Source organism: Paenibacillus sp. FSL R5-0914 (assembly GCF_038004525.1).
Lineage (GTDB): Bacteria > Bacillota > Bacilli > Paenibacillales > Paenibacillaceae > Paenibacillus_AQ.
This window is the reverse complement of the sequence record NZ_JBBORH010000003.1, coordinates 865,072-922,742: the sequence shown is the minus strand read 5'-3', so window position 1 is coordinate 922,742 and position 57,671 is coordinate 865,072. Positions and strand designations below refer to the sequence as shown.

Sequence of the window (57,671 nt, the reverse complement as noted above, 5' to 3'; positions counted from 1 at the left end):
AATCAAAGACGTTACCGCAGTCATGATCGGAACGAAACGTTTACCTGCGAAGAAACCCAGGTAGGATGGAAGTTCGATTTTGAAGAATCGTTTGTACATGGACGATGCCAATATACCGACGAGTATACCTCCAAATACCCCCGTTTGCAGTGTTGGAATTCCTAAGACGCTAGCATAGGAAAAGTCGCCTTGGCTCAGGATATAATCATTGACGCCAATTACAGTACCCATCGTAACATTCATTACGAGGAAACCAATAATAGCGGCTAGACCAGCAACACCCTCACCACCGGATAAACCGATGGCAACACCCACGGCAAATAGTAAGGATAAATTATCAAATACAATTTGCCCTGAGTTCATCAATACGTTCGCAATTGCCTGAACTACATCGTTCTCAAGTGCCGGAACGTATTGTAGAAAATCGGGGTTTACCAGCATGTTTCCTATTCCAAGGAGCAGACCGGCTGCTGGCAGTATGGCTACTGGGAGCATCAGCGCTTTACCGACTCTTTGTAAAACGCCGAAAAGCTTTTTGAACATCATGGTCACTTCCTTTCATTATTCACATTTTCAGTAAAACAGATGCCAAAAAAGGCATGAGCAACACAGTATAAAGGTTGTTATCTAACGCTAAGGTTAGATTACCCCAAGATGGGGACTAGCAACCAAAATACTGTAAATCACTCATGCCTGATCGAATCAGTTACACGCTTGGTATTCTGTTTTAATTAGGACACCGATATTGTAGCACCGTTTTTTTGTAGTGACAAGCTTTTTTTAAAATATAAGAAAGTATAAGTTTCACTTTATATATTATCCTTATATTTCTCGCTTCGTCTCCATATCCACTTCATCCTCTTTCTTCTGGGCAAGACGTTGCAAATGAACTGTCAAATAACTGACCTCTGCTGGATACACAGGAATTCGCACTCGGTTCTCAATCACCTTAGTTAATTGCCAAGCCAAGGTATACATTTCGGGATACTCTCGTTTCATAAGACCATCCAGCGTAGAAGTCTCCCGCACTGATTCTCCACGACGCAGTCTTTCTAGAACAAATCGTAGATGAGTCACCAACCGCGAATAATCAAGTGAATCACGTGGAATTCGATATTCGAGATTATTCTCTACGATTCCGATCAAATCACCAATTAAAAGAGAATGCTGTCTGACCTCGGAAATTTGTCTATTACTCAGCGCGCTAACGATATGAAGTGCAACAAAACCCACCTCATCTACAGGCAATTCCACGCCCATGCCTTCATTAATCCGCTCAATCGCATACTCTGCCATCTTATACTCTTCAGGATAAATTTCCTTAGTCTCATACAGAAACGGATTATGAATTGGGATATCTTGTTCATAACGCCGTATAGCAAATGAGATATGATCAGTGAGTGCAATATGAACATGCTCATTAAGTGGTTGACTACTGCTATGCATAATATATAACAAAATTTCATGTACAATCTCAATCAACTTCTCATCCACTTGGGGAAGAAGCTGTTTATATTGTTCCTGTTCTTCCTGGCTGCGAAGAATAAACATCTTCTCCACGGAGGATAGATCAATCCGATCATGCAATTTTCGGTTAAACCCTATTCCTTTGCCAATCACTACAACCTCGGAATATTGGGGATGGTCTGCAATAATAACGTTGTTATTTAACACCTTTGCTACAGTTATGCTACTCATTTTTGACACCTCTTTTATTTCTAAACACCTGACTTCCAAGCAGCAAACGCAACATGAAACGGTACGATTAAAAAACTCTCGTTACCATCATATCATCAACATTCCGATATTAGAAGAACACTCTGCGTTCTATTTCACCCGAAAGGTTCGACTGGAGAACCTGTATACCAACGTCACGGCAATAACCATATAAGCAATCGTTCCCGCAAGAACAACTAGCGTAAATAGTGACGATGCTTTTGGAAATCCGATACAAGCGACGCTTAGTCCCAATACAATGCTGTTGACGATAAAAAAGAACGGATTTTTCATATTTAGCTCCGTGCTGTAGGGTTGAAAGATATAATACATGAACAAATGGTGCACTGAGAAGAACAAGGAAAGACAAAGAATCGTTACCCAAAAGATCACCGCATCCATCAAACCCCAATCTGCACCAGAGAGCAGAAACAGCAGAGTACATGCTAAACATATGGCGACAGCAGGAATAAGATTAAGGCCACTCAATTTAATTAGACGAATCTTAAAATTGTCTAGAATCGCAGCTTGTTCACGATAGAATCCATAACGCAACAAGCTTAGATCACAATTGTAAAACATCGCTTTGCATACGCGCTCACCTATAGAGGTATAGTTCATTATAAATACAAAAAAGGGAAGTCCACCGAGCAGATATGCTGTAAATTCGGACGAAGTCTCCGGCGAAATAAGCATCATTAGGACAGCCACTATAAAGAGCACACCAATGATCGTTAAACGCCTCTGGATGGGTTGAATCAACAAGCGTTTATGCCTGGAGAAAAAAATAGCATTTAGGTAGGCGTAACCTGTCTTTCCTTGAAAAGCTTTCCCCTTAAGTTCTTCCGACGAAAAGTCCTTCTCCTTGGTCTGAACATCTGCCACCCTCGCTTCTTTCATCATCCGGTTCATATCCAGCAATGGATCATCTATCTTGGTAACGACATCTACAGCACTGCGATAGTTAGGATATTTCCCAATATACACAGCTGCAATTCCTCCAAGTACAACAATCACAAAACTCACTGGGACACTAAATCCTGTCGCATCATTTACAAAAGCATATCCTAGATAAAGAGGCACATAGGCAAGTAGGCCACCTAGGCCAATCACCGACCACACCCAGCTCATCTTTTTAACTAACACAATTTCTTTTTTGTCAAAAAACCAAAGATTTAGCGCCTCGGTGACTATTCTCCAGGCCGTTAACAGTAGTGTTAGCCATACGCCATGCCATAGCGGTGCCCCAAAAATCCCCGCAAACACGGTTAATGCCGGAATAAAATATATAAAGAACGTTAGCCCTTTAAGCAAAAGCGTAGCATGCATATACTGTTTCGCCGGAATTCTCATCAGCTTCACACAGATATATTTATCCCGTTTGGGCTCTAATATAAATACATTCGAAACCCCAGCCACTATAAAGCTCAGAACTATAAAAATATGTAAGAACAATGCATACTGTTCGGCGAGCGGCAATTCTTTGTGTGTAAGGACGATTGGCAAATAGATCACAATTCCCAAATAGGCGAACTTGCCTAAAAACCCCCACACTACCTTCAATGCAAGTACTATCCCAGCGAAGACTTGTTTTAGTGCAATGTTAGAGTAAATATCCCCTTTTAAAAGTTTGCCAAGAACAGGCAGCTTTTTGAAATAGTAAATCAGCCGATTGGCTCCGGACGAACCTCTAATCCTCTGAATGCTGCGAAGTGTGCTAATCATTGTTGCCATCCTGAAGTAAAGCTATAATTTGCTCCTCAAATTCTGGACTTTGCAGAGTCTCACGCGGAATTTCTTGAAGGGTTCCATGATTTAGAATAACCAACTCGTCACATAAATCAGCGGCTAATTGCAAAATATGCGTAGAAAAAATAATGATGTGATCCTGCTTCATCTCACGCAGCAATTTCTTGATCTCAAGAGCCACAACCACGTCAAAAGAAGTTAAAGGCTCATCTAATAAAATCAAAGGCGGACGAGTAATGATAAAGCAGAGCATTTGAATTTTATTCTTCATCCCGTGGGAATAACCTTTAATCAGTCGGTGTCGATCTTCTTCCTCAAACTTAATAAATGAAAAATAATCTTCAATGCTTTTATTCGGGTCGATCTTCTCTCGGTTGATGTCCATATAAAACTTTACGAACTCATAACCTGTCAGAAACTCAGGCAAAATGGGTAGGGAAAATACATATCCGATGTCCTCGTCACGAAGCGGACGGGCACTATCCTTCTCACCAATAAAGGCAGCTCCGCTATCCATTTGGATCTCACCACTCAAACAATTGAAAAGTGTGGTTTTACCTGCTCCATTCCGTCCAAGCAGCCCGTAGATCTTCCCTCTTTCAAAGGTGAAGTCTGCATCTTTAATCACCTGTTTACCATCGAAGCTTTTATGGATATGATCTAAAGTTAGTTGCACGCTCGCGCACCTCTCCTATTCTATAGCTAAGACCCAAAACATAGAGTAAGCCCGGTAGCAATCACCGAGCTTACCTTAAGTTAAATCATTCTATAGTAGTTATTGCTTTAACTAGTCTTCAAGTTGCTCAGCCACAGAAGTTGAAGCTTTGCTCGCTCCCCCCGATGCTGCAGGAGGTTGTATGGAGGTCACGGATGTGACCGGAACAGCCTTGCTTCCAGTTGACCCTGAGGATCTAGTCGTCAGCCCTTTGATCAGGGCCTCTACGTCAATTCCAGAGACGCTCTTCAGCATCTCAGGAGCCGTAGACATCAACTGGGTTACATAGTTGCTGACACGTGCTGCACCTTCACCATTACCGGTATCTACAACCGTAAGCTTATCAATGGATGCCAGCGGCTTCGCGATTTGGCCAGCCAAATCAGGCAGCATTTTGACGATAATATCGAGCACGGCTGCTTCGCCGAATTTCTGGAAAGCTTCCGCCAGCTTTTCTTTGGCTTCTGCTTCCGCTAGACCGCGCAACCGGATAACCTCAGCATCCGCTGTACCTTTAGCCAGCTCTGCATCCGCCATCGCTTGACCTTCAAGACGCTTCTGCTCAGCTGTCGCTTTAGCTTGCGTTTCAATACTATATTGCAAGGCATCTGCCTCACGCATTCTCTTCGCCTTATCAGCTTCCGCCGCTTGCTCTACTGCGTAACGATCCGCTTCCGCTTTTTTCTTCACTTCTGCGTCGTACTGCTTCTCACGAACTTGAATTTCTTTGGCTTGCAAATCGATTTCACGTTCCTTACGTACCAGCTCAACCTTCATCTGTTCTTCAACAACGGTCTGCTTTGCACGTGCCTCTTGAATATGATAAGCCTGGTCGGCTTCCGCTTTCGCTGTATCCTGATCCCGTTTAAACGCAGCCACTTTAAGCTGGTTTTCCTTGGAGGCTTCGGCGATATTCGTATCCCGCAGCAGTTCTGCTTTTTGCCCTTGCTCTTCAGCGTTTGCCTTTTGAATTCTCGCATCCCGCACCGCTTCTGCTTCAGCGATCTCTGCATCCCGCTTCACTGCAGCTATCCGCGGTTTACCTAATGCGTCAAGATATCCATGTTTGTCTCGGACATCCTTGATAGTAAAGGAAACAATTTGCAGACCCATTTTCTTAAGATCACGTGCCGCCACGCCTTGAACCTCTTGCGCAAAACGGTCACGGTTACGATATACTTCCTCAACGGTCATCGAACCGAGAATGGCCCGTAGATGACCCTCAAGAACTTCTTGTGCTTCGCTCTTCAGCGCTTCAATCGGTTTGCCCATAAATTGCTCAGCGGCTGTCGCCACATCTTCAGTCGAGCTACCCACTTTAATAATCGCTACACCGTCAGCAATAACCGGAACCCCTTGTTCGGTGTATACTTCCGGGGTCGTCACATCGAGTTTATGAGAAAGAAGCGACATAAATTCAGCCTTCTGAAAGATAGGGAGGATAAATGCCCCGCCCCCACGTACTATCTTTATTTTACGACCAGATCCATCGTCTGAAATATGATTTTTCCCCAAGAACGACCCCGTTACGATCATCCCTTCATCTGGTCCAACAGTTTTGTAACGTGCCCAGAATGCGATACCTAGCACAAACAAAACAGCAACGACAACAGCAGGGACTAACAAATACTCAGGAATACCGAACATTAAAGATCCACTCCTCTTCTCTTTTCGAATTCTGACACCAATGCAACGCCTTCTCTAACCTCCACTACAACAACTTTAATCCCTGCCGGAAGCAGCTCATGATCAAAGCTTGCTGCCGTATGCAGGCTATTGCCGGCGCCAAACTTTACCATAATCTCACCATAACCCGTGGCGGGAACAGGAATTGTGATTTCCCCGATCTTGCCAGGCAGATCACTCATAGAGAACCCATTGGACATTTCGCTTTTTTCCATGGGCTTAACCACCCCTAGATACATAAGTACTCCCAAAAAAGCGGCGGCTAACAAAGACAAAGCAATGATCGCCCCAGCTTCCAGAGCGCTGTACCGGGTTAGAAGAATGCCCGCTCCGCCGAACACGGTTATTCCTCCTGCCAGTACGGTGGGATTCAGAAAATCTACGGATACGAAATCAAAGACCCCATGCAAGGCATCTCCGATCACATCGCCCACCAGGACGCTGACTATGGCAAATATGACGCCTAGCGCCAAGCAGCCTAAATACAGCGTTTGCATTTTTATTTCCTCCTGTCTTCAATCAGGACTGTCATATTACATTAAACGTACAAAGTAGGTCCTTGGTTTCACAATCTTTGGATATTTAGCCATAAAAGTTCCATTCTGAGGATAAACGCACGAAAAATGCGGTCAGCAGCAGCGGAGATCAGGGACGATGTTGAGGAGAAATCCACAGTAGAGCATAAACGCAAAGAAGCAATTCATCCATTACGGAAGAATCGCTTCTTTGACGTTCTATAACATCTTCTAGACTAAAGATGAAGGGTCTCTTTCGTAGACGAATCTACTTACAGAGCCATTTTATAAATTTCAACTACATCCTCACGGTCAAGCTTGCGGAAATTACCAAACGGTCCGAAACGAACCGCCTTATCAGCCATACTGCCGATCTCGCTGTCATCAATATCATAATCAGCGAGTGTCTTCGGTGCGCCAATGGAATCCCAGAAGTTACGCAGCGCTTCAATTCCTTCCAGCCCTATTTCCTTATCGTTCTTGCCCGCAGGATCAACTCCAAACACGTTTACAGCAAGCTTGCGGAAACGGGCAGGATCAGTATCGATATTATATTTCATCCATTGTGGGAACAGAATGGCCAGGCCTCCACCGTGTGGAATGTCGTATACAGCTGATACTGCGTGCTCGATGTTGTGAGTCGCCCAATCTCCTGCAAAACCCATGCTAACCATACCGTTAAGCGCCATTGTGCCGCAGTACATGATCGTCTCACGCAGTTCGTAATTATTCAAATCTTCAATAAGCTTCGGTGCGGTTTCGATCACCGTACGTAGCAAAGTCTCACAGAAGCCGTCTTGTACCGGTGTGTTGCCATCAGTATGGAAATAGTGCTCCAGAACATGAGACATGATATCTACCATGCCGTAGACCGTCTGATCACGTGGCAGAGTGAAGGTATTCTCTGGGTCAAGAATCGAAAATGCCGGGAATGCATGAATACTGCCCCAGCCCATTTTTTCCTTGGTCACTTCGTTGGTGATTACAGAGCCGCTATTCATTTCTGATCCTGTAGCTGCCATCGTCAGTACTGTACCGAGTGGGAGAGCGTCTTGAGCAGCTGCCTTACGTTCAACAAAGTCCCACATGTCACCCTCATATTTCGCCCCAACAGCAACTGCTTTAGCGCAGTCCAACACGCTACCACCACCTACAGCGAGGATGAGGTCGATATTATGCTCGTGACACAGCTCTACACCTTTATGTACGGTGGAAAGGCGTGGATTCGGCTCTACACCTGAGAGTTCAGTAACCACAGCATCTATTGCACTCAGCTCAGCCATTACCTTATCGTACAGACCGCTACGCTTGATACTACCGCCACCGTACATCAACAATACATTCTTGCCATACTTAGGAACCTCAGTCTTCAACGCTTCCAGCGTACCCTGTCCAAAAATCAACTTGGTAGGATTATAAAAATCAAATTTACGCATATGTGTAAACCTCCATTAGTTATTTCAGAATGTTTTGCTCACTCGTATTATAAACCTCTGAATACCCTCATTCAAATGGATTAGCTTCAAGCCACATAAATATCCCCACAAAGTGGTGCTTTGCTTCGATGCAAACTCAGGTACTTTGCGGGGCCCCCAAATATATAACCTAAAAAAAAGATGTCCTTAAGCCTACAGGCTTAAGGACATCCCCTTTCCAAACTTTAAATCGCGCCGAAGCTCTTCACGAAACGACGGAAAGCAGCTTGCCCTTCCGGAGTCCGTTTATAGACACCCGCGTGTTCAAGAATATGTGTAAATTTGATGCCGACTTCGTTCTGCACAATCTTGACGGCTTCTTCATGCTGTAATGCCGTTCCGAAACGCTCTACAAGCTCCTTAACCCAAGCAGCGTGCTGCGCAAGTGGATGACTAGGATCATTCTTCACCGCTTCTAATAGTGCTTGATCTCCTGTAAGGATGCTCGCAATAGAATCAAGCTCTTCCTTCAGACGACCTGGCAGAATTGCGAGTCCCATGACCTCGATCAAGCCGATATTTTCTTTCTTGATATGGTGCATCTCCCGATGGGGATGGAAAATCCCTTCAGGATATTGCTCGTTAGTCCGGTTGTTACGCAGCACGAGATCCATCTCGAAGCTGCCATCTTCTGCCCGACGAACGATTGGAGTAACGGTATTATGAGGCTGCACTTCACCATCAACTTCGCTGAATGCCAACACTTCTGCTTCAGGATCACTATACGCCTTCCAAGCTTCATAAAGTGCATTGCCACACTCCAGCAATACCGCTCGATCGTCACCATTCAAACGTAATACGGACATAGGCCATTTTACGATATTAATGCTGACACCCGGATAAGATGCATGCGTGAACGTATCTTCCTTAGGCGCTTTCTGAATAGGGAAGGTGTGACGTCCACCTTGAAAGTGGTCATGCGTCAGAATCGATCCGCCAACAATCGGCAAGTCTGCATTCGAGCCAATAAAATAGTGCGGGAAAGATTCCACGAAGCTAAGTAGCCTCTTCAAGGTATCCTTGGTAAGCTTCATTGGCACATGATCATGATGGAATACAATACAGTGCTCGTTATAGTAAACATATGGCGAATACTGAAAGAGCCATTTCTCATTATTCAGCTGAAGTGGAATGACACGCAGGTTCTGGCGCGGCGGATGATTAACCCGACCAGCATACCCAACATTCTCGCGGCACAGCAGACATTTTGGATAGACCGGCGGCGGGAGCAAGCGGGCCATAGCAATTTCCTTCGGACTCTTCTCAGGCTTGGACAAATTGATTGTCATCTCGATGTCACCGTAAGGCGAATCTTGCAGCCAGTAGACATTCTTGGAAATCCGGTCCATCCGGATATAGTTGGAATCTATGCTTAATTTATAAAAGCGATCTGTAGCCGCGGAGATACCTTTTTCAGCAGCTAAACGGTTGAACTCCGCATTTACGTCTGATGGACGGGCCATTAGGAGTCCCATAATCTTGGCATCCAGCAAGTCACGGTAAGTGTCGCTATTCTCTGGAATCAATCCGATTTCAAAACCATAATCAATCAGTGCATCCAGTGGAACCTGTGGACCTGTAAGTGGACTTTGATCGATCTCGCCAACGAACGGCTCACTAAATCCGAACTGATCTAGCAGCACATTACGGCTATAGTCTTCATCTGATGGAGCAATGAGCTGCTCACGTAGTGCAAACAGAACTAGCTGCTCAATCGCATGTAAGGCTTTCTGGCCAGCAGGCGTAACCTTATTCTCGTTGTGCATTTTCAATTCTCCTTAAGTAGGGTCTCATGCTCTAGTTAAGCTATGCTAAAGCCCCTTATTCTCCGTACCCCTGCGGATTGGCAGAATGCCAGTTCCAGGCGCTTTGAATGATATTCTCTAAGTCAGCATGCTGAGGGTTCCATCCAAGGATAGAGCGCGCTTTATCGGAGGAAGCTACCAGTACTGCCGGATCTCCAGCACGGCGTTCTTGAATAACTACAGGGATTTCTAGTCCTGTAACTTTCTTCGCAGTTTCAATAACCTGTTTTACCGAGAAGCCAAGTCCATTTCCCAAGTTAAAAATATTACTGCTGCTTCCGCTACGCAGATAAGTTATTGCGCGAACATGGGCGTCAGCCAGATCGCTAACATGAATGTAGTCGCGCACACAAGTACCGTCTTCTGTAGGATAGTCGTCTCCGAATACGGCGATGCTCTCCCGTTGCTTCAAAGCGGTTTGCAATACCAGCGGAACCAAATGACTTTCCGGACGATGGTCTTCACCGATTTTGCCACTAGCATGTGCACCTGCAGCATTAAAATAACGAAGCGCTACATATTTGATACCCAGTACTTTATCAAACCAAGCCATCATGCGTTCCATAGTCAGCTTAGTTTCGCCATATACGTTTGCTGGCTCGGTACGGTCTGTTTCTTCAATCGGCACCTTTTCCGGTTCGCCGTAGGTTGCAGCTGTAGACGAGAATACGATTTTGTTCACGCCAGCTTTTTGCATAGCTTCCAAAAGGCATTGTGTGCCGTATACGTTGTTGTCATAATATTTCACTGGGTCCTTCATGCTTTCACCAACCAAAGAGCTTGCTGCAAAATGGATAACCGCATCAATCTCATTCTCGGCGAACAGCTTACCCAGCAGCTCCTTATCACGCAGATCGCCTTCGTACAGCTTGCCACCCAGTAGCGCCTCACGATGCCCTGTTAGCAGATTGTCGATGACGACCACTTCTTCGCCGCGATCCAACAGCTCTGCTACAGTATGAGATCCAATATACCCTGCTCCGCCTGTTACTAAAATTGCCATTTGATTACACTCCCTTCAATTCTTGGACACCATTACCGATGCCGCAAACGTAGAACTCACCAACCAAACCAGATCTTGTGGTATATGCCTCGCCTACTTCACGAATGAAACGTTCTACATCATCTTCATGTACCAAGGATACAGTACAGCCACCGAAACCTGCACCAGTCATACGAGAACCCAGTGTACCGGGAATACGCTGTGCTTCTTCAACCATAATATCTAGCTCTTCACAGCTAACTTCATACAAATCACGCAAGGAAGTATGTGAGTCATTCATGAACTGTCCAAACTGCTTCAGATCATTGTTCTTTAAGACCTCAACGGATTCTAGTACACGTTGATTCTCTTCCACAACATGGCGAGCGCGGCGTCTAACAATTTCATCTGTGATTTTATCTTGATGTGCTTCGAATTGTTCACGATTGAGCTGTGCCAGATAAGCTAGTGAAGGAACTTCTTTTTGCAAAATAGACAAGGCTTCATCACACTGCTGACGACGCTCATTGTACTTGGAATCTACAAGTCCTCTGCGTTTGTTCGTGTTGCCGATAACCAGTTTGTAAGCACCAGTGATGAAAGGTACCAGATTATATTCAAGCGTATCGCACATTAACAGGATTGCATGATCTCGTTTGCCATTAGCAACTGCGAACTGATCCATAATTCCGGAGTTTACACCTACGTACTGGTTCTCAGCACGCTGAGACAAGAGTGCAATCTCAACGGTATCCGTGTCGCCGCCTTCGAGAGTTAGGAAAGCATAAGCAGTCACGACTTCAAGAGAAGCCGATGAGGACAAGCCTGCGCCATTCGGAATATCACCATGAAACAGCAGATCGTAACCTTTAGATACTGGAGTGTTTTTCTTCTCCAATTCAACCATTACTCCAACCGGATAGTCGATCCATTCTCCAGTTTTGGCCTTGCCAATTTCACTATAATCAATAGATGCTTCATAAGGAAAATTAGTAGATGCAAAATTCACTTTGCTGTCACTGCGTGGACGGACAATCAATGTTGTTCCGAATTCCAAAGCTGCCGGCAGCACGTATCCACCGTTATAATCCAAGTGCTCTCCAATGAGATTAACACGGCCTGGTGCATAAAATACTTGAGCTTCTTGCTCGCTTACCCCGTACTTTTCGATGAATTTCTTTTTAAGTTCCTGTGTGCTCATTAATGCCACTCCATCCTTTCGCTGCTTCAGCCAGTGGGAATAAGTAAAGCGTTCTTTATGTATTCATTATAATAGAATCAGTCATCCTCTGATAATGCAATCATGTGTGTAATGTATGGATAAATGTGACTTCCCATAATATAATAATTACACAAATAATTGATACACCCTAAACTATAAGCCATAAAATGACAATAACACAAGAAAGGCTGTCTCAAATGGAGCATACTTATTCCGTAGGATCTAATCCCGTATATTACGATAAACAAAATCTCCATGTACTGTTTGCTGGTCAAAGTCAGACGATTCCTATGCATCAAGCTGGCCCTAAGATTTACGATTATTATTTACTTCACTTTATAGAGTCTGGCTCAGGTGTTTTCCGTACTGAACATCATCAATATGCACTGGGAAAAGGTGACTGCTTCCTTATTCATCCAGGACAGCTGGTCAGTTATGTTTCGGATAAAGATCAGCCCTGGTGCTATCGCTGGGCAGCTTTTACTGGGAGTGAGGCTGATAGCCTCGTGCTGCAGACAGGCTTTACACCTCAAAAACCTGTGGTGACTACAACGGGTGATAGCGTCATCCCAGGTGCCCTTTCCAGTATCATGCAAGCCTTCAAAGCAAACAAAGAAAGTGCACACCTAACTTCTCTAGGGTATCTTTATCTCATTGTAGGTGAAGCCGCAGATTTACTCTCTTCCTTCTCCCGTCTTCCTGGAGCTGAATCGCAGGTTAAGCGTACTGTGAAGCAAATGATCCACTACATGGCCTCCCAATATGCTCATCCAGTATCCATTGAACAAATGTGTGATACTCTTGGCTATAACCGAGCCTATCTATCCCGTGTATTTAAGCAAGAGACCGGACTATCTCCGGTGACCTACTTGCTGAAGCTGCGCATTGAAAAGTCCAGACAGCTGCTGCGTGAACGACCCGAGCTGTCCGTGGAACAGGTAGCAGCATCCGTGGGGCTCACCGATGCTTTATATTTCTCACGCCAATTCAAACGGTTTTGTGCTCAGTCACCCACCGCTTACCGTCTCACAACGACTAGACATGTAAAAAAGACAAATCAGTAAGGGAAGCCTTTGAAAAAGGGATTCACATATTAGGCAAGTCCAATATGTGAATCCCTTTATTAAGCTGATCTTTCAGTTAGCTTCGGTTATGTTGCATATAGACTCAGATATTCAGGGTAAGCACGAAGATGTATCTCTTTTGCCCTTTTCTGAGCCATTTCCTTCAGTTCTGGCACTTGCTCCGCTTCAACATAGTCAGCGAGAACATCAATCACATCATCAAGGAGCTTCGCTCTAAAATAAAACTCAATCCGTTCCAATATTGCAAGGCCTGCTAAATCAATAACTAGATCCCTACAGTAAGTCCAATCTTTTGATTTATAGAGCGGCCAAAGTAGTACGGAATAATCCATTGCAGCGTCTCCAAAAACCGTAAGGTCATCCCAATCAATAATCCAAAATTCATTATTATCATTGACTAAGATATTCTGCCAATTCACATCATTGTGTACGATGTCCGACGCCTTTCTCTGAAAAGAAGGGTGCTGACTAACCATAATTCTCAAAGCTTCCACTTCTGTATCGAACCAATCTAAAGTGTCCGCCGTTACGAAGTCCAGCAAATGCTTTTCCGCTCTAATAATTTGCAGATCTTCTTCAAATCGATTGATGTATTCGTCAGTAAATGCGGCGGCATAATTGTAGTCCTCATCCTCACTTACAACTGCCATCCTAATTCCTTTATCCGCATGTAATTGATGAAGGGACCTCAGAACCTTTTCAACCACTGGCAGTGGATCGGAAATGGAGCTTAATGGTTTACCTTCGATAAAATCAAACACTAAACCATAAGAATAACCAGATGTTATTTCTTGTGTAATCTCCCTAATCAACCGTGGTGCCTTGTAATTATAAGTCAAATGTTCACTGATCTTAACCCATTGTTTAAGTCCCACTGCTTTTTGTTCTTGCGAGAGTTTTAAATGACGAAAGGTTTGACCATCCGTTATGCGATAAGATTGGTTTACAAACCCTCCAGGATTCCAAATATACTTAGCCTCAATCTTCGACCTATTTAAGCCTATAGATTCCGAGTTGGCTTCGGCCCACTCTTTCACCTTGTTCTCATCTTGAAGCAACTCCATCGATGCAGCTCATCCCTTCACCTACGTCTTCATCCAGTTCCATTCTCCGTTTGAAGAATAGTCTCAATGCGATCCAATTCTGCCTGCGAGAACTCCAAATGCTGAAGTGCAGCTATATTCTCTTCAATCTGACTAACTCTGCTAGCCCCTATCAATGCAGAAGTAACCTTCCCATCACGTAGTGTCCAAGCTAGTGCAAGCTGCGCCAAACTCTGGCCTCTTGAAACAGCAAGCTGATTTAACGCGTGGATCTTGCGCTTCACATCCGGTGTAATTCGGCTTTCATTTAACGCAGCAGAGGGTTTGGCCGCTCTTGATCCTTCTGGGATTCCATTTAAATACTTATTGGTTAACAATCCTTGAGCCAGAGGTGTAAAAGCGATACTGCCAACTCCGCTCTGTTCCAGCACACCCTGTAAACTCCCCTCAATCCAGCGATCGAGCATAGAATAACTCGGCTGATGAATTAAGAGCGGCGTTCCTAAGCTGTTCAAGATTCTAACCGCTTCGAGCGTCTGCTCCGCGGTATAGTTAGATAATCCTATATACAGAGCTTTGCCGGAACGCACAGCATGGTCGAGCGCCTGCATGGTTTCTTCAAGAGGTGTTTCCGGGTCCGGCCGATGCGAATAATAGATATCAACATAATCTATGCCCAGCCGCTTCAGACTCTGATCCAGACTAGCCAGCATATATTTACGCGAACCCCATTCGCCATAAGGACCGGGCCACATGTTGTACCCTGCTTTTGTAGAAATCACCACTTCATCTCGATATGGAGCCATATCACTTGCAAGCACTTTACCAAAGAGCTCTTCTGCTGAACCCGCTGGTGGTCCATAGTTGTTGGCTAGATCAAAATGAGTAATTCCAAGATCAAAAGCACGAGTGATCATTTCTCTGCCATTCTCGTAAGTATCAATTCCACCAAAATTCTGCCATAGTCCTAATGAGATTGCCGGAAGCTTAAGACCTGAGTTCCCGCAACGGTTATAACGCATGTCTTCATATCGTGCTTCATTTGCTACATATACCATTGCTTATCCCTGCCCCTCATTACGCGCTGTTTCTGTACTACCTTATCTTTAAACTACTAAGCGCAATAATAATCTGGCAACCGACAAGCCATGAGATTATCCCTTCTAACCAAGCAGATCCTTTACACTGCCGAGTACTTTCCCAATCCGATCTGTAATCAGAAGATCAGCTTGATCATCAAAAGGTGTCGGGTCGCCATTCAGCAGCACCGTACGTTTGCCCCGGAAATAAGTGACTAGACTAGCTGCAGGCTGGACAGTAAGAGAGGTTCCACCAATCATAAGCATATCTGCAGCTGCTATCGCTTCGACAGAACTCACCAGCACCGAGTGGTCCAATTCTTCTTCATATAGCACAACATCCGGCTTAATAATACCACCACATTCGGGGCAGCGAGGGACGATCTCAGTGGTACTTAGGAGCTGCTCCAGCCCGTAATAACGTGAGCAGTCCATGCAATAGTTACGATGAATGGAACCATGCAGCTCAAGTACCTTTTGGCTACCCGCCAGCTGATGTAGGCCATCAATATTTTGCGTAATAACTGCTTTAAGCTTGCCCTGCCGTTCTAACTCTGCAAGCAGCAGATGTGCACCATTCGGACGAGCATCGGGATGAATCATTTTACTGCGGTAAAAATCAAAAAAAATGTCCGGTGAGGACATAAAAAAAGTTCGGCTCAGCATCACTTCAGGCGGATAAGGTGAATTGTGCTGAGTCTGGTATAATCCTGCTGCCGAGCGGAAATCCGGGATCCCACTCTCTGTTGATGTACCTGCCCCTCCGAAAAAAACGATGTTGTCACAGTCTTTAATCCAAGAAGCAAGTGTCTGCAATTGATCCATATGTTGTAGCACATCCTTTCCATTAGTATGCTGATCAGTAGGTGATCCTTAGCTCATTATAGCTAGAAATAATCACATCTGCGTCAATCAAGTGATTTCCATCACCCATGTTGGAGATTCCAACGGCGAGGCGTAAGCCTGCACCTTTACCCAATTGCATATCTGCATTACTGTCACCAATAATAATCGTCACTTCAGGAGACAGCCCCAGCTCCCGGCAGGCTAATTCAGCCATTTCAGGTGCGGGTTTTCCATTTAATACTCTGTCTCTTGTAACTACCGAATGGAAGTAATGAGCAATACCAAGCCAATCCAGATGCTCCTGAGTGGTCTTTGCGCCATCTGAGGTAACCACCCCTAGCTTGAGTGATGCAGCCGCGCACTGTTCCAGAAAAGGAAGAAGCCCTTCTAGAGGTTGTGCCGTGCGGCGTTTGCGTAATTCATACATAGCGTCCTTAGCTATACTCTTTACACGGGTCAACGCTTCATTCCAAGGAACACCAGCAGCATACAGCTGCCATGCAAGCACACCATAACTTTCTTCTTCTGTAGCCATGGTGAGCGGCCCTGCTGGATCATAACCAATCAACTTTCCTGCAGCATCATGCTGGGTACCTAGCACTTTACTCCGATCCACGATAAAATCAGTTCCCATAATCGCAAGCTGATTTTCCATTCCACATAGTACAAGCTCGGCCCAATTCCCCCAAGTGGCTAATAGATCCAATAACGTGCCATCTTTGTCGAACAATATTCCTGAACAGGGTATGCATTCATCGTTAATCTGTAATTCTGGCATAAGTATCCTCCCTTTGTTGGAAAGACCGAAGACTACCTGATATTCCCAAGCCAATCCAGCATGGCGCGCACAGTGTCATTTTGCTGTTCTTCTTCGGAAATGGTTGCTTTCCCGTCTCCTTTTTGTGGTCCATAACTTCCAAACTGAGCGTGATTTCCACCGACGATTGAACTATAAATCGTATTATCTGGCAAATAGGAACGTCCTTTGTTGTAGCTGTCTCTGTCAATAACCTGATCCTCTGTACCCACTACCGACAATACTGACAAAGTAGTCTCACGCAGACTACCTTTTTCATCTGGATAAGAAGCCAGGAAAAACACACCTTCCAGCTGGTCCGCATGCTCAATCGCATAACGTGACGCCATGACACCCCCAAGCGAATGCCCACCTAGAACAAAAGATTGCTTTGGATGCACACGAATAATCTCTTCTGCAGCATCGCCCTTTGTTACCGCTAAATTAAGCGGCATTTTAGCGATGTAGAACGGATGCCCCGCAGCAGCAATGCCCTTCGCCAGTGGGGAGTAAGCTTCTGGTTTCACCAGAGCTCCAGGGTAAAATATGATCGAGGCCCCCTTAGTAATGGAGGGTTCGAACGAAATCCAGTTTTCATTCTGTTCAACTGTAACTCCACCGCTTGAAATCAGTGCAGTTTCGGCTTCTTCTGCCGGTGCATACGGAGTTAAATATTTCCAAATCAGCAATCCGGCTACAACAAGAATGATTAGTACAATTAAACCAATACGACGCTTAGTTATTCTTTTCTTCAACATGCTCCACTCCCGGATGTTACTGCATATAAGAAAATTATAGTAGAAACCCACTGTTCTAACAACCTTCAACACATCGCCACATTTGGCACTTATGACAACGCTTTCAATAGTGAGTTAATTCACAATTCAATTGAAGAAAATCTTGTATTTTAAAATTAAAGCATCAAGCATCTTTGGGGGGAAGTCATGGTAGGGGAAAACTCGCTAGACACGCCTGGAAAGACCTTTTTTCTAAATTTACGTTTTGTTCTCATTGTTACTGTAATCGTTGGAAACGCCATAGAACCATTGATAGGCTCAATGAGCAGCTTGTATAGCTTATATATGTGGATCTTCAGCTTTCATATGCCGCTCTTCGTGCTCGTTACAGGTTTTTTTGCCAATAAACACCTTACAGGTACACAAGGCCGTCGCATTATCATGCAAATCGGATTCCAGTACATTATTTTTCAAAGCCTCTACTCTGTGCTGGACGCCACCATATATCAGGTGCAGGGTATCCATCATTCCTTTTTCGCCCCCTATTTGCTCTTATGGTTCCTGGCAAGTCATGCCTTCTGGCGTATACTGATGATCGGGATGCGTAAATGGGCGCCTGCCACTCAATTCATTTTTGCTGTCGCCGCTGGAATTGCCGTTGGGTACCTACAGCTTGATGGCGTATGGTTCAGCATTAGCCGCACTTTTGTATACCTGCCATTCTTCGTATTAGGTTATCATTTTTCGTTCCAGTCCTTTTCTCGCTTTTTTCAAAAATGGATTAAAATTACCGCTGCCGCAGTCTCCATCCTTCTATTCCTTCTGTTTGCATCTTGGGGATCAGACTTGCCGATAGGCTGGCTTTATGGAAGTATGACCTACATGCAGCTTGGGCTTCAAGAATGGTACGCAGGAATTTATCGTCTGGGCGTTTACGGGCTACAAATCACTGCTGCACTAGCGTTTATGGGGTGGATTCCTTACTCGCTTAGCCGGCTGACTGACTGGGGCTCCCGTACGTTATATGTTTTTCTACTTCACGGATTTATCGTTCGTTTTGCTGCTATTTCTGGCCTGTACGCTTATATCAACCATTCTATAGGTGCCATGTTATTGGTGCTTTCTGCAATCTTACTGACCATTCTCTTAGCCCAACCAAGTGTAAAAAGGCTGCTGCATCCTATTGTTGAGCCCCCCGTTGGCTGGATGATCACCCTGCAGCGTGTTGCCTTAAGGCGCTCATTATAAGTGGCCTATCCCCTTGCGGATAGGTTTTTTTATACTATTTAAGGTCGGTCTCCTCATGAGAAACTTCACATTGTCCGGTAGAAAAAACGTGCTCTTTGTGATAGACTCACTAATAACAATGACTTCTCCGTTCATTATAGGCGGGAACCGTTTATACCAAAACAGCGGCATTTTTTATAGAATCGGCTTCGCCCTTCTTCTCTAGGAAGCTCGTCCCCGTTCATTCTATAAACCGTATATACGCAGGTCTTTGGAGTTCATTGCGTTAATGCGACACTATATTTCATTGCAATTTATTTAGGGGGGAAATGTCAATATGGCAGCTAAGAAAATGCGTTCAGACATGATTAAAAAAGGCTTTGACCGTGCTCCACACCGTAGTCTCCTGCGTGCAGCCGGAGTAAAAGAAGAAGATTTCGGAAAGCCGTTTATTGCGGTCTGCAATTCCTATATTGATATTGTTCCAGGTCATGTGCATCTTCAAGAGTTCGGTAAGATCGTTAAGGAAGCGATTCGTGAAGCTGGCGGCGTTCCTTTCGAATTCAATACGATCGGCGTTGATGACGGTATCGCAATGGGACATATCGGTATGCGTTATTCACTGCCAAGCCGTGAGATCATCGCTGACTCCTTGGAAACTGTAGTTTCGGCGCATTGGTTCGATGGCATGGTCTGCATCCCTAACTGCGATAAAATCACACCGGGTATGATGATGGGCGCACTGCGTGTTAATATCCCAACCATGTTCGTAAGCGGCGGTCCAATGAAAGCCGGCGTAGATAGTAAAGGTAAAAAGCTCTCCCTTACCTCGGTATTTGAGGGCGTAGGTGCTCACCAAGTAGGCAAAATCAACGATGCTGAATTGCTTGAATTAGAACAATTCGGTTGTCCTACCTGCGGATCTTGTTCGGGAATGTTCACGGCCAACTCCATGAACTGCCTGGCAGAGGCACTTGGACTGGCATTGCCAGGTAATGGTACCATCCTAGCTGTAGCTGATGAGCGCAGAGAATTTGTACGCAGATCTGCTACTCAACTGATGGAATTGATTAAGTTAGACCTTAAACCAAGAGATATCGTAACTAAAGAATCCCTCGATAACGCTTTTGCGCTGGATATGGCAATGGGCGGCTCCACTAACACGGTGCTGCACACCCTTGCACTTGCTCAAGAAGCTGGTATCGATTATCCGCTTGAACGCATTAACGAAGTGGCTAACCGTGTTCCTTATCTGGCTAAGCTGGCTCCGGCTTCCGATATTTTCATTGAAGATGTGGACCGCGCGGGCGGCGTTAGTGCCGTATTAAATGAACTACTTAAGAAACCGGGTGCTCTGTTCGGAGACTGCATGACGGTTACCGGCAAAACATTAGCCGAGAACGTAACCGGACATGAAATCCAAGATACTTCCGTAATTCATAAAATCGATAACCCTTACTCCGAAAGAGGCGGTCTCGCCGTACTTTACGGCAACCTGGCTCCTGAAGGTTCCATCATTAAAGTAGGTGCAGTAGATGCTTCTGTTGGTGGATATCACAAAGGTCCTGCGATCTGCTTTGATTCCCAAGAATCCGCACTCGAAGGTATCGCTAACGGTAAGGTTAAAGAAGGCCATGTAGTCGTTATCCGTTATGAGGGTCCAAAGGGTGGACCGGGAATGCCGGAAATGCTAGCTCCTACATCGCAAATCGTGGGGATGGGTCTTGGTGCTAAGGTTGGTCTGATTACAGACGGACGTTTCTCGGGGGCTTCCCGCGGAATTAGCATCGGGCACATTTCTCCGGAGGCTGCTGAAGGCGGCCCGATCGCTTTTGTTGAAGATGGAGACATCATTGAACTCGACCTCAACAATCGCAAGATTGAACTCCTGGTTGACGAAGAAGTATTGGCGGTTCGCCGTACAGGCTGGAAAGAGTTTGAGCCTAAAGTTAAGACTGGTTACCTGGCTCGCTATTCCAAAATGGTTACCAACGCAAGTAACGGTGCAGTACTGAAGATTTAATTAGCAAATCCGAGTTCTAGTTGTTCCTGGCATACAAGAGCAGTCTACCTTAGATAATCTATGGTCGGACTGCTCTTTTTTATTGGGCACAAGAAAAAACGCCCCACAATCCATTTCTGGTTTGTGAGGCATCTATATTACGTTTCATTATATAAGACTAAATAATATCATGAATCAATTCGTTACTGTTGCTCCTGGCAATTCCACTTCTGTGAGTGAATCATTAAGTGACAACGCTTCTTCTTGCTGCGGTTTACGTTTTCTTACTGACCTTTCATCATGAGGCAGTTGCTTATTCATCTTCTTGAGTAATTCTGAGACAGGCATCAGGATTAGCTTCGGTACAAGGACCTCACTACGCTCCTTGAGCCTAGCACCACCATCTGGATGAATCACACTTAACAGGATCTTTAAGTAAAACTTGGTGGAGCGTGCGAATATGCCATCGGGCAAATCATGTACACTAAAGCCGAATTTCTCTGGCCCACGGTTAATCATACTAACCCCATAGAGTGCTTTGGCTTGCGCGAGGTTTACATCTTCGGCAATAACTTCTGCCAGCATTGGCAACCCTTTCTCCATTCTCCGGATCATTCGAATCGCAAGTTGAGCAGAAGAACGAGAATGAATACCTAACTCGAATAATTGCCTGTTATCAATATGCAGCTCAATGACTTTATCACCTTTACTCAGCAAGGTTCCATCACCAAGTTCAACAGGCTCTCCCTGATATTTACGCATTCGATAATGCATGAATGGATCGGCCGGGTTAATCGTCTTGATCTGGAACATTACTTGGAATACCTGCTCCCAAGCCAACCAGAGTCCGACCAGTACTCGTTTACCAAAGGATAAACGCCGAATCGGTGATTTCTCCGCCATCTTGATCATGTCATCCACTCGAATGCTGCGCAGTCCTCTTCTTTGGGCCTCCTGCAGCGTCAGTTCAAGGGCTACAAGCATATTCTCAGGTGCGTCCGGATCGGCACCTAACGTTGTGCCACTATCATGCAGCAGCATCACTTCACCGGGATTCAATCGCGCCAGCATCTTCTCAGTGAGACGCTGCGCACCAAGCTTCTCACGCCAATCTCCAAACATTACCGACCATAGAACAATTTCAACTTGGCGACGCTTGGAAATATCGAACAAATTGACAATCCCCCAAGGTGGACGGTAATAAGTACTACGCTCGCCTATGATGTTGTAGATAATATCATTCGTGCGCTGAATCTGCCGACGAACGGTTGCGGGCCGCATGAGCCAGTTCGTCTTGTGAACATAATTATGAATTCCAATAAGATGTCCCTCTTCATGTATCCGCCTAATAAGATCCGGATAACGTTCAGCGTTAGATCCTACTACAAAAAAGGTTGCTTTTGCATCATACTTCTTCAATAAATCCAGAAGTAACGGTGTAAATCGAGGGTCAGGTCCATCATCAAAGGTCAACGCGAACTCATTTCGCCCAGTTCCTTTACGAAAGACACGGTAACCAAAAATGCGGCTAATCATACCCGGGATAAAAGCATAAAAAGATGAGATATAAAATAACCAGAGCAGCAAAGTCTGCATATGAATTCCTCGCTTTTCCAGAGTTGACTTTGGCTCGCCTTACGTCTGCAAGCAGAACCTGTGATACGGCCAAGTGAAGTTAGATAAAAAATACGTTACCCCCTATTTTAACACATGTATCAAAGAAATAGACGGTTTTCAGGTAAAATCATGTACAATGTATTCAAGCTGACCTATCAACTTATTAAAAAAGGGAGTTGTTTATATCTATGCTGCCGTTATACAAAAAATATTGGCGCACGTTCTTCGACATTGGATTAATTGTCCTCACGGTCTATCTGGTTATGTTCGCCTTCAGTAAATTGTATCAGTTAGCTGCACCTGTATTCCTATCTTTTTTTGTATTTTTGCTTATTGAACCGCTTGCCCGTTTCTTGAACCGACGGGGGCTTGCCAAACCATTCGCTTCAGCGATTTCAGTGCTTCTGTTCCTAATCGTTCTTCTGGGTACGTTATTTGGCGCTGGGCTATTGGTCACCATCCAAGCGCTTCACTTTCAAGATAATCTTCCTAAGTATACATATGTGGTGCAACAACATTTCGTGGAATCCACAACCTACCTTCAACAAAAAATCGAAAGCTTGCCGCCGGATATTACCGATAAAGTGAATGGCTACTTTAAAGATGCCACGAATGTTCTTACTGGATGGCTTGTTACTTTTCTAAAATATATGGTCGGTGTGCTCGGATCCTTTTCCTCCTTCATGGCCAATTTTGGGATAGCCATTATTTTAGCATTTTTCCTTAGTATGGAGATTAAAGATTGGCGCAAGATTGCCCATGACAAAATGCCAAAAACATTTAAAACTGCTTACGCTTTTTTGCAGGGCAACGTCTTTAAAGCCATCGGCTCTTATTTAAAAGCCCAGCTTATTCTGATCAGCATTACCTTTGTTATCGTACTGGTTGGCTTATTCATACTAAGGACCGGTAACGAAATCACTATGGCGCTTATCTGTGCTGTATTTGATGTCTTGCCGCTCCTTGGTGTAACGACGATTTTAGTCCCTTGGATCATCTATCTGTTCATTGTTGGCAATACCTCATTAGCAATCGGTTTAATCGTACTCCTGGCGATTGTATTGATTGTAAGACAACTGCTTGAACCGAAGATTACCGGGAATTCGATTGGCGTATCGTCTGCTTTTCTGATGCTGTCCTTCGTCATTCTGTCCACATCCGCTTTTGGTATGGCCGGTCTGATCCTGTCGCCGATTCTGCTTATTCTGATCAAAGAACTAATTCAACAAGGATATCTTCAGAGCTGGATCTATTTGCCTCAAGAAGAGTTTATCGTTTCGCCCTTTGCTGCAAATGGCCCTTCATCTAAGGGCAAGGCCACTGCTACTCCTCCGGAGCCTCATGCTTCTGTAGAAGACGATAATAAATCAAATATCTGACCGAACAGCTTAATGGCGAGATGCGGACTATCCGGAGCGACATTCTCTACTGCAACTGATACAGCATATTTTGGGTGATCCACCGGACCATAGCCGATAAACCATTGATTGTTGCGTGCTACGCCCTTAACCAGCGTCTGTGCCGTCCCAGATTTACCTGCAACAGGCCAGTGTGTGCTTTGTAGACGGGTTCCCGTTCCTTCCGTTACAACTTTGCGCATCATGGACAGTAACTGGCGGGCTGTAGACTCAGAAATCCTCCCTGCTGAGGAAGGGGACAGATGTCCCGGCAGCTCCTCCAGCTTCTGCCCGTTCGCAAATGTGATTCGCTGCAGAATCCTTGGTGCCCTTACTTCACCTCCATGCAGTAGCGTTACAATAAGATTAGCTGCTTGTAAGGGTGTGACTTGTACATCTCGCTGTCCAATTGCAGTCTGTACCCTGGCTCCCTTGTCATCCGGCAGTAAGGTAGTAAAGATGGTTCCCTTTTGCTCTCCGGAAAGTGGTTTTAGAAGTGGAAACCCAAGCGTCTTCTCGGCTTGCCAGCTGATATCTCTACCGAGTCCTAGCGCCAGTGCAGTTGATTGAAGCTGGATACCGCTTAAGCGCTCTGCCAGAGCAGCAAATACAGTATTACAGGACACGGCGAATCCTTGCGCCAGCGTAAGGGGTCCGTGTCCTTTTCCTGTCAGACAAGACAATCCATATTTCTCAAATTGCCCTGAACAATAAAAAAGCTCATCAGCGGAGGTTACACCCGCTTCTAACGCCGCGGCGGCTGTAACGATTTTGAAGATCGATCCAGGAACGGCAGCCTGGAGTGCCCGATTGTTCCACTCCCCGCCTTGCGGAGATATCTTCTCTGGATTATAGAAGGGTAAAGATACCATGGCTTCAATATCTCCCGTCCCGGTATCTAACACCACTATGGCTCCTTCCTTCATTCCGGATTTGAGCGCAATCTCCTCAATTCCCTCCTGAAGCTTCTTATCAATCGTTGTATATAACGACAGAGGGAAATAAGGATTGCCCGGAGCTTTAACTTGAATGGGACTGCCTGGAAGGCGATTCCCACGCGCATCCACTTGAACATATGCTTCCGTGTGTCCTACCCCTTGAAGCAAAGGCTCTAATGTCTTCTCTAAACCGTCCGTTCCCGTCATAGGAACTCTAAGACCCGTAGGAGAAGCCTTAGCTCCAGCATGCATAGTGGCTTCCGATAAATAGCCTAGCCATTGCCGACCTGAAGAAATCCCATCATATCTGCGTGCGAAAGGAAGCACGCCTACTCCGTCGATCCCCAGTGCACTCACTTCTTGTGCCTGTGCCTGAGACAACGCGAGTGGTCCTTTTCCCACTGAAGATGGCCATAGCAAAGGTTCTTTCAGTGACGACCGCTTATTCAACAGTTGTTCATAGCTGACACCCAGAATCTCCGCCAATCGGTGCATGGGTTTAGCTTCTTCGTAAACAACCTTCGTCACAGATTTCTTAGCCATCTCCTCTTGTGGAAAAAAAGCCGCCGTCCAAATGGTTTCCCCCGCAAGAGGCTCATTCTTGCGGTCATACAGACGTCCCCGACCGCTGTCCAGTACAGTCTCCCGTTCACTTTGAATTTCCGCCATCTTCGCAAGTGTATATTTTGTTCCAGGAACCGTCTGTTCCTTCATAATTAGCTGAACCCACGCCAGCCTAAGGATCAACACGGCTACAGCCGCAGATAAAATAAGAAGACCGCTGAATACACGCCGATGTTTGTTATTACGCAATGTCTTCCCTCCTGAGCAGACTCCACACCTATTATGTCCTACCTACATCCATTAGAATCGCCATAAAATGTTCATTGCAACATCACAATCCATAATTTATTTTCCAAACACAAACACTTACCATCCTTATAAGGACGATAAGTGTTTGTGGGAGAAATATTCGGATTAAGTATGTGTGAAACGTTTCTCGGGAAATATAAGGATTGTTTATGGATTAGACTGTAGTTCCTTTGCTTTCTTAAAAGCTTCAGCTTCTAAAGAAGCGGGCAGCCTACTATCAGATACTAGCTCCTTGTTCTTTGCACTGTTTCGAAATGCCTCCATAGCCTGTCGGCTATAGCTGTCATAATTCGAAATCGAAACGTCCTGCCTAGCTGGAATCGAACCTTTAAGCGGATTAAAGGCATTCTGACCTTCGGCAGATCCCAGTACCCTTAACCAATCACGAACTGACTCTCGATCCTCAGCACCGCGTGACAATCCAAAAGCATCCAATTGGAATCTAAATATCCCTTCTGTACCTGGTGAAGCGTTCCAGCCAAACTGCACACCGTCCTTCAGCTTCAGATCATGTGTGAAAAAGCCATTCACCCAATCACCCATAATGTTCATTGCCGCTTTTCCCTCAGCAACAAGCTTAGCCGCTTCCTGCCAGTTTCGTTCAGCATGATCAGCATTCACATAGGTCAACATCTTGGCGAACCGCTCCATCCCTTCTTTTACATGAGGATCGTCAGTATTGATTTCTCCTTTACTTAGCTTTTTATAATTCTCGGCCCCCAGTGTTCCGAGCATGACATTCGTGTAAAGAGCGCTAACCATCCACGGTTCCTTGTTTCCAAAAGCCAGCGGTGTGATGCCTTTTCTTTGTAATTGATCAGCCACCTTAAAAAACTCATCGAATGTCGATGGAACCTGAAGGTTGTTATCAGCGAAGATGGATTTATTGTACCAGAGCACATTTTGACGGTGAATGTTAAGTGGGACATAATAAATGTCATCCCCAAGACTAAGCATATCGATGATCTCTGGAGGAAATACTGTATACCAGCCTTCTTCTTCGTACAGATCATTTAACGGCTCTACCCGCCCTTCAGCTGCCCAGAGCATATTCCTTCCCTGAAAGGTATCCGGCGGTTCACCCTCCTTCATTCTTCGTTCAAGTACTTCCTTGGCATTTCCCCCTGCACCACCTTCAACGGCAGCATTAAAGACATAAATGCCGGGATACTTTTCTTTGAATACCTTGATCAAAGCTTTTAACCCTGCTTCTTCCCCGGCCCCTGTCCACCAGCTAAAGATTTCCAACTGCGGATGATCCGACTCCGCCTCGCTTCTCGTTATTGCCTCCTGAATGTTGTTAACCGGTTCACTAGATCGCATGGCCTCCTCATCTGGAAAAAATGCAGACAAATCTTTTTCTCTTAAGTTCATACATGAGGATAAAAGCAAGCTGACAATGAGCGTGTTGGATACCAGACTAATCAGCGACCTTTTCATTGAGATTCTTCCTTCCTATAGTTCCCGCTGTATTCGTTTATTTTCTGCTTACAGTCTGCCAATGGATTGCCGAAATTCCGTCGGTGACATTCCTGTTGTCTTTTTGAATACTCTGCTGAAATAGTTAGGATCACGGTATCCAATTCTTATACTGATCTCTTTCAGCACTTGCGCAGGATCGGCTAACAGCTCTTTGGCTTTATTGATTCGCAGACCAGTTAAATAATCAATAAAGGTTATGCCGCAGCGATCACTAAATATTTTGCTAAAATAGTTTGGGTTCAGCCCTACATGTTCAGCCGTCTCCTCAAGCGATAGCTCCCGCCTGTAATGGTCGGAAATAAACGTCTGAGCCCGACGAATCGCGCTAGCCGAATTGTTATCGTACCAATGCTTCAACATTCGGGCCTGAAGGAAAAGTCTTGAATGGGCTTGCTCTACCAGCAGCTCTACCTGTTCCACCTCTCCGAAGCTAAGCTGCGGCAAAGGCTCAAGCCCGCTCTCACTGAGCGTCTCATCAGCCAAAGTAAATAATCGGTGTAGTCCGCTCTTTATATCCTGGATCTCGTCACTACAGAAGAGGCGAAGTTCCGCTACCCAAAACTCGAAATCTTCCTCCATCTCTCGGAACTGTCCACTACCTAAAGAACGAAGCAATCTTCGTTCCGCCTCTCTCATACCAGAATTTGAGAGCCATTCCTCTTGTGCTTGTGAGCTTTCCCCCTCATTAAGAGCAATACCTGATAACAGCGCTTCGTGATAAGAGCCTATCAACTGATCAGTAGAAGCTGCTAAACCTCCGATTCCAACAGACAGCTGCAATGAACGGAAACGCCGGGAAGCAAATTTAGCTAGATTGGACGCAAAATCCTTAGCATTATGAATATGCTGGATTGGCAAACGGGATTTCGCATCCGGAAACATGAAGACCGGGATACGAGCTCCTGTCATTGGACCTACGAGAGAGAAGCAACTAATCTTACACTGATGCCTAAGCCAAGAATATATCTCCCTTCGTTCCTGAACACTCCATGCCTTCTCCTTCGTTGACATCACAAATACGATAGCGAATCCTGAAGATTCTGGTACACCAAGGGTATGGCTCCAATCTCTAACCTGCACTTCCTGTATACGATCCATCAAAATAGCACTAACCCATTCGGACTCTACTAGTGATAATGTCTCTTTAAATTTGGACTCCAGCTCATTAGTTCTTTGTTTATCCTCTTTTTCTCGTGTAATCTCATGGGACATCATGCGGATGGCCTCCACGATCTGATCCTTCCGATATGGCTTGAGCAAATACTCCCTCACACCATAACGCATGACTTTACGTGCATATTCAAACGTATCAAACGCAGACATCATAATAAAACGAATCGCTGGAAACCTATTATGGATCAAGGACACAGCTTCCGTTCCATCAATTCCCGGCATTTTGATATCCATAGTGATGACATCAGGCCGTAGTTGTTCGGCGAGCTCTACAGCTACCCTACCATTTTCGGCTTCACCAACTACTCGAATCTCTGGTAGAAACCGCTCGATGATCATCCGGAGTGCACTACGTTCAATACGTTCATCATCCACAATCAGGAGCTTAAGCATGCAGGATCTCCTCCTTGCTATTATTCACACGCGTTAGCCTCAGTTTGATGGTCGTTCCCTTTCCCTGCTCGGACATAATCTCGATTACATCGTTCCTTTGATAGAAAAGCTGCAGCCGTCGTTGTACATTTCGTATTGCAATTCCATTGGAGTTCGAATCAGCGCTCCCCACAGGCTCCCTTTCTTTCTCTGAATCTATGGGCGTCTGTTCGGAAAAAGAAATATCTCCGCTCAAGCGAGCAATCGTTTCCGGGTCTATTCCAACACCATTATCCTGTACCTCTACGATGACATCATTACCACTCTCGTAAATGGACAGATGCAGTTTCCCACCCTGTTCATAGGATTCCACACCATGAGTGAAAGCGTTCTCAATAAAGGGTTGCAAAGTCAGTGGTGGTAACAAGCAATCCAAGGCTCGCTCCTCAATGTCATCCGTAAACGCAACTCTATCATCAAAACGCATCCTTTGAATAAACAAATACTCTTTAACAATATTCACCTCATCACGCAGCTGAACAATATAATTCATCTTCTTCAGATTGTAACGCAGCAAGGTCGAAACGGAATCCACCAATTCGCTTGTTCTTTCTGCGCTCTCGACATAAGCCATTTTAGAAACCATGTTCAGTGTATTAAATAGGAAATGTGGATTGATCTGATTTTGCAGACTTTTCAGCTCCATTTTCTTAACCAATTGATCGAGTTCCGATTTCTGTTTGATTTCAACCACAAGATCGCGGATGTTAGAGCGCATATTATTAAAGGTTGTTGCGAGAAAGCGCATTTCATCACGCGTATTCACCGTAACCTCCCCCTCGAAATTCCCGCGAGAAATCCGATTCGCCGCAGCCGTCAATTGCTGTATAGGCTTCGTAATTCCATTGGAGAACCAATACGCAAAAATCATACACAAAATGGCTACCGAACTAAAAACAAAAACACCTAAATATCTAAAGTTCTCATTCTTTCGACTAATCAGCTCAAACACATTCCGGTAATCCGTCAGTTCGCTATTAATAATCGTCAATGTGGTCTCTTGAATATATCTAGTAATCTCACCCGATTGTTTTAAGTGTGCGTAGTAAGCATCCTGGTTGCCTAGATCAAAAGCTATAAGGCTTTGCCGACTCTCTGTCATGTAGCTGTCTATCATATTGCTATAGTTATCAACGAGCAGTTGATTATGATCATTTTGTAGAATATTTACTAGTAAATCCTGTTTGTTATTAAGCTTCATAATGGCAGTTTCATACTGCTTCAGGGTCTCATCGCCGCTTCGATTCCGGAGCACATACCGGTTCATAGCATCATTAACATCAGTGGCATCCTGGTATAGCTCATTAAGCAGAAAAAATCGGTGCAGAACTTGATCGTGTGTCCTTGCCATATTGATATTATCTATGTAAAGAAAGACGAAAACACTACTAAGTAGTACTATAAAAGCACTAAAAAAGATCATCAGCTTGCTTTTAATACGAATCATGGCCCGAAGTCCCCCTTTCCGCGGGAAATTTCCTCTTTGCGGACCACATTGGCATCCGTATTAAATATGGTAACAATCTTTTTCCCTGCTAGATAATCCACCATCAGTTCCACACTTTTTCGTCCCATCATGTACGGTTGCTGCACTATAGAGGCATCTATGATGCCCTCTTCAATGAATTCAAGCGTTTCCGGTAAGTCATCAAAAGCAATGATCCGCGCCTGCTGATTTTTACCTTTCAGCATTTGGGCAATCCCCAATCCATCCAAAGAACTTGTACCCAAAAAAGTGTCTATCTCCGGATGTTGATTCATGATTTTAAAAGCACTGACTTCTGACTGAATCCGATTAATGTTTGATTCTTCAATTTGTACGACATGGATACCAGACTCTCCATCAATTGCATCCATAAAACCTTTAACCCGCTGCTGTTGATTCGTAGAGGTAAAGCTTCCGGTCACAATCCCAATTTGCCCTACGCCCTTCGATTGCTGAACAAGTGTCGTTCCGGCTAAATATCCAGCCGCGTAGTTATCAGTGCCAACATAGGCAATCCGCCCGCTAGATGGTGCATCCGAATCAATAGTAATGACAGGGATACCTTGTTTAACAGCTTCAGCAATGATGGGATTAAATTCCTTATCATTAAGTCCTTGTGTCAATATTCCGTCTACCTTCGATGCAATAGCTTTATCTATGATTCGAATTTGCTCTCTCTTATCTGCTTGGACGGGTCCGAGATATTCAAGCGCAATCCCTTCCTCTGCTGCTGCTCTCTGAGCGCCTTTCTCAATTTCACGCCAATAGGGATTATCCAATTCTTCCGAAATTAAGACCAGATGTAGTAGTGGCTTTTGCGCAGGCTTTCGTTCGGCTAGTAAATGATCGTAATACAACACTTTTCCAGTAAACACGCCAGTAAAACATAGGGAAATGGACAGTAAGAGCAGCATGAAAATATAAAAAGGTCGGCGAAGTATATTTATGGTGTTCTTCCCCCTCTAGCATTGTTTATGCTAATAAGAATGCGCTTACATTAAAATAATAATAGATACTATAGTAAATATAGTCAATTCCAGATTCCAAAAAAAACTGCCCCAAGCTACTTATAGCTTGAGGCAGCTTTGTCATTCCTGCTTGCGAAGGGAAAAGACTATGGTGCAACAGTTAAAGCCTCTTGCGCGTAATCGGCAATGACCGGATGAACCAAAAGATTTAGTGGTTTGACTGGAATCAGTACACTGTTGGTGGTTTTCACTGTCATTAGCGAATCCAACTGGAAGTACGTATTCAGTTTCTCTCCTGCGGAAGAGGAACCGATTCGAACCGCATAAGTACCTGGATCAGCTACCCAAGCATGGCTGCTCTCATCGAAGGAAGCCAGATCCAGACTATTTAGTGTGAACGTTAGGGTCTGATGCTCTCCTGCATTCAATAACGCTGTCTTTTGGAAAGCCTTCAATTCCTGAACCGGTTTATTGGCTCCCGGAGCGCTTAGATATAGCTGAACTACCTCTTTACCTGCAACTGTACCGTTGTTATATACATCCACGGTTACAGTCACACTTCCTGCTGCAGAATCAAAAGCATCTGAACTGATCTTAAGATCGCGGTAGCCAAAGGTTGTATAGGAGAGGCCATATCCGAATGGATAGGCAACCGCACTGCTTTTGCCAAACGTATCATAGTAACGGTAACCCACATAAATATCTTCCTCGTACTTCACTTCCGTACTATTCCCTGGAAAGTTATTAGCCGAAGGAACTACACCATAGCTAGTAGGAAAAGTCATTGGCAGCTTGCCCGATGGGTTCACAGCTCCAGATAATACGTCGGCAATCGCATGGCCTGCTTCCTGTCCTGGCTGCCAAGCCAAGAGAATAGCATCCACTTTATCTTTCCAGGAGATCATTTCAATCGGACCGCCGATATTCAGAATCACGGAGACCTTCTTACCTTGCTCATGGTAAGCAGTTGATACCTTATCAATCATATCCAGCTCTGTCGCTGTCAACAAAAAGTCACCCTCAGCATTTTTCCGGTCTGCACCTTCACCAGATATTCTGCTGATTACAATAATGCCCGTCTCGGAAGAAGCTTCTGCTGAATTAATCTCATCCGCTGATAATACCTTTTCCGGAAGTGGTGGATAGGCCAAGCCGCCAAAGCTGCTCACTGGACCGTATTCCGGCTTCTTTCTTAGCTCTGTAATATATTCTTGATAGCTGACATTTAAAGGTTCATATACGCTGTAGCCTGCGTCACTAAACCCTTCCACAATGGATACAGTATGCTCGACATTGACATCGCCGCTGCCAGTTCCGCCTTTGACGGTTTCAATCTGAGCATTTCCGAAGAGGGCAATATTCGTACCTGCTGCGATAGGCAACGCCTCAGCTTTATTCTCCAGCAGCACCATACCTTCTGTTGCGGCTTGACGAGAGGTCACTGCATTTGCAGCAAGATCAGGCTTGTTGCTATGTCCGATCCCCTTAAAGGATGGAGATTTCACTACGACTTTCAAAATTCTTTTTACGTTAACATCCAGTTGTTCTACGCTCAGATCGCCATCGTTCACAGCTTTAGTAATCGCTGAAATGGCTGCCGCATTTCCTGGCATGATGAGGTCGTTGCCTGCAATCATATTTTGTGCCCGGTTCGAGCCCCCACCCCAGTCCGTCATTACAAAACCTTGGAACCCCCACTCATCGCGGAGAATTGTGCTCAGTAGATCTTTATTTTCGGAGGCAAACGTTCCATTGATTTTGTTATAAGAGCTCATAACAGACCATGGCTGCGAATCTTCCACTGCGATTTCGAACCCTTTCAAGTAGATTTCGCGCAGTGCTCTCTCTGAAACGACTGTATCGATAGACATCCGGTTCGTTTCCTGATTATTCGCGGCAAAATGCTTAATTGTCGTTCCGACCCCATTCGCCTGAACCCCATTCGTAATCGCAGCGGTCATTTTTCCTGAGATGAGCGGATCTTCGGAATAATACTCAAAGTTTCTGCCCCCCAATGGATTGCGGTGAATGTTCAGCGCGGGAGCCAGATATAAATCCACACCATACTCCAGTAGCTCATTCCCCATCGCATTACCTACTTGGTTAGCCAAGGCTTCATTCCAAGTCGCTGCAATGGAAGTGGCGATCGGGAAACCTGTAGCAAATGTGGTAGCTTCACCCTGTTTCGTGTTGATGCGGACTCCCGCTGGTCCATCTGCCATGATTAACTTGGGAATCCCAAGACGTGGCAACTCATAAGAACCACCAGCAGCTCCAGCTACCTTCGTGCCTGAACCAGCACCGACAACCAGCGAAGCTTTTTCCTTAAGCGTCATTTCACCAATAACGGCATCAATGGATGCTTCGTCTGTCAGTACAACCAGACTTGCGTCGATAGTGTATTTTAATTCAGCTATAGGACTGGATGGGATACCAGCTTTAACTGCCAAGGCTTTAATTGTAGCCGTCTCTTTATCGGCACCTACAATTGTAATGGGCCCTTGATATACGGTACTGTTTTCAGTTGGTGTACTGCCGTCAAGTGTGTAATAAATTGTAGCGCCGGATGTTGAGGTGAGCGTAACCTTAGGGCCACTCTTATATACACCAGGCTCTGGAAAAGCAGTAGGCAATGCTGCTCCAATTACATAATTGAATTCAGCAACTTTACTTGTCTTGCCGTCTTTAACCGTTAATGCCTTTACTATTGAGGAGGCCGTAATACTGATTCCAGACCGTGAATTATACTGCTTGGTCGTATTCATTACTGATGCTGCAGGTGTAGATCCATCGGTAGTATAGAAGATGGTTGCGCCACTCGGAGCAGTCAACATTACCGTCTGAGCTCCATAATAAGTTCCTGACGGGATAGAAGCTGTTGGAGCAGCAACGAGTCCTTCTTCAGGTTCAGTTCCGGGATCAACAGCTTTTTTGTATTTCGCTGTCCGGGCATCGTTAATTACGCCGCTCCAGTTCATCCCGAAGGCAAAGTCATAAGCATTCCCTTCAGAATCTACATAGACTTTCATATCATGGGATACATCCTCATACTGCTCCTCTACCGTCTTCATGTCTTTAGGCATTTGCATAGGCAGAAGGGCCGATGGTTCATATGCACCTACCAGAATATCGAAGATCGCTTGATTCTGAATGCCAAAGTTCGCAATAATCGCATCCGCACGATCTTCGAATTCAGCAACAATCGTTGGATTAGACATCGTTAGGGAAACGACTACTGGTTTATCTCCCATTGCTTTTTTGGTTTCAAGCACCAGATCCAAATCAGACTCATTGGATGCCGTAGTCTTCTTTCCTTTGTAAGAACGGTTCAATACATCTCTTGCATCACCAGCCAAACTCGTTTCACGTGCATACTCCGCTGTATATGGACGATACTGCAGGCTGATCGGGATATACCCATTACCTCCGGCATCTACGTCAGCTTTGCTGTAGCCGGCGCCAGTTTGCGGATTCTTGATAAAGACAATCGCGCTGTCAGCTTGAGCCGGATCATCCGTCACATTGAAGTATTTCTTCAGCTGATCAATGTTGACAGGATACGAATACGATTTGGTAGCTGCATCATAAGTTTTTGGAACATAAACTTTCTCATCTTTTTTAAGTGGAAGTACATGGTTATCTTTGTTTTTCAGCATAATGACTGACTTTAACTGGGCCATATAACCCTCTGTCATAAACTCCTTGTTACCCACAGTAGCTTTTGTTTCCTCTACATCAAGATATGGATTCTCAAATAGCCCTGCATTAAAAATATTAGTAAGTAGTCGTACTGCTGACTCTTCAAATCGTGTCCGTATCACCTTCTCGCCTTGTTTCTCAATTCCTATTTGATACGCTGCAATGATAGGTTTGGAATCGTTATTTCCACCGAATTGGTCGACACCGGCCATGATGATTCGATAGTGACGTTCCGCAACTGTGTAATTTTCTTCTACACCCCATGGGCGGTTACCAAATAACTCAACAGGTCCTTCATCGCCTGTGATTCCCCAGTCTGTTGTGATTACCCCGTCGTAATGATACGTGTTCCGTAAAAGATCGGTGATTACATAAGGACTATACGAGTTCCCTACATTCTCTCCATTCGCCTTATCCTGATTAAATGAGATTGTATAATACGGCATAACTGCAGCGGCTTTTCCAGTCGGTCCTTCCAGGTCAAATGCTCCTTTTGTAAAAGGAATCAGATGCTCATCGAAGTTATTTCCCGGATAAACAGCATACTTTCCATACCCATAGTGTGCATCTCGGCCACTCTCGCCGGAACCCCCACCTGGCCAATGTTTGACCATAGCATTCACACTCTCATTGCCCCATCCATCGCTGCTGCCCGGTGTAGTCTGAAAACCATCCACATAGGCTCTTGCCATATCAGCAGACAGTTTAGAGTCCTCACCAAATGTTCCGCTGAAACGAGTCCAGCGCGGTTCCGAAGACATATCCACCTGAGGGGATAAAGCTGTTGCGATGCCAAGCGCCCTGTACTCTTTAGAAGCAATTTCGCCGAACTGCTTCGTCAGATTGGCATCGAAGGAAGCAGCAAGACCTAGTGCCTGCGGCCACATCGAGATCGCTCCACCTGATCCTTCGTTATACTCTGCATTAGCTACAGTGCTATGACGAGGGTCCGAGCTGTTATTAGCTGGAATACCAAGTCCAATCTTCTCCACTAAGGCTTGGGCATTGTTGTTCCAACGGGCAGCCACCTCAGGGCTCTCAACCGTAGTAATCAATACATGCCGCAAGTTATCTTCTGTCAGGAATACTTTCTGTTGGTCTGTTAGATCGGATGCCAATGCACCGCTTTCCGCCAGCGGTTTTCCACCATAAGTTCCCCCACGGAATCCCGAAGCTGCGGCTGCTGGTATGGATTGATGACCACTGTACAGCATAATTCCGGCAATTTGCTCCACAGACATTTGCGAAGCAAGATCCGTAGCTCTTACTTCTGTGCTAAGACGCCAATCCTCATATTTGTCGAGTTTTCCGTTTTTATTCAAATCTTTAAATGCTAACCCATCTACGGTTAACAGAGCTACCCCTGATTGTGTTGAGTATCCTAAGGTCTCTCCACCAGGATTGGTCACTGTACCAATCGTACCAACAACGCTTTGGCTCCATTTCGGGCTACTGCCTCCATTATTTGAGCCTGACCCGGAACCTCCGCCGCCGGTAGCAGGACTGCTGGTTGGCTTAGCGGCAGTATCTTTACCATCATTAGTAATTGTTCCTTGGCCAACCTCTTTACCATCAATGATCACACCTGAAGTTTGTACCACGATACTGGTCACATTTTTCCCACCAGTTATGGTTGTTCCCTCTGCTCCTGGCCGGATAATGATCGTTCCCACCTTCGCCCCATCATTGATTACAATAACGGTAGGAACTAAAATCTCCATAGATTGGATTGCAGTGGACCCTTCGGCTACAACTCGAACCTTTCCGCCTTGCTTATTAATGGTTACACCCGACAAAGTGCTACTCTTCAAGTGAATACTGTCTATTCCTCCGCCGCTTACAAACGTGGTTCCAGATACGGTTACTTGATCAAGTGTAGCCTCTCCGTTACCGATACCTGCGGTTAAATATAAATCTCCACTCACTTTGCTACCAGATAGGATTGCTCCTGAAGCAGTAATTAGCGCAGAACCCGCGATCGCCGTGGCATCATAAGTACCTGCAGCATTGTAATATCCTTTTGCCATACCATCAATAATCTTAACGACCTCAGCACGTGTTATGGACCCCGTTGGTTTGAATGTACCATCCGTATACCCGTTGATAGCCCCTTTTTGAGTAAGGATGCCAACTGCTGAGGCAGCATAAGCACTTATAGAAGCAGCGTCCGAGAAGGATAGGGAAGCCGTCCCTGCCTGATTCAATTCGAACACACGAGCCAGCATGGTTGCAGCGTCCTGTCTCGTTAAGTAGTTATCTGGTTTCGCAAGATTACCTGCAAAACCTTCAAAGTAACCTGCTTGACGTGCGATCAGCACATCAGCTACATACCATTTCCCGCTCGGCACATCGTTAAAGCTATTGCTTGTTTGCTGTGAAAAACCGAATAATCGGTTGAGCACTGCCACAAATTCCGCTCTAGTTACTTTTCCGTTTGGTAGGAAGGTTCCATCCGTATATCCATTTATAATTCCGCTTGACGCCCATTTTCCTATTGGTGATTGCGCCCAATGCCCGTTTACGTCATTAAAACTCGCAACCGTTTGAACATTTGTAATTTCAGCGGCAAACGCCCCTGGATTCACAGATGAGAATAACAACGCAGCGACTGCTAAGCTACTGGCCAGCTTTCTAGCTATGGGCATTTTCTTAACTTTTAGGCTTGAACTGTTTTTATATTTTGTCAACATGCCATCCTCCTCAGTAAAATATGTAAACGCTAACAATACCGTTTAACAAAAAGATCTCTTCAGTTCACCCCCTATTTGATAGACATATTATAGCTTGAGGTTTGGGATGGCTTATCTAGACTATCTTCAGATGCATCTGGATTATTTTATACTCGCTACATGCCGCCAAAACAAAGAACCGCTTCTCCAAAAGGAATAAGCGGTTCTTTAATTTAGTATTCTGTTACGGCTACCCTACACGCTGAACTTCGATAATTTCTCCTTTAACTGCAAGGATGCATCCTCCAGCTTCAAAGAAAGCTCTACCAAATGATCACTTACACTTTGTTGCTCTCCACTAAGTGAGGCAACTTCTTGAGATGCAGCTGATGATTCCTCAGCTATTGAGCTTACGTTGCTCATCGAATCGGATAGAACCTTTTGCGATTGACTCAGGCTGTCCATCGACACAGTTACAGCATTCAGACGAGCGATAAAATGCTGCATCTGATCCTGCACAGATACGAAGATATCGCTAGTGCTCTGCACGGAAGTCATTTGCTGATTAAAGAGCGGTGCAACTTCTGAAAGGACCACAACCGTCTCGTTCATATCTCTCATAACGGTATCTGTTATTTCTGCCACAACAGCAATAGACTCTTTCGATTGATCTGCAAGCTGACGTATTTCATCGGCTACCACCATGAATCCTCGCCCGGCCTCACCTGCTCTTGCTGCTTCAATGGTGGCATTCAGAGACAAGATATTTGTCTGCTGAGTAATATTTTGCATCACATTAAGAACCTTCATAACGGAAGATGCCGTTTCTGTCAGCTCGTTAACCTTCATCACAAGCTGATTCGTCTTCAGGCCCGTCCTATTCGTCTCATTAAGTAATTCTTTCAACCTGTTGAAGCCTTCCTCACTGAGTTCACCGATGCTATGTGCGGTGTGATCCATCTCGTGAGTAGCTGAATTAACTAAATCCATCTGTACCGAAATTTGCCCCGTCAACTCATTGCCACGATCAGCTTCCAAGGCTAGACTGCCAGCACCACCCGCAATTTCTTCCGTGGCCGCGGCAATATCCATAGCTGCATCAGCTGTCTTGCGCGAAACACCGCTAAGCTCATCGGCGGTTTCCAGTACCTTCCGAGCAGTTTCATTCGTATGGATAACCAGCTCTGTTATTCGTTCCATCATCATGTTAAAAGAACTGGATAACTGACCGATCTCATCACGTGAGGTGATATTCGTACGCACCCCTAGATTCCCTTCGGCTCCCTCTGACATCAAATTCTTTAGTCTGGTCAGCGGTCGAGATACCATTCTGAACATCCAATACCCTATTAAAATGGCGATAACAGCCGCTACAGCAACAATAATATAAGTAGTCTTGAGAATACGCAGCGCGTCTTTCGTCAAGTTCTCAGCCGGTACAACACCAAGTAACCTCCATCCCGAGGTTTCTAGTGTTCCGTATACAGCTAATATAGATTTCCCCTTCTCATCCTTTGTTGGCAATGAGCCTGCTGTATTCTGCAGACCACCCAGAAGCGTCCCTCCCAGATTCAAATATGTATCCGTCCCCACTTGCTGGGAGGAGGCAATCAATTCATCCTTATTCGTTAGCAATTGCATGTAGGAGCTTGTTCCAAGATCCACTTTACGAAGCTGATTTTCTAATTCGCTAATTCTAATATCGTTAATGACTATGTATCCTGAGCTTTTAGAATCACCGGCAATCGATTTGGCCAAATGGAAAACACCTGACGTATTTCCTTCCTGGCCCTGTAATTCACGTGGAATCCATACACTCTGTGGCTTCTCCTCTAGCTGCTTAAACCATGAGGATTCTCTGAAACTCTCAATAAAAGCGCTATCTTTTGTACCCGCCGAAGAAATTGGAAAACCTTCATTCATCGGAATAAGGTATACGGCCTCCACACCGTTTGATGCCGTGAGCCAATCATTTAGCTGCGCACTAATCTGGTTAGATAGTACCTTACGTTCCTCATTACTTGTAGTGGGATTATTCCCTTGTTTGAGTGCATTTTGAATTTCATTGTCGTACAAGATTCTTCCTAGACCATCCTCATAACGTAACAATTCCACATCAAACTTCTCAGCAGTTTGAACGACTGTCTGTTGATTGGCTGACAGCGCATTCGTCTCGATCGTATGCTCAGCTACGGAATAGGAAGTGTAGCCGAGAGAGAGCACGAGCACCATCGTCGAAACAAAGAAGATGAGAAAAAGCCGCACCCCAATGGATTTGGATGGATGCAGCTGGAATCGTCTTTTTTCTTTTTTCACTTGTACTTTCATCTAATCATTCACCACCGTTGTCGTCTGTTATGCCTACTGGCTTATCGTTTACAAGGTCATGAACATTTGTAACACCCGATCGGAAAGATATGGCAAATACTCATGACCGTACTCATAATAAACCATAAGCTCTTTGGGCGCTAGTACTTTGTTGTACGCGGCAAACTGCGTTGAAGGTGGACAAATCACATCGGATAACCCTGTAACCCACAACATTTTGGCTTGAATTCGCTCCGCGAGATTCTGAATATCGATGTAACCCAGTCTATTAAAAATCTCGTCCTCACGTAAATGATGGGGATCAAAAAAGCGGAAATAATAGTTAATTTCCTCATAAGCTGACGTAGTGATATCAAGCTCCCAAGCCCGTCTATAATCTGAAAGAAACGGATACACAGGAACGGCCATACTCACACGCGGCTCTAAAGCTGCACAAGCTACAGTAAGCGCTCCGCCTTGAGATAAACCAAAAGCACCTACTCGTGCTGGATCAACTTCTTCCATAGCCATCAATATTCGAGCAGTCTGTGCTGTATCCAGAAACACATTACGATAGTAAAGGTTGTCCGGATTTGGATCGTCAATGCCGCGAATAATATGTCCACGAATGGTTGTGCCTTTTACTGTAAGATTATCCTCGGAAAGTCCGCCTTGTCCCCGGCAATCCATCGCAAGGACACTAATCCCATGGGCCGCATAAGTCACCTTCTCCATCCAATCCCCGCTGTCACAGGAATATCCATGAAACATCACGACACCAGAACCTTTTTCTGAACCCCTTTTCTTCGGTCTTACATATTTACAATGGATTCTTGCTCCGCCAACGCCGGTAAAATACAGATGAAAACATTCCGCCAGCTCGCTGACGAACTCCGCAGGCTCTAGCTCATAATCTAGTGACTGGGCGTCCAGATCATGCAAAGCCCGCTCCCAAAATGCGTCAAAGTCGACTGGTTTTGGGCTGCTTCCGTTATATTTTTTTAATTGTGACAATGTCATGTCGTTTCCCATATTAAGGTCCCCCTTAAGGTTTTTTCACTTAAAAAACAATGGAAACGGAAAACCCGCTTATGTGAGTTTTCCGTTAGTTTCTACTAATAACAAGAGCTCGCTAGTTGCACTTTGTGCAACTATTACAGCTAAGTATGTTGTGTTGTTCATTTAATTGCACTCTATACAACTAAAATTGCTAACAATGGCGATTCCGAGCCATCTCGCCTGAAATAAGTGTACAATGTGCATCTATTTACACTAAAAACCACCAAACAGGTTAGTTTAAGTGCACTTTGTGCAATAGAATCTCTCCATATGAGCGCCCGTCTTTGTTCTATTGCACTTTGTGCAATCAGTTCGAGCGAAACCGAGCATAAAAGTGATTTTTGCGGAAATCCATTGCAGAGAGTGCAATAGATTCTATTTTTCAGACGAAATCGAGAGTTTCTATTGCAGAGAATGCAATGAAAAGCTCAAGCCACATAACACATAACACATAACACAAAGCGCGCAACGTGCAGAACCCAGCACACAAAATACAGCACACTACACGCCGCACACTTTTTTCGAACGCTGCTCAGCCTCCAAGCACCTAACCAACCTCACTCTACCTAAAGCTTGTTCCTCTAAGGTTGTTCACCCTATTAAATTTTCCCTAAACCCGCATCATCGCCAACCTCTTCATGGGTGTCGATGACATAGTTAACGATTTCATCAACGGTTGTATATGCAACGCCTACATAAGTATCAGCAGCGCCATAATAGATGGCGATACGGCCCGTTTCTGCATCATGCAGAGTGGCACATGGGAACAAAACGTTATTCACAAAACCTCTTTCCTCATACCATTCTTCAGGAGTTAGCACAAAATTTTTCGAGCGATATTTTACTTTCGAAGGCTCATTAATATCCAAAATAACTGCACCCATGCTATATACAAGACCGTTGCAGGTACCAGTAACGCCATGGTAGAACATCAACCAGCCTTCTGTAGTTTCAATCGGTGCAGGTCCGCCGCCAATCTTGACACTTTGCCACCAGCCTTGGCCACCTTTACTCATGACATGGCGGTGTTTACCCCAAAATACAAAGTCAGGGCTTTCACTAAGGAATACATCACCGAATGGTGTATGGCCGCTGTCACTTGGACGGGACAACATCACGAAGTTATTGTTGATTTTTCTAGGGAACAATACACCGTTCCGGTTGAAGGGCAGGAATGGATTTTCCAAGCTGGTAAATGTTTTGAAATCTTGCGTTTTAGCAACACCGATAGCTGCACCGTAAAAATCTGTACACCAGATAATATAAAATGTATCTTCGACCTTAACCAGACGTGGATCGTAAGCATAACGCGGCTGATAAGAGTTACCTTCTTCATCTATAAATCGGATCGGCTCATCATCGATTTCCCAATCTAGACCGTCAACACTATGTCCCATGCGCAAATGCGGACGCGTTGTGTTATCTTCTACACGAAATACTCCGATAAAACTACCTTCAAACGCAGTAACCGCACTATTAAAAATACGGGCTACTCCTTTTGCAGGATTTCTTTTGATAACCGGGTTATCATTATGTCTCCAAATCGGGTTCTCGTAGCCAGCAGGCTTATCCTGCCAAGGCATGTTCGGGATGTTCACTGCACTCGCTCCTACCAATTTCACTTCATTCATTAGTATTCCCTCCAAATGTATGCAACTTTTCAGTATGCTACTTTATCTAGTGCTGCTATGAAATCTACTACTAAGCTTACTTAACGGAACCTTGCGAAAATCCATTGTAGATATACTTTTGTAACGCGGTAAACACAACCAATGTCGGAATAATCGCGATCATAATCGCCGCACATATTACTTCCCACTGCGATCCGTATGGACCTTTAAACTTAAAGAGTGCTGTGGAGATCGTTTGGAGATCTGTTTTCGGCATATATAGGAAAGGAGTGTAAAAATCGTTATAAATATTTACGCCCTTCACAATAATTACTGTTACAATTGCCGGTTTCAGCAGTGGCAAAATAATTCTCCAATAAATCGTCCAATACGAAGCCCCGTCCAGCATCGCGGATTCATCCAGTGACTCGGAAATCGAATCCAGGAACTGCATGAAAATATATACAGCGATAATATCCGTACCGAGGTACATCACGATGGGTGCCCATCTGGTATTAAACAAGCCCAAGTGATTGATGATTTGGAAGGTTGCCACTTGCGTTGTAACACCCGGAATCAGGGTAGCAATCAGAAACATACTGATGAGAACTTTACTGCCTTTAAATTTAAACCGGGATAAAATATAAGCCATCATTGAGCCCGTCAGCGTTGCACCCAGGATAGAGATCACAACGATAATGACAGTGTTTTTAAATCCTAGAAGCATTTTGCCATCAACAAAAGCCTTAGTGTAGTTGGAGAAATTCAGCCAATTCTCTGGCAGCGTTAACGGTCCGGTTGAAGCGTATTCCGGCCCTGTTTTTAATGAGGCAAAAAATACAACTACGATAGGTATCAATGCTGCAAGTGCTCCCAAAATCAAGGTGAGATATTTGAATATACTAGCAGTGGTATATTTTACAGAATGCATAGTTTATTTCTCCTCCTTGATCAGAACGCGCTGCAAAATAGTAACTACTATAACGATACCCAGCAAAACTACGGCCATCGCTGACGCTAATCCAACTTTGCTATATTTGAACGCTACATCGACTGTCTGAATAACAAATGTGCTACTTCCGTTAGATCCGCCTGTCATGACGTATGGAATTTCAAACACACCAATGGCGCCACTGACCGCAAGAATCAGGTTCAATTGCAGAATACGTTTAATACTTGGCAAAATAATATGCATAAACTGATGCCATCTGTTTGCACCATCAATCTCAGCAGCTTCATAAATATCCGAACCGATCGAGGAAATAGCCCCAAGGAAGATCAGGAAGTTCATCCCCATGTATCTCCACAGTGACGCACCTGCGAGCGAGAAGTTAATCAAATTCGGATTGAGCAGCCACTTCTGCTGTAAACCGCTGAGTCCGAGCAGGTTAAGAATCGTATCTAGCGTTCCATCTGGTTTGAAAAAGAACAGAAAGATAAAGCCGATCGCTACACCGTTTAGCAAGGTTGGGAAGAACAAAATCCCTTTGAATAAATTTTTCATGCGAACACTAAAGCTCAGTATGGTTGCAAAATACAAAGCAAGTGCCATCTGAATAAAGGTAGTGAAGAAATAATACAAGCTGACCTTAAATACGGAAAAATACTCCGGTTTCGTAAAAATGGTTTTGTAGTTTTCTAACCCAACGTACTCCATATTTTTACTTAGGCCATTCCAGCTGGTGAAGCTGTACCGAAACATACTGATTACTGGATAATAAGCAAATGTGAGTAGTAATACGATCGGCACTAATGAGAACAAGCATATGATGGCAATCCGTTGATTTTTGTAACTCAAATTCGAAAACTTGAACACCCGATACACCTCCAGAAAAGCATCCTCATTTATTTATGACTCGTTTAAATGTGAAGGGGGAAATGCCCGTTCGCATATCCCCTCCCACATCCACTACCGCCTATAGCATTTAAGAAAGCTTATAGTTGTTTACTGTGCTGTGACTTTAGCGCGAGCTGCTTTCCACTTGTCGTTGAGGTCCTTCATGATGTCATCATAGGATTCTTTTCTGTTGCCAATTGCGGCTTCAATAATCCGTTTCTTGAAGTCTGGTTGCCAAGCACCGATTTCGGCTTGTTTGTCGATTTCATCAGACCAGCCTTCTTCGCCGGCTTTAGCAGCTGCAAGTGTATCAAAGGTTACTTCAGTGCCTTCATATTGTTTCAGAATTTCTGGAAGCTCTGCACCGATAGCCGGGCTCATACCGCCACCTTCAGTCGTTGGGTAGCCAGATTCGTTAATGAACCAATCCACCCAAGCTCTAGCAGCTTCTTTGTTTTTACTATGAACGCTGACACCCAGATTGTAGTCACCAGCAAGTGGTACAAGGATTTTATCTGCATTCGTAGGGAATGGCATAAAGCCAACATCATCTGGATTCGTTGCTAAACCTTTGATTTGACCGATTGCCCAAGATCCAAGAACCATCGTGCCGATTTTTCCGTTAGCCAGATCCGCTTTGGAAGATTCCCAGTCTGTAGTCGTTGGATCTTCTTCAATCAAACCTTTTTGTGCTGCATCGTACAGGATTTTGTACAGTTCATAGTGAGGTTGACCTGGAACATAGTTATCGTCGCTAGCCACTTGACCAATGTTCACATAATCACGGTTACCAGCTACTGTAGCCAGATCCGCTTCCCATTGGGTCAATGTCCAGCCAGCTGCGTAGTTTGTGTACAGAGGCACAGCTTTCGTTTTATCTTTAACAGATTGCAGAGCAGTTAAGAATTGTTCAGGCGTTCTTGGAACCTCTGTAATCCCGGCATCTTTAAAGACTTGTTTGTTGTAAATAATACCGTTAAAGTTGATGGTCATTGGAATTCCGTAAGCCATTCCGTCTACTGCTCGTTCTTCCACACCTGTATATTGTTTTTGCATATCTTCGAGTGTACCCAGTGGTTCGAAGAAATCGGGAATATCTTTAATAGCTATGCTTGTAGGTAACAACAGAACGTCGCCATAGTCACTAGTGCTCATGCGAATTTTAATTTGATCTTCGTAAGTAGCAAGCGCTTCAAAGTTTACCTTTACATCAGGATATTTCTCATTGAACTTAGCCGCATACTCTTTGAATACGGTATCAACAATATCCGTTCTTTGCGTAATAACCGTGATATCCCCTTTAATATCCTTGGCTGCTGCATCATCAGCCGGAGCTGCCGTCGCCTCTGTTGAGGATCCATTGCTTCCTGTGTTTTTAGCGCCTTCATTGTTGGTGTTGTTGTTTGAGGAACAACCGCTAAACAATCCTGCCATAAGTGTCAGTGCCATCAAGCCCATCATTGTTTTGCCTTTTTTCATGCTTTTACGACCCCTCTCTTCAATTCGACTCTAATTTGGTTTAATAACAAAAATAATAACTTTTATCATCACTATCAATTTAATAGAGTAATCACTATTATCAAACTCACTGAAATACTCTTAAAAAAAAGTGATGATATCGCTTACAAACTCATTATAGATCTATTTTTAACGCAAAACGATGGTTTGAATTGCTTTTTCTGGTCTTATATTTGTTATTTTTGTTTTTATTATGGTATTTTTATTATCTAATTTATTGAAAATAGCCACAAAAAAAGAGAGCTTATCGCTCTCCTAAATAATAGCTTCCTATATAGGACTAAAACTCACGTTCCATTTTCGGTAATTTACAGCCACTTTTGTAATCCTTAGGTGTCATACCACACATTTTCTTGAACAATTTATTAAAATAAACCGGATCACTATAGCCAACCTTATCGGCAATTTCATAATTTTTTAAGTCGGGATGCTCGATCAGCAATTCTTTCGCCTTAGTAATACGAATCCGAATTAGATAATCGGTGATGGTTTGCCCCGTCTTTATTTTAAACAACCGGCTGAGGTAGCTCGCATTCATACCGACGGTCTCCGCCAAACGCTCAAGTTCGAAGTTCTGATCATACTCCCTCTCCAGTATGCTTTTAGTCTGTTCAACTACGTAATGCTCTCCACCATCTGCCGCTTGAGAGAACATCTCCTCCTGCTCTGTGACGTTCTTTTTCTTTGTATCCTCTACTCTCTTGAGCAATTCATATAGCTGAGTCTTATCAATAGGTTTTAGTAAATAATCCATCACCCCATGGCGGATTGCTCGGCGGGCATATTCAAATTCACTAAAACCGCTAAGAACGGCAATAGGTATATCCTCCATATGTCCTCTAACCTGTTCAATCAACATAAAGCCATCCATTCTAGGCATTTTGATATCTGTAATAAGCAGATCAATGTCATCTCGGGATAACTTTTCAAAATGCTCCCAGGCTTCCACCCCGTTACCGTAGGATCCAATTACATGTACATCTAGCTCCATCCTCGATGTGATTTTTTCGAGCCCCCTGCGAATGACCTCCTCGTCGTCCGCAATCATAACATTTATCATTTGAGCACTTCCCTCCAGTTGTATCTGCCAGTTATTATGATTGCTCCATCATCACGAATAGAATTCTTCCTATGTATTACGTCAATGTACGATTGCACTCTTTTATAGTCTTGTATTTACTATAACGAAAGTTATTCTAATTTCCCAGCTGCAACTATAAATTGTCCTTGAAATCATCTTCGAAAAAGTATATAACTAAATTAAGTTGTTATTATAAACTAACAAATTAATAATAACTATATAACAAAATTAATTTACTAATTATTCTCTTTTCTATTTTCAATGTAAGGTGGGGATTCTCGATGATATTTAACAACGAATACATTGCAGGCATAACCTGGGGCTTCTCGGGTACACGTGGTTCATGGAAAACGGAAGAAGCGGAACGTTCGATGGAACTCATGTCTTCAGTCACTGGAGCGAACTGGACGGCCATTGCCTTTAGTGCGCTTCAAGCTACCGCTCATTCTACGGAAATTCCCTATGGGGAGGCTCCAACCGTTACCGACGAAGAAGTGAAACAGTCCATCAGTAAAGCGAAGTCACTGCAGCTAAAGGTATGCCTGAAGCCGATCGTTAATTGCGCGGATGGAACTTGGCGTGCTCACATTAACTTTTTCGATAAGGATGTTCCTTGCGAGCCTAAATGGTCTGAGTGGTTCAGCTCTTATACTAAATTTATTCTGCATTATGCTGCTATTGCTGAAGAAACAGGCTGTGAGATGTTCTGTATCGGCTGCGAGCTTGTACAAACGGATAGACGAGAAACCGAATGGCGTTCGCTTATTTCCGAGGTTCGGAAGGTTTACTCAGGAATTCTTACTTATAATTGCGATAAGTATCAGGAGGATAACGTGACCTGGTGGGATGCGCTCGATGTAATTTCTTCAAGTGGATATTATCCAGCTAACGATTGGGAAGCTCAGCTCGACCGGATTGAGCATGTGGTGAGATCACAGAATAAGCCGTTCTTTTTCATGGAAGCGGGTTGCCCAAGCCGAAGCGGGAGTGCGGCGATTCCTAATGATTGGACCTTGAAGGGTGAACCAAGTCAAGCAGAACAAAGCAACTTCTATCAGGCAATGTTTCAAAGCTGTGAGCGCAGAGATTGGGTTCAGGGCTTTATGCTTTGGGATTGGCCTACTCATCTTTATCCAATTCATGAAGCAGAACACAATGATGATTATTGTATGTATGGCAAACAAGCCGCTGGGATCATCAACGAATACTTCACCTCGAAAATCAATAAGTAATGTGAGGAGTGACTACTTACCAATGATTAATTCACCAGAATCATGGCTGGCTCAGCTTGAGGATGAGCTACTGGGTAATATTCTTAGTTTTTGGATGAAACAAACGAAGGACGAAATCAACGGCGGTTTTGTTGGTGAAATCGACAATCAACTGAACATTGTGCCTGACGCGAAGAAAAGCCTTGTGCTTAATGCCCGCATCCTCTGGTCCTTTGCGAGCGCTTACCGGATCTACGGCAAGACAGAATATCTGGCCATGGCAGAACGTGCCTATGCCTATTTGATGGATCATTTCATCGATAAGGAGTATGGCGGATTATACTGGATGGTGAATGCTGAAGGCAAACCTTCTCAGGAGAAAAAACAGATCTATGGCCAAGCTTTTACTATCTACGCATTGGCTGAATTCTACCACGCGACTGGACGGCCTGAGGTGTTAGATGAGGCCATTCAAATATTCCAGCTTGTTGAGAAATATGGCTATGATTCAACTTATAAAGGTTATGTTGAAGCTTTATCTCGGGAATGGCAAATCACGGATAACCTCAGTCTTAGCAGCAAGGACTTGAATGAGAAAAAATCAATGAACACGCATCTACACGTGTTGGAAGCGTATACCGGACTTTATCGAGTATGGAAGTCAGAGGAGTTGGCGAGTACGCTGGCTGAGCTAATCAAAACGATGCTGGACCATATCATTGATAACGAAGGCAAGCATTTTCATCTTTTCTTAGATGAGGCATGGAATGTAAAGTCAGATATTATCTCCTATGGACATGATATCGAAGGCAGCTGGCTGCTTGTGGAAGCCGCAGAAATACTTGGCGAAGAAAAGCTGCTACAGCGTGTTCGAACCGTCGCTATCTCCATGGCAGAAGCTGTTCTTGCAGAAGGTATAGATACCGATGGCGGGATATGGAATGAAGCTGATCCGAGCGGATTGCTAAGCAAAGATAAAGATTGGTGGCCGCAAGCGGAGGCGGTTGTTGGATTCTATAATGCTTATCAGCTGACCGGTGACAGCAAATTTAACGAGGCTGCCCAAGCCTCCTGGACTTTTATCGATAAATATATGGTGGATCACAAACTAGGCGAATGGTACTGGGGCGTGGACGAGAACCATCTGCCCCTCCCTCACGCAACCAAGGTTAGTGCCTGGAAATGCCCTTATCATAACAGCAGAGCCTGCTTCGAAATGATCGCACGACTGAATTCAACCCTAAAGGAGACTGTATAATGTCATCGTTATTTCATGAACGCAAACAACAATTAACAGAACGTTATGAAGCGCTGATCACCCGTAAAAATGAAAAGCTTCCTTATGGAAACGGTATTTATAACCGTTATGCTTATCCACTGCTTACCGTCGAGCACGCTCCTCTAATCTGGCGTTACGACTTCAACCCTGACACTAATCCTTACTTCGCTGAAAGAATCGGCGTCAACGGCGTTTTCAACCCTGGTGCCATAGAACTTAACGGTAAGTTCTATCTTGTTGCCCGCGTGGAAGGTAATGACCGTAAATCTTTTTTTGCTGTAGCTGAAAGTGACAATGGTGTGGATGGCTTCCGCTTCTGGGATCATCCAGTCGTACTGCCCGAAACAGAAGTTCCGGATATCAACGTCTACGACATGCGTCTCGTACCCCATGAAGATGGCTGGATCTATGGCCTCTTTTGTACAGAACGTAAAGATCCAGACGCTCCACACGGTGACCTTTCCAGCGCAGTAGCACAATGTGGTATTGTCCGTACAAAGGATCTGAAGATCTGGGAACGTCTGGCCGATCTTAAGACAGGTTCTGCTCAACAGCGCAATGTCGTGCTCCACCCTGAATTTGTGGATGAAAAATACGCCTTCTACACTCGCCCTCAGGATGGCTTTATTGATGCAGGCTCCGGTGGCGGTATTGGCTGGGGACTCTCGGATACGATTGAGGATGCCGTGATTACAAGTGAGACAATCATGGATGAGCGCCACTACCATACCATCAAGGAAGTTAAGAATGGCCAAGGTCCAGCTCCAATCAAAACACCAAAAGGCTGGTTGCATATCGCACACGGTGTGCGAAACACTGCAGCTGGGCTTAGATACGTCCTCTATGCCTTTTTATCTGACCTGGAGGAGCCAAACAAAGTCACACATTCACCAGGTGGTCATTTCATCGCACCAGACGGTGAAGAACGTGTCGGTGATGTCTCCAACGTTGTATTCTGTAACGGTGTAATTGCACGCGATAACGGTGAGATCTATATCTACTACGCTTCCTCCGACACCCGCATCCATGTAGCAACAACTACGGTTGAACAAATGTTAGATTACGTACTGAACACACCAGAAGATCCACTCCGCTCTTATGCTTGTGTAGAGCAACGTATCGCCCTCATCGATCGTAATTTAGCGCTGTAAATAAGAGTTCAGAGTCCTTAAAAATCAACAGAGCAGCGATTCTCCTTAATGGAGGGGTCGCTGCTCTGCGTTTTTGATCATTCTGTGTCCCCTAACACGTTACTGTGGGTATCTGATAGTGTTTACTGATGCTCTTTCGACTTGTAAATCTGTTCATGGATACTCCCTTATTGTTGATAAATATCCATACTTTTTAGCCGTTTAATGATTAATTCCTATAGATTAAGCTCAAAATAGCTCAGTAATCCCCTAACTCCAAGGAGGCTGAGATATAAATGTTCAAACGTATGGATGAGATCATGATCGAGATTCCTGAAGTTGAGAAGCCAGATCCCAATGCTGCTGCCGCTGTACAAGAACTGCTTGGCGGAAAGTTTGGAGAAATGTCGACCCTTAACAATTATCTCTATCAATCCTTTAATTTCCGTTCAAAAGACAAACTGAAACCCTTTTATGATTTGGTGATGAGTATAACAGCGGAAGAGCTAGGCCATGTGGAGCTAGTTTCGCATGCCATCAACAAATGCCTTCGAGGGTCAACAAGTTATAAAGAGCCAGATTCCACCCCTCTAGGGTCCGTAAAAGATGCGCGTTTATCCTATCACTTTCTGGCGGGGGCTCAAGGTGCTATGCCTTTTGATTCAACGGGGAATCCATGGACCGGAGCAAATGTATTTAATAGCGGCAACCTAGTGGAAGATCTGCTACATAACTTCTTCCTCGAATGTGGAGCCAGAACACATAAAATGAAAGTTTACGAAATGACGGACCATCCAGCTGCACGCGCTGTAGTCGGATTTCTCTTAGTGCGCGGTGGTGTCCATGTGGTCGCTTATGCCAAAGCCATCGAAATCGCAACAGGTGTTAATGTAACGAAACTCGTGCCGGTTCCTTCGTTAAATAACAAATCGTTTAGTGAAGCGAAGAAATACGAGGAGAAAGGTGTGCATACAAAGCTGTACACCTGGAGTGACAGTGACTTCGGCGCTATCGATCAGATTTGGAAGGGAACCCACCCAGAGGATAACCTCCCGCTTGAAGTCATTAAGGGAGCACCTAAAGGCTTCCCGATCCCCGTAGCTCCTGCTGTCGAAGAGGAGTTCGCCCCAGGAATCTCCCCCGAAGACTTTAAAGAAATTGCCAAACGCCTCAAAATGGCTGGAAATATTACCGAATAATATTTAAAGTGAATCTGGTGAGGAATTTACGCAGCGTCTTCCTCACCATAGATTCACTTTTTTTAATTGTACAAAGCCCGATATTCATCCTCCAGCATAGACATCAGAATCATGTTATGAAATTCTCCGTCTACATAAAGAGCATCCCGCTCCACACCATCGTGCTTGAAACCAAGCTTCTCATAGACATGAATGGCTCTTGGATTAAAAGGATATACACCCAGATGGATACGATGCAGCTTCAAGGCTTCAAAGCCATATCGCAGCATTTGAGTCATAGCCTCAGTACCGTAACCCTTCCCTCTATGTTCATCACTACGAATCCCAATTCGAATATTTGCGCTACGGTTGTCCGGATCTATTTCGTTCAGAACCACTTCTCCAATAAGCTCATCCGTTTCCTTGACGATAATCATAAGATCCACACGATCCTCAGCTGGAACACTAATCTTTCGAATCCAAGCCGATGTTTGCTCGCGAGAGATTCCCCCTTGCGACCCTGTTAGACGACCCATCTCATCATCAAGTAAAAATTTGTAATAAGCCTCCAGATCGGACTCTCCTACACCACGCAGATGAATATTTTCGCCTTCGATCTTTGGTATTGCAACTGCTTCTGACATAACTGAGTCCCCCTAACCAAAATTCCATGGCTTTCAATTATTTTTAAAGGCTAATTTCTATTCTCTCGGTATATCCACAGAATCACGATGCACTATGTCTGCTGCAATCAGGATCTTCTCCAATGGTGCAGAGGGATGCCCAATCCGACTTAGCAATTTCTCCACTGCCGCCCGGCCCATCGCTTCTTTAGGGACATGTACAGTAGTAAGCGGCGGAATGCCTCTTGAGGCATCCTCAATATTATCAAAGCCCGTGACCGAGATATCCCCTGGAATATTAAGACCTTCTGCCTTCAGGATGTCACTGACCGTAAGTGCTGTTTTGTCATTGGCGCAGACCAAGGCGGTTGGGAGTGTCTTAGCTTTTTTCCGCTTCATCACCCAATTTTTAAAATCCTCTTGGAATACCTCTTCCTCCACCCCTTCTAAAAAGAGATTCGCATCATCTTCCAAAGGCAGTCTTATCCCACTCTCCTCCAGCGCACTACGGAAGCCAATCCATCGATCCCTAAAACTGCGTGAAAATCCAATATTCCCGATAAAATGCATTTGTGTATGGCCTGTCCCCATCAAATGATTAGTAAGTCGAGCCATGGAATCCACATTGTTCGCGAATACAGTATCACTTGGAATTAATGGATCTTCATGGTCAATCAACACCATCGGCAGACCGATGCGATGTACCTCAAGTAGTAAAGAAGTGGAGATTTCGCCCACACCTACCAAACCAAGAATCCCGCTTGGGTTCAGGATATTCACGAAATTATCCGCACGATTCTCAGAGATGATCACCATTCCAAGTCCTTCTTGATCCAGCGCAAGGGCAATACCGTCCACAATTTTTCCCCAATACAAGGAATCCTGAGTTTGCGAGCGGATATTCGGCATTAATACAAGCACAGATTGCTTATTCCGATCACTACCCCCTACCGGAGGAGTACGCTTGACACCTTGGACAAAAGCATTTTTTTGCGTAAAATAGCCTAACTGCGAAGCCGCTTGAATCACTCGTTCTCTGGTCGTCTCATTAACGCCAGCTTTACCAGATAGTGACTTGGAGACAACAAATTTGGATACACCGAGATGATCAGCTATTTTTTGCATGGTGACCTTTTTAGCCATATTAAAACCTCCAGAGATTGTAATATAATTAATGTTAAACTAAAGTTAAGGCTGAGAAGTTACCTGTGTAGCTACCCGCGCTTCCGTCCATTTTGCATTTAATTCGTCAAAAGACTTTTGTAAATCAGGCGCAGCAAGTAACTCTTGAATATAATCTCCGGACCAAAAGGACAGCTTAGCTCCATTTGCCAGATCGATGAACGCATCACTTTGTACCGTGCCATAAACCAGCTTAGGTTCATAAGATAGAAATTCACGGTACTGCGGCAAAAAAGGGTTCAGACTACCATCAGCAGGAAGGAATCCCCAATCATCTGAATACGAAGTCTCTTTTACAAAAAAATTCAACCAAGCCATAGCAAGCTCTTTATTCTTACTGTATTTGCTAACACCCACGAACCAGTCCGGATTGATCGGTGCATAGTGAGTACTGCTATTATCATAAGGAAATGGGAAGAATCCGATATCATCTGGTGAAGCCCCCACATCAAGCACTTGACCAACCGCCCAATTTCCAAGTAAATACATGCCAGCTTGACCTTTAGCGAGTCTAGTCTTAGAGATCTCCCAATTGTTCGAGAAGAGTTCATTCTCTACATAACCTTTAGCAATTAAGGTTCGAGCAATGGAAATGGATTTCCCCCACTCATTATCAAGCTGCCATGGACTATCCTCATTTACCATATTATTTAGATACTCAGGGTTGCCTGTCATATAATTGACCAGACTATTTCCCCATTCACGCAGTGGCCAGACGGCTCCATAATTCATATACAGCGGGATAATTCCAGCCTCTTTTAATTTAGCGCAAGCTTCGTAGAATTGATCCAGTGTCTGTGGAACCGCGGTAATTCCTGCTTTTTCGAAGGACCTTTTATTATAGACAATCCCTACCGTGGTAGTTCCCGTAGATAGCCCATATCGCTTACCATCATAAGTAGCAAAAGAAGTGAAGCGCTCACTAACCGAAGTTTCTTCATCCAACGGTTCGAAAAAATAATCCAGTTCCTTTGATGGAAGATTCACAGGAAGCAAAAGTACATCTCCGGCGTCCTTGGTGGACAGTCTTACCAGAATGTCCGTTGCGTAATTGGATAAACCTTCAAATTCAACATTCGCTTCGGGGTACTTTTGCTTAAATTGGTCTGCGTACCCTTGAAAGGTTCCATTCTCAATCAGATCTATTCGATTGGTCATCATGACTATGGTGCCGGATAAGTCAGACTTCACCTCGTTTCCAACTGGAGGCACTGTAGATTCCGTCTGTTTGGTGTTGTTCTCACAGCCACTAATCGATAACAAAATGAGAAGCAGCAGTATGGTACGCGTAGTCCAGTGTAATCTCATCCCCATCAACGGACAGCCTCCTCTTATTTCAGTCAGATAATCTAATCATTTCCGGTTCCAGCAACGGTAGCGACAAAATAACATCCGTCCCTTGTCCAAGCTCACTATATACCTCAATTCCAAAAGCCGCTCCATAATGAAGGCGCACTCGCTGCTGTATATTTTTCATACCAATGCCCCCATTGATACTTTTCTTAGGAGGACTTTCTTTCTGCAGCCCATCGTTCAATCTCTCCAAAGTGATCTTATCCATTCCACAGCCATCGTCCTTAATATGAAAGAACAGCATTTGCTCAGTCATCTCACAACGGATACTTAAATGCATTTGTGGTTTATTATCATCCAAGCCATGATAAGCAGCATTCTCTATGATCGGCTGGAAGACCAGCTTGATAATAGAGTAATTATCTAGCTCCTTCGGTACGTCGATCTCGAGTACGAAACGATTAGGGTAGCGACAGTTCAGCAGCTCAACATAATTGCGTACATATCCAAGCTCTTGCTTCATTGTCGTTTTGCCGCTCAAATCACTTGTACTATATCGTAGCAGTTTACCTAAAATTGAGATCATGTCCGCAGCTTCAATATCATCATTGAGCTCAGCGGTCATTCGGATCGACTCCAGCGTATTATATATAAAATGAGGATTAATCTGACTCTGCAGTGCGTGAAGCTCCGCTTCCTTCTTCTGTTCTTCAATTCGGTAGATATCCTGAATTAACTGCCTGATCCGAGCCAACATTCGATTAAACTGATGCCCGAGCAGACCAATCTCGTCACGCCGTCTAACCCTAAACATCACATCTAGATCGCCGCCCTGAACCTTTTTCATCAGTTGAATCATCTGCGATAGTGATTTAGTGAGTGCAAAGGAAAGAATAATGGAGATAATTAACGCAAGTACAATGATACTTAATGTAGCAGCGAGCGTTGTATTACGGGTTACCTTCACATCCCGCATTAGCACATCTACAGGAATCGAAATAATGGCCTTCCAATTGGTCTTGTTAGAGCTTGAGTAAATATTTAGAAAATCTTTTCCGTTGACTGTATCATAGAAACTCCCGGATTTCCCATCGACCCTTTTGAATAGCTCTGAATCAGATACATCCGTGGCAAGAAGTTTTTTGTCACTGTCGTACACGACCATCCCCATCTCATCAACGATCAAAGATTTGCCATGTGTTACTTTATCCAGCTCCGTAACCCGATTCTCCAAATTGCTAATATTCGCTTCAACCGCGATCAGCCCAATCGGATTTAACAAACCATCCACGATTTTGCGAACAACGGTAAAAGCATATCGAGTGCTCTGCAAATTACTCGTAAATGATTGGGTACCAAACAAAAGGGCCTCTCCGCTGGAATCCTTCGTCTGCTGACTCCAGTACTTATAGCTTTGATCGAGGTCGAGCCGTACGCCACCATCCTTGGCAGAATAATAACCATTCCCATGCGCGTCAAAAATATAAACCGTGTTCGCGCCTCGCTTAATATTGTTAATAAATGAAATGTTGCCTTCTATGCCCCGCTGAATTGACAACAGTAAATCAAAATCTCCGGGTAACAATGTAGCACTGCCTGATTCGCCACCCATGATCTCTTTCTGCTCATGATAGTGGTTCGAACGAATTAAATTTTGTTTAATATCGTTCACATAGGCTGGCATAGATGAAATACGCTTCATATCTTCGATATAATCATCTACTCCATCCATCATTTGATCGATTAACTTCTCAGAATAAGCAATGGTGTTGCCCTGAATAGATTCTGAATAACTCTTATAAGTAAACACACTAATGAAGGTAAGCGGAAGGGTAATAATTATTAAAAAGACGAGGAGCAGCTTGCGCTCCATACTCATGTCCCCGATAACGGACCACCAGCCAAAGATGCGTTTACCTTTCATACGGTCCTTCTCCTTAACCCTTTTTTACCTAACTTGTTATTATTATTTACCTAACAAAATTATTATACGGGGAAGTCCTTCTTTACACAATAACAAAACCGCTTCCTCATAACGAAGAAGCGGTTTTGTTATGTAAATCATAAAAATTTGTTAGGGACCCACTTATTTTATCGTGAATAATGACAGTTTGTCCTTTAACTGTCCTGAAGCACTTTCCAGCTTACCTGACAATGAAACGAGTTGATCACTTACACTTTGTTGTTCATTACTGAGTGAAGCCACTTCTTCGGAAGTCGCTGATGATTGCTCAGCTACAGCACTTACGTTACCCATGGCTTCCGACAACACAACCTGTGAATGATTCAAGCTACTGATCGCTGTTGTCACCGATTCCAGACTAGTAATGAACTCATCCATCTGTCCTTTTACGGATACAAAGATATCGCTCGTGCTCTTCACTGAGCTTATTTGCTCTTTAAAGAGAGGTGCCACTTCAGATAATACAGCTTCCGTTTCGTTCATTTCCGTTATGATCTTGTCGGTGATTCCGGCTACAAGAGCAATAGACTGCTTCGATTGGTCGGCAAGCTGTCTTACCTCACCTGCTACCACCATAAAGCCCTTGCCAGCTTCGCCTGCACGTGCGGCTTCTATCGTCGCATTCAATGATAAAATATTCGTCTGCTGTGTGATACTCTTCATCACATCCAGCACCTTAATCACTGAGAATACTGTTTCTTTCAAATTGTTAACACGTTCTACAAGCGCACCTGTCTTTTCCCCAGTACGGCTAGTTTGATCCAGTAAATCCGTTAATTGCTTGGCACCTTGAGCACTAGCTTCTCCAACCCCGCGTGCTGCCTCATCCATCTCACTATTGGCACTAATCACGGTCTGCATTTGCGTAGCTATCACATCTGTAAGCTCATTACCACGTTCAGCTTCAAGTGCCAGACTGCCTGCTCCTCCAGCAATTTCTTCCGTAGCGGCTGCTATTTCCTTCGCGGAAATAGCTGTCTTACGCG

The 57,671-nt window shown here is 44.5% G+C and carries 41 protein-coding genes and 3 pseudogenes (2 of these 44 only partly in view); 8 read left to right on the top strand and 36 right to left on the bottom strand.

The features are described from left to right. From ptsG to MKX60_RS27335, 10 genes are all read right to left on the bottom strand, one after another. Positions 1 to 543, bottom strand: the 5' portion of a protein-coding gene (gene ptsG, locus MKX60_RS27380) for a glucose-specific PTS transporter subunit IIBC (RefSeq protein WP_341061727.1). 1,521 nt of this gene lie to the left of the window's left edge; 543 of the gene's 2,064 nt are visible here — the first part of the coding sequence; it begins with the start codon at positions 541 to 543; its stop codon lies off the left edge, out of view. 279 nt (positions 544 to 822) lie between these two features. Continuing rightward, complete coding sequence (glcT, locus tag MKX60_RS27375; protein WP_149645820.1) at positions 823 to 1,698, bottom strand: glucose PTS transporter transcription antiterminator GlcT; 876 nt, start codon at positions 1,696 to 1,698, stop codon at positions 823 to 825. A gap of 129 nt (positions 1,699 to 1,827) precedes the next feature. After that, entirely contained in the window at positions 1,828 to 3,441 is a 1,614-nt protein-coding gene (locus tag MKX60_RS27370) for a hypothetical protein (RefSeq protein WP_341061538.1), read from the bottom strand. Then, positions 3,434 to 4,141 carry an ABC transporter ATP-binding protein gene (locus MKX60_RS27365; RefSeq protein ID WP_076284239.1) on the bottom strand — a complete coding sequence of 236 codons (708 nt, stop codon included), beginning with the start codon at positions 4,139 to 4,141 and terminating at the stop codon, positions 3,434 to 3,436. The genes MKX60_RS27370 and MKX60_RS27365 overlap by 8 nt, the downstream gene beginning before the upstream one ends. Before the next feature lie 111 nt (positions 4,142 to 4,252). Continuing rightward, positions 4,253 to 5,827: a flotillin family protein gene (locus MKX60_RS27360; RefSeq protein WP_076284240.1), complete on the bottom strand. Its 1,575-nt coding sequence runs from the start codon at positions 5,825 to 5,827 to the stop codon at positions 4,253 to 4,255. Continuing rightward, positions 5,827 to 6,363, bottom strand: a complete 537-nt coding sequence (locus MKX60_RS27355; protein WP_042186148.1) for a hypothetical protein — start codon at positions 6,361 to 6,363, stop codon at positions 5,827 to 5,829. Before MKX60_RS27355 ends, MKX60_RS27360 begins: the two co-directional genes overlap by 1 nt. 290 nt (positions 6,364 to 6,653) lie before the next feature. Beyond that, a complete protein-coding gene (locus MKX60_RS27350; protein WP_076284241.1) occupies positions 6,654 to 7,817 on the bottom strand; it encodes an iron-containing alcohol dehydrogenase in 1,164 nt (387 codons plus the stop codon). Between the two features lie 224 nt (positions 7,818 to 8,041). After that, entirely contained in the window at positions 8,042 to 9,622 is a 1,581-nt protein-coding gene (locus MKX60_RS27345; RefSeq protein WP_076284242.1) for a UDP-glucose--hexose-1-phosphate uridylyltransferase, read from the bottom strand. A gap of 55 nt (positions 9,623 to 9,677) precedes the next feature. Further along, a complete protein-coding gene (galE, locus tag MKX60_RS27340; protein ID WP_341061537.1) occupies positions 9,678 to 10,664 on the bottom strand; it encodes a UDP-glucose 4-epimerase GalE in 987 nt (328 codons plus the stop codon). Positions 10,665 to 10,668: 4 nt separating this feature from the next. Next, positions 10,669 to 11,844, bottom strand: a complete 1,176-nt coding sequence (locus MKX60_RS27335; RefSeq protein ID WP_060625251.1) for a galactokinase — start codon at positions 11,842 to 11,844, stop codon at positions 10,669 to 10,671. 218 nt (positions 11,845 to 12,062) lie between these two features. Here MKX60_RS27335 and MKX60_RS27330 point away from each other — a divergent pair, with 218 nt between their 5' ends. Next, positions 12,063 to 12,929 (top strand): AraC family transcriptional regulator, encoded by an 867-nt coding sequence (locus MKX60_RS27330; protein WP_042186139.1) that lies wholly within the window; start codon positions 12,063 to 12,065, stop codon positions 12,927 to 12,929. A gap of 86 nt (positions 12,930 to 13,015) precedes the next feature. Here the strand turns inward: MKX60_RS27330 and MKX60_RS27325 are convergent, their stop codons facing one another. From MKX60_RS27325 to MKX60_RS27305, 5 genes are all read right to left on the bottom strand, one after another. Continuing rightward, positions 13,016 to 14,014 carry an aminoglycoside phosphotransferase family protein gene (locus MKX60_RS27325; protein ID WP_042186136.1) on the bottom strand — a complete coding sequence of 333 codons (999 nt, stop codon included), beginning with the start codon at positions 14,012 to 14,014 and terminating at the stop codon, positions 13,016 to 13,018. 29 nt (positions 14,015 to 14,043) lie between these two features. Continuing rightward, on the bottom strand, positions 14,044 to 15,051 hold the full coding sequence (gene mgrA / locus MKX60_RS27320; protein WP_341061536.1) for an L-glyceraldehyde 3-phosphate reductase: 1,008 nt from the start codon (positions 15,049 to 15,051) through the stop codon (positions 14,044 to 14,046). A gap of 105 nt (positions 15,052 to 15,156) precedes the next feature. After that, positions 15,157 to 15,897 carry an NAD-dependent protein deacylase gene (locus MKX60_RS27315; protein ID WP_076284245.1) on the bottom strand — a complete coding sequence of 247 codons (741 nt, stop codon included), beginning with the start codon at positions 15,895 to 15,897 and terminating at the stop codon, positions 15,157 to 15,159. A 34-nt stretch (positions 15,898 to 15,931) separates the two neighbouring features. Then, positions 15,932 to 16,696, bottom strand: coding sequence for an HAD family hydrolase (locus MKX60_RS27310; RefSeq protein WP_076300028.1), 765 nt, complete (start codon positions 16,694 to 16,696; stop codon positions 15,932 to 15,934). Between the two features lie 32 nt (positions 16,697 to 16,728). Then, positions 16,729 to 17,472, bottom strand: coding sequence for an alpha/beta hydrolase (locus tag MKX60_RS27305; RefSeq protein WP_076300029.1), 744 nt, complete (start codon positions 17,470 to 17,472; stop codon positions 16,729 to 16,731). Positions 17,473 to 17,658: 186 nt separating this feature from the next. Here MKX60_RS27305 and MKX60_RS27300 point away from each other — a divergent pair, with 186 nt between their 5' ends. Continuing rightward, positions 17,659 to 18,699 carry an acyltransferase family protein gene (locus MKX60_RS27300; RefSeq protein WP_341061535.1) on the top strand — a complete coding sequence of 347 codons (1,041 nt, stop codon included), beginning with the start codon at positions 17,659 to 17,661 and terminating at the stop codon, positions 18,697 to 18,699. 316 nt (positions 18,700 to 19,015) lie between these two features. After that, positions 19,016 to 20,701: a dihydroxy-acid dehydratase gene (ilvD, locus tag MKX60_RS27295; protein WP_076284249.1), complete on the top strand. Its 1,686-nt coding sequence runs from the start codon at positions 19,016 to 19,018 to the stop codon at positions 20,699 to 20,701. A gap of 174 nt (positions 20,702 to 20,875) precedes the next feature. Here the strand turns inward: ilvD and MKX60_RS27290 are convergent, their stop codons facing one another. Then, positions 20,876 to 22,276: a polysaccharide deacetylase family protein gene (locus MKX60_RS27290; RefSeq protein WP_076284250.1), complete on the bottom strand. Its 1,401-nt coding sequence runs from the start codon at positions 22,274 to 22,276 to the stop codon at positions 20,876 to 20,878. Between the two features lie 209 nt (positions 22,277 to 22,485). On the opposite strand from MKX60_RS27290, the gene MKX60_RS27285 reads away from it, so the two are divergent. Next, the gene (locus MKX60_RS27285; protein WP_341061534.1) at positions 22,486 to 23,676 is read left to right on the top strand and encodes an AI-2E family transporter; all 1,191 of its coding nucleotides are present in this window, start codon (positions 22,486 to 22,488) and stop codon (positions 23,674 to 23,676) included. On the opposite strand, the gene MKX60_RS27280 is transcribed toward MKX60_RS27285, so the two are convergent. The 15 genes and pseudogenes from MKX60_RS27280 to MKX60_RS27210 form a co-directional block, all read right to left on the bottom strand. Beyond that, entirely contained in the window at positions 23,637 to 25,445 is a 1,809-nt protein-coding gene (locus tag MKX60_RS27280) for a peptidoglycan D,D-transpeptidase FtsI family protein (protein ID WP_341061533.1), read from the bottom strand. The two genes, MKX60_RS27285 and MKX60_RS27280, sit on opposite strands and share 40 nt — an antisense overlap. Positions 25,446 to 25,652: 207 nt before the next feature. After that, a complete protein-coding gene (locus MKX60_RS27275) occupies positions 25,653 to 26,945 on the bottom strand; it encodes an ABC transporter substrate-binding protein (protein ID WP_341061531.1) in 1,293 nt (430 codons plus the stop codon). A 48-nt stretch (positions 26,946 to 26,993) separates the two neighbouring features. Then, entirely contained in the window at positions 26,994 to 28,553 is a 1,560-nt protein-coding gene (locus MKX60_RS27270) for a response regulator (protein WP_341061530.1), read from the bottom strand. Continuing rightward, a complete protein-coding gene (locus MKX60_RS27265; RefSeq protein WP_341061529.1) occupies positions 28,546 to 30,039 on the bottom strand; it encodes a sensor histidine kinase in 1,494 nt (497 codons plus the stop codon). The genes MKX60_RS27270 and MKX60_RS27265 overlap by 8 nt, the downstream gene beginning before the upstream one ends. Beyond that, positions 30,036 to 30,953 (bottom strand): sugar-binding protein, encoded by a 918-nt coding sequence (locus MKX60_RS27260; protein WP_256721614.1) that lies wholly within the window; start codon positions 30,951 to 30,953, stop codon positions 30,036 to 30,038. The genes MKX60_RS27265 and MKX60_RS27260 overlap by 4 nt, the downstream gene beginning before the upstream one ends. Positions 30,954 to 31,192: 239 nt before the next feature. Next, positions 31,193 to 33,901: pseudogene (locus tag MKX60_RS27255) on the bottom strand (glycoside hydrolase family 3 C-terminal domain-containing protein); the annotation flags it as partial. Between the two features lie 69 nt (positions 33,902 to 33,970). After that, positions 33,971 to 36,163: pseudogene (locus tag MKX60_RS27250) on the bottom strand (glycoside hydrolase family 3 N-terminal domain-containing protein); the annotation flags it as partial. Between the two features lie 639 nt (positions 36,164 to 36,802). Continuing rightward, a pseudogene (locus MKX60_RS27245) lies at positions 36,803 to 37,390 on the bottom strand (S-layer homology domain-containing protein); the annotation flags it as partial. A gap of 279 nt (positions 37,391 to 37,669) precedes the next feature. Beyond that, complete coding sequence (locus tag MKX60_RS27240; protein WP_076300035.1) at positions 37,670 to 39,742, bottom strand: methyl-accepting chemotaxis protein; 2,073 nt, start codon at positions 39,740 to 39,742, stop codon at positions 37,670 to 37,672. Positions 39,743 to 39,790: 48 nt separating this feature from the next. Then, on the bottom strand, positions 39,791 to 40,753 hold the full coding sequence (locus tag MKX60_RS27235) for an acetylxylan esterase (protein WP_076284258.1): 963 nt from the start codon (positions 40,751 to 40,753) through the stop codon (positions 39,791 to 39,793). Between the two features lie 626 nt (positions 40,754 to 41,379). After that, positions 41,380 to 42,411, bottom strand: a complete 1,032-nt coding sequence (locus tag MKX60_RS27230) for a glycoside hydrolase family 130 protein (protein WP_076284259.1) — start codon at positions 42,409 to 42,411, stop codon at positions 41,380 to 41,382. A 76-nt stretch (positions 42,412 to 42,487) separates the two neighbouring features. Next, on the bottom strand, positions 42,488 to 43,321 hold the full coding sequence (locus MKX60_RS27225; protein WP_042186110.1) for a carbohydrate ABC transporter permease: 834 nt from the start codon (positions 43,319 to 43,321) through the stop codon (positions 42,488 to 42,490). A gap of 3 nt (positions 43,322 to 43,324) precedes the next feature. Further along, entirely contained in the window at positions 43,325 to 44,206 is an 882-nt protein-coding gene (locus tag MKX60_RS27220) for a carbohydrate ABC transporter permease (protein WP_042186108.1), read from the bottom strand. Positions 44,207 to 44,335: 129 nt separating this feature from the next. Then, entirely contained in the window at positions 44,336 to 45,706 is a 1,371-nt protein-coding gene (locus MKX60_RS27215) for an ABC transporter substrate-binding protein (protein ID WP_042186107.1), read from the bottom strand. A 319-nt stretch (positions 45,707 to 46,025) separates the two neighbouring features. After that, positions 46,026 to 46,805: a response regulator transcription factor gene (locus tag MKX60_RS27210; RefSeq protein WP_042186104.1), complete on the bottom strand. Its 780-nt coding sequence runs from the start codon at positions 46,803 to 46,805 to the stop codon at positions 46,026 to 46,028. A 302-nt stretch (positions 46,806 to 47,107) separates the two neighbouring features. Between MKX60_RS27210 and MKX60_RS27205 the strand changes: the two genes are divergently transcribed. The 4 genes from MKX60_RS27205 to MKX60_RS27190 all read left to right on the top strand — a co-directional run bounded on the left by MKX60_RS27205 (position 47,108) and on the right by MKX60_RS27190 (position 51,645). Further along, entirely contained in the window at positions 47,108 to 48,058 is a 951-nt protein-coding gene (locus MKX60_RS27205) for a glycoside hydrolase family 113 (RefSeq protein WP_341061527.1), read from the top strand. A gap of 22 nt (positions 48,059 to 48,080) precedes the next feature. Next, a complete protein-coding gene (locus tag MKX60_RS27200) occupies positions 48,081 to 49,295 on the top strand; it encodes an AGE family epimerase/isomerase (protein ID WP_341061526.1) in 1,215 nt (404 codons plus the stop codon). Next, positions 49,295 to 50,467, top strand: a complete 1,173-nt coding sequence (locus tag MKX60_RS27195; RefSeq protein WP_341061524.1) for a glycoside hydrolase family 130 protein — start codon at positions 49,295 to 49,297, stop codon at positions 50,465 to 50,467. The genes MKX60_RS27200 and MKX60_RS27195 overlap by 1 nt, the downstream gene beginning before the upstream one ends. A gap of 275 nt (positions 50,468 to 50,742) precedes the next feature. Then, complete coding sequence (locus MKX60_RS27190) at positions 50,743 to 51,645, top strand: manganese catalase family protein (RefSeq protein ID WP_076284263.1); 903 nt, start codon at positions 50,743 to 50,745, stop codon at positions 51,643 to 51,645. A 62-nt stretch (positions 51,646 to 51,707) separates the two neighbouring features. Here MKX60_RS27190 and MKX60_RS27185 read toward each other — a convergent pair whose 3' ends face one another. The 5 genes from MKX60_RS27185 to MKX60_RS27165 all read right to left on the bottom strand — a co-directional run. Beyond that, positions 51,708 to 52,268 carry a GNAT family N-acetyltransferase gene (locus MKX60_RS27185; protein WP_341061523.1) on the bottom strand — a complete coding sequence of 187 codons (561 nt, stop codon included), beginning with the start codon at positions 52,266 to 52,268 and terminating at the stop codon, positions 51,708 to 51,710. A 57-nt stretch (positions 52,269 to 52,325) separates the two neighbouring features. Then, positions 52,326 to 53,390 carry a LacI family DNA-binding transcriptional regulator gene (locus tag MKX60_RS27180; protein ID WP_339269736.1) on the bottom strand — a complete coding sequence of 355 codons (1,065 nt, stop codon included), beginning with the start codon at positions 53,388 to 53,390 and terminating at the stop codon, positions 52,326 to 52,328. Between the two features lie 45 nt (positions 53,391 to 53,435). Beyond that, a complete protein-coding gene (locus MKX60_RS27175; RefSeq protein WP_341061522.1) occupies positions 53,436 to 54,743 on the bottom strand; it encodes an ABC transporter substrate-binding protein in 1,308 nt (435 codons plus the stop codon). Between the two features lie 22 nt (positions 54,744 to 54,765). After that, positions 54,766 to 56,646 (bottom strand): cache domain-containing sensor histidine kinase, encoded by a 1,881-nt coding sequence (locus MKX60_RS27170; protein WP_339269733.1) that lies wholly within the window; start codon positions 56,644 to 56,646, stop codon positions 54,766 to 54,768. Between the two features lie 162 nt (positions 56,647 to 56,808). Continuing rightward, on the bottom strand, positions 56,809 to 57,671 hold the final stretch of the coding sequence (locus MKX60_RS27165; RefSeq protein ID WP_076284267.1) for a methyl-accepting chemotaxis protein. The gene runs 1,315 nt beyond the window's last position; 863 of the gene's 2,178 nt are visible here — the last part of the coding sequence; its start codon lies off the right edge, out of view — the gene reads right to left on this strand; the stop codon is at positions 56,809 to 56,811.

Excerpts from the sequence above, each read along its gene's own strand:
- glcT (WP_149645820.1), bottom strand. The coding sequence starts at position 1,698 with ATGAGTAGCATAACTGTAGCAAAGGTGTTAAATAACAACGTTATTATT.
- MKX60_RS27370 (WP_341061538.1), bottom strand. The coding sequence starts at position 3,441 with ATGATTAGCACACTTCGCAGCATTCAGAGGATTAGAGGTTCGTCCGGA.
- MKX60_RS27360 (WP_076284240.1), bottom strand. The coding sequence starts at position 5,827 with ATGTTCGGTATTCCTGAGTATTTGTTAGTCCCTGCTGTTGTCGTTGCT.
- MKX60_RS27355 (WP_042186148.1), bottom strand. The coding sequence starts at position 6,363 with ATGCAAACGCTGTATTTAGGCTGCTTGGCGCTAGGCGTCATATTTGCC.
- MKX60_RS27350 (WP_076284241.1), bottom strand. The coding sequence starts at position 7,817 with ATGCGTAAATTTGATTTTTATAATCCTACCAAGTTGATTTTTGGACAG.
- MKX60_RS27345 (WP_076284242.1), bottom strand. The coding sequence starts at position 9,622 with ATGCACAACGAGAATAAGGTTACGCCTGCTGGCCAGAAAGCCTTACAT.
- galE (WP_341061537.1), bottom strand. The coding sequence starts at position 10,664 with ATGGCAATTTTAGTAACAGGCGGAGCAGGGTATATTGGATCTCATACT.
- MKX60_RS27335 (WP_060625251.1), bottom strand. The coding sequence starts at position 11,844 with ATGAGCACACAGGAACTTAAAAAGAAATTCATCGAAAAGTACGGGGTA.
- MKX60_RS27330 (WP_042186139.1), top strand. The coding sequence starts at position 12,063 with ATGGAGCATACTTATTCCGTAGGATCTAATCCCGTATATTACGATAAA.
- MKX60_RS27325 (WP_042186136.1), bottom strand. The coding sequence starts at position 14,014 with ATGGAGTTGCTTCAAGATGAGAACAAGGTGAAAGAGTGGGCCGAAGCC.
- mgrA (WP_341061536.1), bottom strand. The coding sequence starts at position 15,051 with ATGGTATATGTAGCAAATGAAGCACGATATGAAGACATGCGTTATAAC.
- MKX60_RS27315 (WP_076284245.1), bottom strand. The coding sequence starts at position 15,897 with ATGGATCAATTGCAGACACTTGCTTCTTGGATTAAAGACTGTGACAAC.
- MKX60_RS27310 (WP_076300028.1), bottom strand. The coding sequence starts at position 16,696 with ATGCCAGAATTACAGATTAACGATGAATGCATACCCTGTTCAGGAATA.
- MKX60_RS27305 (WP_076300029.1), bottom strand. The coding sequence starts at position 17,472 with ATGTTGAAGAAAAGAATAACTAAGCGTCGTATTGGTTTAATTGTACTA.
- MKX60_RS27300 (WP_341061535.1), top strand. The coding sequence starts at position 17,659 with ATGGTAGGGGAAAACTCGCTAGACACGCCTGGAAAGACCTTTTTTCTA.
- ilvD (WP_076284249.1), top strand. The coding sequence starts at position 19,016 with ATGGCAGCTAAGAAAATGCGTTCAGACATGATTAAAAAAGGCTTTGAC.
- MKX60_RS27290 (WP_076284250.1), bottom strand. The coding sequence starts at position 22,276 with ATGCAGACTTTGCTGCTCTGGTTATTTTATATCTCATCTTTTTATGCT.
- MKX60_RS27285 (WP_341061534.1), top strand. The coding sequence starts at position 22,486 with ATGCTGCCGTTATACAAAAAATATTGGCGCACGTTCTTCGACATTGGA.
- MKX60_RS27275 (WP_341061531.1), bottom strand. The coding sequence starts at position 26,945 with ATGAAAAGGTCGCTGATTAGTCTGGTATCCAACACGCTCATTGTCAGC.
- MKX60_RS27270 (WP_341061530.1), bottom strand. The coding sequence starts at position 28,553 with ATGCTTAAGCTCCTGATTGTGGATGATGAACGTATTGAACGTAGTGCA.
- MKX60_RS27265 (WP_341061529.1), bottom strand. The coding sequence starts at position 30,039 with ATGATTCGTATTAAAAGCAAGCTGATGATCTTTTTTAGTGCTTTTATA.
- MKX60_RS27240 (WP_076300035.1), bottom strand. The coding sequence starts at position 39,742 with ATGAAAGTACAAGTGAAAAAAGAAAAAAGACGATTCCAGCTGCATCCA.
- MKX60_RS27235 (WP_076284258.1), bottom strand. The coding sequence starts at position 40,753 with ATGGGAAACGACATGACATTGTCACAATTAAAAAAATATAACGGAAGC.
- MKX60_RS27230 (WP_076284259.1), bottom strand. The coding sequence starts at position 42,411 with ATGAATGAAGTGAAATTGGTAGGAGCGAGTGCAGTGAACATCCCGAAC.
- MKX60_RS27225 (WP_042186110.1), bottom strand. The coding sequence starts at position 43,321 with ATGCATTCTGTAAAATATACCACTGCTAGTATATTCAAATATCTCACC.
- MKX60_RS27215 (WP_042186107.1), bottom strand. The coding sequence starts at position 45,706 with ATGAAAAAAGGCAAAACAATGATGGGCTTGATGGCACTGACACTTATG.
- MKX60_RS27210 (WP_042186104.1), bottom strand. The coding sequence starts at position 46,805 with ATGATAAATGTTATGATTGCGGACGACGAGGAGGTCATTCGCAGGGGG.
- MKX60_RS27205 (WP_341061527.1), top strand. The coding sequence starts at position 47,108 with ATGATATTTAACAACGAATACATTGCAGGCATAACCTGGGGCTTCTCG.
- MKX60_RS27200 (WP_341061526.1), top strand. The coding sequence starts at position 48,081 with ATGATTAATTCACCAGAATCATGGCTGGCTCAGCTTGAGGATGAGCTA.
- MKX60_RS27195 (WP_341061524.1), top strand. The coding sequence starts at position 49,295 with ATGTCATCGTTATTTCATGAACGCAAACAACAATTAACAGAACGTTAT.
- MKX60_RS27190 (WP_076284263.1), top strand. The coding sequence starts at position 50,743 with ATGTTCAAACGTATGGATGAGATCATGATCGAGATTCCTGAAGTTGAG.
- MKX60_RS27185 (WP_341061523.1), bottom strand. The coding sequence starts at position 52,268 with ATGTCAGAAGCAGTTGCAATACCAAAGATCGAAGGCGAAAATATTCAT.
- MKX60_RS27180 (WP_339269736.1), bottom strand. The coding sequence starts at position 53,390 with ATGGCTAAAAAGGTCACCATGCAAAAAATAGCTGATCATCTCGGTGTA.
- MKX60_RS27175 (WP_341061522.1), bottom strand. The coding sequence starts at position 54,743 with ATGGGGATGAGATTACACTGGACTACGCGTACCATACTGCTGCTTCTC.
- MKX60_RS27170 (WP_339269733.1), bottom strand. The coding sequence starts at position 56,646 with ATGAAAGGTAAACGCATCTTTGGCTGGTGGTCCGTTATCGGGGACATG.